Below are 55071 nucleotides of genomic sequence, written 5' to 3' on the forward strand. Positions count from 1 at the left end.
GCAGCCCGGTACGGCCGACCACGTAGCCGACGCCGGTGAGTGCCCAGATCGGCGCGAAGGCGGACAGCAGGGGGTGCAGGGCTGGCATGGTTCCTCGGATCGCTCGGACGGGTCTGCCGGGTGCGACGGGGGTCTCCCGTCGGGGGCGCGACTCCCGAGCGCGGTGACCCCCCGAAGCCCATGAACCCCCGGGGCAGTAAACCAGTGGCCGTCGGCGGGGTGGTCGACGGGCCCGGCCCGGGGCGGTCCGAGGAGGCCGGTCGTACGGGAGCCGGGCCGGTGGTACGGAGCCCGCCCTCCGGGTCGGGCCGACCGTCCGGGCCTACGATGAGCCGATGGAGGACCAGTACCTGAGCCTGTCCGAGGTGGAGTCGATCGCGCGCCGGGCCCACCAGGGGCAGGTGGACAAGAACGGCCACCCGTACGGCGAGCACATCGCGGCGGTCGCCCGCGGGACGGCGGCGCGCGGCGGCAGCGACGCGCAGATCGCGGCGGGCTGGCTGCACGACACCGTCGAGGACGACCGGCTGAGCCGGGAGTGGCTGGCCGGCGCCGCGCTGCCGCAGGAGACCAAGGCGATCGTGGACGCGCTCACCCGGCGCCCGGACGAACCGGTCGAGGAGTACACCGCGCGCATCCTGGACACGCCGGGCGCGCTGCTGGTCAAGCGCGCGGACCTGGCGCACAACTCCGATCCGGCCCGCCTCGCCACGCTGGACCCGGCGACCGCCGAGCGGCTGAGCGCCAAGTACGCGCGGATGCGCGAGCTGCTCGGGCTCACCGGCGAGCTGTAGTCCGCGGACGGACCTTCCGGGCCGCCCGCGGAGCCACACCGCCCTGCGGAGCCACGCCGCCCCTGGGGAGCCGCACCCAGGGGCCACCCGGGAAACCACAAGAGGGCCCGGACCACGCGGGTCGCGCGGGTCCGGGCCCTCTCGGGCACCCCGGTGGCCCCTGTCCGACCCCCGGGGTGTGGGGGGAGTGGTCAGGTCACGGGTGGAGTTCGGTGAGCCGGTGGGTCGGCTTAGTACCAGTGGTGGGACTGCCAGAAGTTCCAGGCGGCGTTCGGGCTGCCGTAGCGGGAGTTCATGTAGTCCAGCGCCCACTTGATCTGGGTGGTCGGGTTGGTCCGCCAGTCCGAGCCGTGCGTGGCCATCTTGGAGCCCGGCAGCGCCTGAGCCAGGCCGTACGCGCCCGAGCTCGGGTTGGTCGCGGTCACGTTCCAGCTCGACTCGTGGGCGATGATCTGGTTGAACGACGCCAGCTGGTTGGCCGGCACGATCTGGGCGGCGATCGCCTTCGGGGAGGCGGTGGCGGCGTTCGCGGTGGCGGGCATGACACCCGCGCCCAGGGCGGTCAGACCGGCGGCGCCGGCGAGAACCGCGGCGGAGGTGCGCTTACGGAGCTTGAAAGCGGGCATGAAGAACAGGACCTCAATCGGGTTGGGCCGGATCACTCCCCGCCCAGGACCACGGCCGGACAGGGGCCGGAAAGGTCACGGGGTGTGAATCGGCGGCAAGCCGTTCACCGGTGGGACAGGAGCCGGTGCGGCTGACGACGGAGCCATTGTTGGCAGACCGGGCGGGCCGTCGCCAAGACCCCCTCGGTACGACTCACGGTCGTACCGGAACGGCCGGCCATGGATTCGAATGCGCGCTCGCGCGGGGCCCGCCGATCGGCGCTGAGCTGCGCGAACGCGGGGGGTGTGGGGGCGGCGCGGGCGCCCCGGAGGCGTCTACTACCGCCCGTCGTGGTGGTTGATCACGTGTGAGCGCACTCACCGTGCGGGGCCCGGTGGGCGTCACGCCCCGGCCCGGGCGCGGCACGGTGGGTACAGACGATCAACCCGGCGCTGAGACCGGCGCCACACCGTCACCCTGAGGCCGGCGCCACACCGCGGTGGTCGGGACGCCCTCCTCAGCGCAGGTCGCCCAGCCGCCGGTGCCGGAGGGCGCGGGCGGCGAGCCGGTCCGCCTCGGTGGCCGCCGCCAGGGTGCCGAGCGCCGCACCGACCGCCTGCCCGAGCCTGGTGCAGAAGGCCTCCGGCTCCTCGGCGGCGTCCGGCAGCTCCGGGACCACCTCGTCGACCAGCCCGACCTCGGCCAGGTGGCGCGCCCCGATCCCCTGGGAGCGGGCCAGCTCGGCGGCGTGCGCGCCGTCCCGGTGGACGATCGCCGAGGCGCCCTCCGGCGGCAGCGGCGCCAGCCAGGCGTGCTCGGCGGCGATCACCCGGTCCGCCGGGAGCAGGGCGAGCGCCCCGCCGCCCGAGCCCTGGCCGAGCAGCACCGCCAGGACGGGCGTGCGCAGTGCGAGCAGGGTGGTCAGGCAGTGGGCGATCTCCACCGCGATGCCCTCCAGCTCGGCCTCGGCGGACAGCTCGGCGCCCGCCGTGTCCACCACGGTGACCAGCGGCAGCCCGAGCTGCTCGGCCAGGTGGGCGGTGCGCCGTACGGCCCGCAGGTCGGCGGCGGTGAAGGGGCGATCGTGGTCCGGGGTCTGCCGCTGCTGGCCGACGACCAGGACGGGCCGCCCGCCGAGCACGGCCAGCGCCCGGACCAGCGCGCCGTCACGGCCGCCGGGGGCGTCCAGCAGGACGAGTTCCTCGGTGGTGTGCCGCAGCAGCTCGCGGGTGCCCGGGCGGTCCGGGCGCCGGGTGCGGCGGACGGAGTCCCAGGCGTCGGGGTCTCCCGGCGTGCGTGCGGGGTCCGTGGCAGGGGACACCGCTGCCGTGGGAGACGGTGGCGCAGTAGGAGGGGAGGGCGGTGTGGCGGTGAGGACGGCGAGCGTACGGCGGAGCAGCTCGCGCAGCTCCTGCGGCGGTACGACGGCGTCCACCAGCCCCTGGCCGGCGAGCGTCTCGGCCCGCTGGACGTCCGGCGGCAGCTCCACGCCGCGCAGCTCCTCGTACACGCGCGGGCCGAGGAAGCCGAGCCGGGCGCCCGGCTCGGCGAGGACCAGTTGCCCGAGCGTGCCCCAGGAGGCGAAGACTCCGCCCATGGTGGGGTTGCGCAGGTAGGTGAGGTAGGGGAGGCCGGCGGCGCGGTGGGCCTGGACGGCGGCGGTGATCCGCAGCATGCAGAGGAAGGCCGCGGAGCCCTCCTGCATCCGCGTCCCGCCGGAGACCGGCAGGGCGAGCAGCGGCAGCCGCTCGGCGGTGGCGCGTTCGACGGCGCGGGTGATCCGCTCGGCGGTGGCGACGCCGATCGAGCCGCCGAGGAAGCCGAACTCGGAGGCGACCAGGGCGACCGGCCGGCCGTCGATCAGGCCGACGCCGGTGAGGACCGCCTCGTCCAGGCCGGTGCGCTCGCGGGCGCGGTCGAGCGAGGCCCGGTAGCCGGGGTCGGCCCGGTCGACGGCCGGCGGCTCGTCCCAGCCGCGGAAGCCGCCCGGGTCGACCAGCAGGCCGATCAACTGGTGGGCCGTCAGTGCCGTGCCCGAGCCCGTACCCATGTCCACCCCGTCAGAGATCGTCCGGCCCGCCGTGATCCGTCACTCTATGCGGTGGGGTCCGGGCGCGGCGAGGGCCCCGTCGGGCGCTCGGGGCGGCCTCGGCGTACGTTCGACGACGGTCGGCCCCTGCGCCTGGCGGGCGGTTCGTGGACGTTTCGCGGCCGGCCGGAGGGGTGGGCGCGGCAGTGCGCGTACGGCTCAAGTCCCCTTGGGTAAAGGGTAGTTACTCGCTGGTTAATAGTTTTCCTGAAGGCTTCCGGAGTTGACGCTGTCTCGCCACACTGGTGGACATGACTCGCACTCTACGCGCGTGGAAGTCCCGCGCCGCCGCCGTCACCGCCGTCGCCCTGATGACCCTCGCCCCGGTCGCCGTCGCCACCGACGCGCACGCCGACGTGAGCGGCTCGGTCTGCCTCTCCGCCCTCCCGCCGCAGGCCACCGACACCCTCGACCTGATCGCCTCCGACGGGCCGTTCCCCTACTCCCAGGACGGCGTCGTCTTCCAGAACCGGGAGGGCGTCCTGCCCGGTGAGTCCTACGGCTACTACCACGAGTACACCGTCGTCACCCCGGGCTCGCCGACCCGCGGCGCCCGCCGGATCGTGACCGGCCAGGCCTACCAGGAGGACTACTACACCGGCGACCACTACGCCACGTTCTCCCTGATCGACCAGACCTGCTGAGTTCCCGCCGCCCGGCCGTGACTGCCGCAGCAGCGCGGCAGCCGCGGCCGGGCGGCAGCCGCGGCCGGGTTCAGAGCTCGGACGGCCCCCAGGCCCCCACCGTCAGCTCGTCCCCGACCCGCAGCGTGCCGGGCCGCAGCACCGCGAACTTGCTGCCGAACGCCACCCCGCCGGCCGCCGCCCGGCGGTACCGGGCCAGCGTGCGCAGCGGCTCCGGGCCCGCCTTGGTGCCGTGGTCCTGGTCCACCAGCGTCACCGCGCAGCGGATCGCGAGCTTGGCGTAGCCCAGTTCGGCCCCGCCCACCTCGACCCGGCGGACCAGGTCCTCGGTGTGCGGCTCGCTCCAGCCGTCCACCACCACGTTCGGGCGGAACCGGTCCATCGGCATCGGCCGGGCACCGGAGAGCTCGTCGAAGCGCTCCAGCGAGGCGCGCGACAGCATGTGCACGGCGCAGCTGTCCGCGTAACCCGAGGTGCCCGGGACCAGCCCGTCGGTCACCCGGTCGTGCTCCGGCGGCACCCGGACCAGCCGGCAGCGCGCGCCCAGCACCTCGGAGAGCCAGTCGGCGGCCTCCTCGCCCTGGTCGATGCCGAGGAACGGCCGATCGAACATCCGCACCTCGCGGCGCGGGCCCTCGGTGTCCACCGCGACCGACACCGGCTCCACCCCCGTGGTGGCCAGCGTCAGCGTACGGCCGTCCTGCGCCACCGTCGGGCGGACGGTGGCCAGCGCCGGATCCACGCGCTGGGAGCGGAACACTCCCTCCTCGTCCACCACCATGAACGCCCGGTCGTGGGCCAGCCCCGCCGGGGTGAGCTCCGCCTGCGCGGCCGCCACTCCGGCGCACCCCTTCACCGGGTAGTACCGCAGCTCCGTCACCGTGGCCATCGTCCTGCCGCCCCCTTGGCGTCCGCGTTCCGTGGATCGTGCCGATCCCAGAGGGTAGTTGAGGGCCCCGGTCGGTGTGGCGGGCGGTACCCGCGAGCGTGGTGGGCGGCCCCGGCGGGATCCGTCCGGCCCTTGCTAGGGTCGGGGGCATGGCACCACCGAGCAGCGCGAACCCCCCGGGGCGGCTCCGGCGGGACGCGCAGCGCAACCGTGACCTGCTGCTCGCCGCCGCCCGCGACATGTACTCCCGACACGGCCTGGACGTGCCGTTGGACCAGATCGCCAAGGAGGCCGGGGTCGGCAACGCCACCCTCTACCGGCACTTCCCCACCCGCGAGGCGCTGATCGCCGAGGTGTTCGCGGACGCCGGGGGCGGACTGGCCGCCGCGGGCGAGGAGGCGCTCGCCGCCGAGGACGCCTGGAGCGGCCTCGAACGGTACTTCGGGCGGATCTTCGAACTGGTCGCCGCCGACCGGGGCATCAACGACCTGGTCACCCAGGCCATCCCGACCATCCCCGGAATGACCGAGATCAGCCACCGGCACGCCGCCACCGTCGGGGCCCTGATCGCCCGCGCCCAGGAGCAGGGCACCATGCGCCGCGACGTGGTCACCATGGACCTGCTCTTCCTCCTCGGCCCGCTCTGCCGCGCCCTGCCCGCCGCCACCGAGCTGCGCCCCGACCTCTGGCGCCGCTACCTCGCGCTCCTGCTCGACGGCTTCCGCGCCCGGGCCGGCCATCCGCTGCCGGTCCCGCCGATCGGTGAGGAGCACCTGGACCGAATGTTCGCGGACCTCTGGGAGGCGGAGCCGCCGCAGGCCTGAGCACGCGCGTCGCCCGCGCGGCACCGAGCGCGCACAGGCGTCAGGGACGCGTACGGAAGGCCGGCCGCCGCGTCAGAGCCGCGTCAACGGGCCGGAGCCGCAGGGGTGCGGGCCGCTTTGCTGGGGTGGAAGCGGCGCGGTCCGGTTCGGCGCGGTCCCGTGCACGGGCAGCCGGGCACCAGGACGCGCGGGCGGACGCAGAGGCGGGAGCGGGGCCATGAGGGACAGTGGTGCGGACGAGAGCCGGATCGTGGTCGGCGTCAGCGGCTCGCTCGGCAGCCTCGCCGCGCTGCACCACGCGGTGGCCGAGGCCCGCCGGACGGACGCCGAGGTGCTGGCGGTGCTCTGCTGGACCCCGCCCGGCGACGAGCTCGGCTACCGCCGCACCCCGTGCCCGCCGGTGGTCGACGCCGGCCGCGACGCCGCCGTGGCCCGGCTGCGGCAGGCCCTCGACGAGGCCTTCGCCGGCCGCCACGCGGGCGTCCGGCTGCGCTGCCAGGCCGTCCGCGGCGACACCGGCCACACCCTGGTGCGGTGCGCCGACCGGCCCGGGGACCTGCTCGTCCTCGGCGCCGGCCGGGAGCGCGGCCGTCTCGCCCGACTGGTGCACCCCTCGGTCGCCGCCTACTGCGTCCGGCACGCCACCTGCCCCGTCCTGGCCGTCCCGCAGCCGCCGTTGCAACGGGATCTGGAGGCCCTCCAACGAGCCCACGCGCTCCGGGAGTCGGCGGCGGGGAACCGCGGCCGGGGCGTCTCCGGCAGGCCCTAGGGTGTGTCTTCAAACTCCCGTCGTTCGCCCGGAGGGCGGGCGGGGCGGCGTTGGGGTGCGTGCATCGCAAGGCGGAGGAGGGAGCCACTGCGGAGCATTGGCGACCGACGACAACGCGGCGAGGTGCGTGCCCCGGCGGCGCCCCGCAGACGCGAGTTTGAAGACACACCCTAGGACAGCCCCGCCGCCTCGGCGAGGACGGCGGCGGTCCGCCGGCCGGCGGCCAAGGTGGCGGGGTCCGTGGCCGGGAGGCAGCGGCGGGCCTCGGGGGAGTAGGCGGTCATCACGACGCCGGCGTGGTCCGTGGGGAGTTCGAGGGTCCGTACCGCAGAGCTCTGCTTTGTAAGAGCAGCGTTCAACCGCCGGGTGTGCTCCACGTCCACGAGCTCGTCCGCCGTGCCGTGGACCAGCCGGAGCGGGACGGGGGAGCGGGCGGCCGACAGGTGGTCGAGCGGGGCGTCGCCGGTGGTGACGGCCGCGGCCGAGTAGTGCGAGGCGATGCCTACGGCGGCGCCGGGGCGCAGCTCGGCGGGGGTGTCGGGGTGGGTGGCCACGGCGATCGCCTCGCGGCCGCCCAGCGACCAGCCGGCCAGCACGAAGCGCGCCGGATCCCCGCCGTGCCCGGCGGCGGCCCGGCGGGCCCCGGCCAGGGAGGCGAGCAGTTCGGCACGGCCGCCGTCCGGCTGCCCGGCGTCCCAGTCGGGGACGAGCACCAGCAGGCCCAGCCCGGCGGCCTCCCGGGCCAACGGCCGCAGCACGTCACGCTCGTTCGGGCCGCTGCCGTGCCAGAGCAGCACCGAGGGGGCCGCCCCGGCGGTGCCGGCGGCCGGGACGTGGACGTCCATCAGCCGCCCGGCGGCGTACGGAACCACCTCGAGCCGAGTGCTCGTCATCCGGGTTTTCCCTCCGATTCGGTGAATGATCACGGGGCTGCTACTGTACTTCTCGTCGCGAGGGAGTGATTCCTCGTCAGGCGTCAGTGGTGCTACCAGAGCACGCCCTACTTTCAGTAGGGAGAGTCCGTGCGACCCGGGCCTGGCGCTCCAGAACGGACGGGGTCCGGTGCCGAGGAATCGGCGCCGGGCCCCGTCCGCGTTTCCGGGAGGGAACGGAATCAGGACGGCTGGCGGTCGGAGCCCAGCTCGCGGGAGATCCGCAGGCCGACCTGGGCGACGACCGGCCCGAGGGCGCGGACCCGGGCGGCGGTCATCCGTGAGGTGAGGCCGGAGACGGACAGGGCGGCGGTGACCTCGCCGGTGTGGTCGAAGATCGGGGCGGCGACGCAGCGGACCTCGGGCTCGTTCTCCCGGTCGTCGATCGAGTAGCCGCGGGCGCGGATCCGGGCCAGGTCGGCGCGCAGCCGCGGCTCGTCGGCGATGGTCCAGGCCGTCACCGGGCGCAGGCCGGCCGCGACCACCTCGGCGACGGCCTCCTCGGGCAGCCAGGCGAGGATCGCCTTCCCGGTGGCGGTGCAGTAGGCGGGGGCCCGGCTGCCGACCCGGGACGCCATCCGGACGTTGGTCTCGTCCTCGACCTTGTCCAGGTAGACGATGCCGGGGGCCTGCCAGACGGTCAGGTGGACGGTCTCGCCCGCCTCGCGCTGGAGCCGGCGCAGGTGCTCGGCGGCGACGCTGCGCAGGTCGAGGGTGGTCAGGTAGGCCTGACCGAGCCGCAGCGAGCCGTGGCCGAGCCGGAACCAGCCGGTCTCGCGGTCCCGGTCGAGGAGGTGCTCGTCCAGCAGGGGGCCCGCCAGCCGCAGCACGGTGCTCTTGTTGAGGCCGAGTCCGTCGGCGAGCTGGGCGAGCGGGACGCCGCGCCCGTCGCCGTGGTCGCGGACGTAGCCGAGGACGGCGAGCGCGCGGCGCAGCGAGGAGGACTGGTTGCGTTCGGTCGCGGATTTCTTGGGCGCCGTCTCCGTCATGGGTCCGTTCCCTGGTGTTGTTCCGGCGGTGTTCCCCCGCGGGTCGGCGGCGGTTGTCAGAACGTACCCGTTCACGGCCGGATCGCCGCATCCTCGACACAACGTTGTGCAGTGCAAAACTTTCGCCAACTCCCCCTTGTTGGCGCCGATCGCCCCCGCCTAACGTCCCTGCCATCGAGCAGGCGACGTCGCCCCACCCGAGCGCTGCGCCCTGCCGTACCCCCACCACTTCACCCACCATCGGCCCCGGTCAGGGCCTGCTTCGACGTGCCCGTCCCCGGCGGCGGACGTCTCGGCGGCAGCTGTCGGGAGGGGAGGTCTCCACCATGCGACTCATCGGACGGACCGCCGCGGCCGTCGTGCTCGCCGCCGGCTGCCTGGCCGCCACCGCCTGTGCCCCCGGCACCGCCTCGTCGGTGGGCGGCAAGGCCGCCGACGACCGGACCGGCACGCTGCAGGTCTGGCTGTACAGCGAGGCGGGCAACGCGGCCAAGGAGGCCGTGATCGCCAAGGCCGTGACCGAGTTCCAGGCCTCCCACCAGGGCGTCACCGTCAACGTCAGCTACATCGACACCGACGCCTCGGCCCGTGCGGCCAAGATGAAGGGCGCGTTCAACGACCCGAACAGCGCCCCCGACCTGGTCGAGTTCGGCAACACCGACCTGCCCGGCTACGTCGCCGCCGGCGGCCTCGCCGACATCTCCGCCGACCTGGACAGGTGGCAGGACAAGGGGGACCTCGACCCGGCGATCGCCAGGACCGCCGTCGTCGACGGAAAGACCTACGGCCTGCCCTGGTGGGTCGGCGTGCGCGCGCTGTACTACCGCACCGACCTGTTCACCGAGGCCGGCCTCACCCCGCCGACCTCGTACGCCGAACTGGTCGCCGCCAACCAGAAGGTCCACGCCGCGCACCCGGACACCTTCGGCATCGCCGTCGGCGGCAAGTACACCTTCGGCGCGCTGCCCTTCGTCTGGGACGCGGGCGGCGACATCGCCACCAAGGACGGCTCCACGTTCAAGGCGGCGATCGACTCGCCCGCCTCGCAGGCCGGGATCAAGCGCTACACCGACCTGTTCGGCCCGGACGGCTGCCCCGCCCAGCAGTGCGCGGACCTGACCGGCGGCAAGATCATCGACCTGTTCGCGGCCGGCAAGTCCGCGATGGCGCTGATGCCCAACTCCGCGCGCAGCAAGGTGGACGCCGGCGCGGTCAAGGGCAGGTACGGCGTGGTGCCGCTGCCCGGCGAGAAGCCCGGCTCGATCGCCCCGGCCTTCGCCGGCGGCAACAACCTGGGCGTGATGAAGGCGGCCAAGCACCGCACGCTGGCGGTCGAGTTCGCGCAGCTGCTGGCGAGCCCCGGGTACCAGGAGCAGATGTACGACGCGATGGGCAACCTGCCGACGCTCAAGTCCGTCAGCGGCAGGGTCGCGGCGAAGGACACGTTCCTGAAGCCCTTCACCGACACCATCGCGGCCGGCACGAAGTTCGTCCCGCTCGACCAGGCGTGGGCGCAGATCGACGCCCAGTCGGTGATCCCGACGATGCTCCAGCAGGTCGTCACCGGCAAGGCGGACGTGGCCAAGGCCTCGGCCGACGCCGCCGCGCAGATCTCCTCGGCCTTCGCCGCGCACTGACGGCCCCCTCCCGGTTCGCCTCAGAGAGCAGGTCCCGCACGTGTCCGTATCCACCCCGACCGCCCCGGCGCCGCCTTCCCCGCAGCGGCGCCGTGGGGGCAGGGCGCCGGCCGCACCCCCGGGCGGCCGGCGCCGGCGGCCCCCGCTGCTGCTGCTCCTGCCGGCCGCGGTCGTCCTGATCCCGCTGGTCGCCTACCCGATCTACCAGCTCGGCCTGCTGTCCGTCCTGGACTTCGGGCAGGCCCAGGCCTCCGGCGGCGCCCCGATCTCCTTCGTCGGCTTCGGCAACTACACGAGGATCCTGGAGGACGAGCAGTTCTGGACGGTGCTCGTCCAGACCATCGGCTTCGCCGCGTTCTGTGTGGTCGCCACCCTGGCCGTCGGCGCCACCCTCGCGGTGCTGCTCACCAGGGTCGGCCGGTGGCCGCGGCTGGTGCTGACCACCGCGGCGATGGCCGCCTGGGCGGCGCCGGCGATGACCGGTTCGACGGTGTGGAGCTTCCTGTTCGACACCAACCTCGGCCTGGTCAACCACACCCTGGAGGGGCTCGGGCTCTCCGGCTTCCACGAGTTCAACTGGTTCTACGACAAGTGGACGGCGTTCCTGATCGTCGGCGCCGTGGTGGTGTGGCACTCCTACCCGTTCGTGATGGTCACCCTGTACGCGGGCATCCGGGCCATCCCGGAGGAGATCCTGGAGGCGGCCGCCCTGGACGGCGCCGGCACCTGGACGACCTTCCGCCGGATCACCGCGCCGATGCTGCGGCCGATCCTGACGGTCGTGGTGATCCAGTCGGTGATCTGGGACTTCAAGGTCTTCACCCAGATCTACGTGATGACCGAGGGCGGCGGCATCGCCGGCCAGAACCTGGTGCTCAACGTGTACGCGTACCAGAAGGCGTTCGCCTCCTCGCAGTACGGGCTGGGCGCGGCGATCGGCGTGATCATGCTGCTGATCCTGGTGATCCCGACGGTCCTGTACATCCGCACGCTGCGACGGACGGGGAACGAACTGTGAGCCCGGCGAACTCCCTCCCCTCCGCTGCGTCGGCGTCGGCGTCGGCGTCGGCATCGGCATCGGCGGCGCCGGCTCCGGCATCGGCCAGGTCCGTCGGTGGCCGCCGGAACACCCGGGGCCGGTGGCGGCTGGCCGCCAACACCGGTGCGATCGTACTGGCCGTGGTCACCGCCTTCCCGATCTTCTGGATGGTGCTCTCGGCCTTCAAGCCGAAGGGCGAGATCCAGTCGCTCGACCCCAGGCCGTGGACCGCCCACCCCACGCTGGACAGCTTCCGGCAGGTGCTCAGCGTGGACGGCTTCGGCCGCTACTTCGCGAACAGCCTGGTGGTGGCGCTGTCGGTGGTGGTGCTGTCGGCGATCGTGGTCTTCCTGGCGGCGGTGGCCGTGACCAGGTTCCGGTTCAGGTTCCGCACCACCATCATGGTGATGTTCCTGATCGCCCAGATGATCCCGGTCGAGGCGCTGACCATCCCGCTGTTCTTCATGTTCCGCGACGCCGGCCGGTTCGCCCCGGGCGTCGGCCTGAACACCCTGGCCTCGCTGGTCCTGGTGCAGCTGGCGTTCTCGCTGCCGTTCGGGATCTGGATGATGCGCGGCTTCGTCGCGGCCGTCCCGGTCTCGATCGAGGAGGCGGCGCAGATCGACGGGGCCGGCCGGACCCGCATCCTGTGGCGGATCCTGCTGCCGCTGGTGGCGCCCGGCCTCGCCGCGACCAGCGTGTTCTCCTTCATCGCGGCGTGGAACGACTTCGTCTTCGCCAAGACCTTCATCATCAGCGCCACCCAGAACCAGACGCTGCCCTCGGCGCTGCTGGTCTTCTTCAAGCCGGACGAGAACGACTGGGGCGGCATCATGGCGGCGTCCACGCTGATGACCGTGCCGGTGCTGATCTTCTTCATCGCGGTGCAGCGCAGGCTGGTCTCCGGGCTGGCCGGCGCGGTGAAGGACTGACGTCGGCCGAGGGCCGCGCACCCGGGAGTCCCCGCCATCGGCCGGGACTCCCGCAGCCGTCAGAGGACCGCAGCCGTCCGGTTCCCGCGGCCGTCCGGTTCCCGCGGCGGTCCGGGGCCCACGCCGACGGCCGTGGCCGTTCGGGCTCAGGAGACGAAGCCGACGATCTGACCGTCCTTCCAGCGCTGCGCGAGCCGGAGCCAGCCGGCGACCTCCGCGACGGCCTCGGCCACCTCGCGTTCCGGCACGGGGGTGCGGCCTTCGCGCTCGGCCCGCTCGAACTGGTCCAGCGCCTTCCGGCACTCCTCGGCCGACCAGGTGCTGCAGGAGGGCACGTCGCAGTGGGGCAGTCCGTCGGGCAGGCCGCCGTAGCGGAACTCCTCGACCGAGACGGCGGTGATCCCGTACGCCTTCAGGCCCCCGTCCACGACCGCCAGCCAGTCGCCCCGGAACGGGCCGAAGGAGTCGACCTCCAGGGGCTGCCCGACCAGCCAGCACAGCCGCCGGTAGGCGTAGCCGTACTGGAAGGCGTGGTCCTCGTCCGCGGAGAAGGGCCCGCCGTGCACCACGGCGCGCAGTGCCTCCCGGGCGGTCGGAGCGCCCTGGGCGATCTCGTCGGCGAAGTACTCGTCGGACCTGTCCAGGGACGGGCCGAAGTACGCGAGGGCCTCGTCGACCGCCCCGTCGTTGCCGCTGCCGACACGGGCGCGGAGCTCCGCAGGGTCGACCAGGTATGCGCTCAGGAAGGAACTCATGCCAGCACGGTAGCGGTCGCAACGGACAGCGGGCCGGGCGGGGCCGACCGTCCTGGGCGCCGGTTGCCGCGCTGAACCTTCTTGCCACAGAGGCAAGTTGACTGCTCGGAAGGGATGGCGCCGGTTCCGTGGCGGTGGAGGCGCAGGCGTCGGCGGCCCGGGCTCAGGCCACCGCCGCGGAGCCGCGGGACGGGACGGCGACGAGCACGAACTCCGCGCCGGCGTCGTCCCGGACCAGCGCGGTGCGGCCGTACGGCGCCGGAGCCGGCCCGGAGAGGACCGTGCCGCCGAGGGCGCGCAGCCGGTCGGCGGCGCGGTCGGTGTCCTCGGTCGCGAAGTGGACCAGCCAGCGCGCGCCCGCGCCCCGGCCGGGGCGGGAGGGGCCGATGCTGCACGCGGGCAGGCCGTCCACCCGGGCGAGGGCGTGGCCCGCCCGCGGCCGGTCGTAGGTGTAGCCGAAGACCCGGCGGTAGAACGCCCGGGCGGCGTCGGGGGCGGGGGAGAGGTGCTCGTTCCAGGCGAGCGCGCCCGGCTCGTCGACCAGGCCCGCGCCGTCGATGGTGCCGGCCCGCCAGAGTCCGAAGCGGGCGCCGAGCGGGTCGACGGCGAGCGCGGCACGGCCCTGCTCGGGCACCTCGTACGGCTCGCGGGCGAGGCGCCCGCCGGCGGCCCGGACGGCGGTGGCGGTGCGCAGCGGGTCCGGGCAGGCGAGGAAGGTGGTCCAGGCGGGCGGTTCGGCCGGCAGGGCCCGTTCGACGGCCGCGACCTGGGCGCCGTACCGGGTGGCCACCGTCTCGGTGGGGGCGGTCGGGACGAACTCCCAGTCGAACAGGGCGCCGTAGAAGGCCTGCGCCCGGGCCGGGTCCGGCGTCGTGAGCACGACCCAGCACGGGACCCCGGCGTGGTAGCTGCCCGGCTTCGGCATGCGGCCCTCCTGGCGGGCCCGGCGTTTCGGTGCCCGGCGCGCCGAGCGCCACCGGCCCCACCCGCCAGCCTCCGCGCCCGGCGGGTGGGCGGCAAGCGGGGTGCCCGCAGGGCACGTCTCAGGACACCCCGTGCGGCCGGAACTGGACGCTGATCCGCGGGCCCACCGGGCGGGCCGTCTTGGGGATCGCGTGCTCCCAGGTGCGCTGGCAGGAGCCGCCCATCACCACCAGGTCCCCGTGGCCGAGCGGGTGGCGGACGACCGCCGGGCCGCCGGAGCGGGGCCGCAGCGCCAGGGTGCGCGGCTCGCCGACGGAGAGGATCGCCACCATGGTGTCCTCGCGGGCGCCGCGCCCGATCCGGTCGCCGTGCCAGGCCACGCTGTCCCGGCCGTCCCGGTAGTAGCAGAGCCCGAGGGTGCGGAAGGGCTCGCCCAGCTCCTGGGCGTAGTGCCGGCTCAGCTCCGCCCGGGCCAGGCCGAGCACCGGGTGGGGCGGTTCGGCGTGCGCAGGGTAGGAGGCCAGCAGGCGCGGGACGTCGACCGTCCGCTCGTACATCTCGCGGCGTTCGGCCCGCCAGGGCACGGTGGCGGCCAGCTGTTCGAACAGCTCGTCCGCCCCGTGCAGCCAGCCGGGGAGCAGGTCCAGCCAGGCGCCGTCGCCGAGCGGCTGCCGTCGCAGGCCGTCGAGCGGGCGGAGGCGGATGCCGCCGCGCTCCGTGTCGTCGAACAGCGAGGGCTGGAGGTGGACGGTGCCGTGCATGGGGCCAGCGTACGCCTTCGTTCGAACACATGCTCGAATATGCGGGTTCTAGGCTGCGGGTATGGCGATCAACGGCTTCGGGGTCACCGAGTTCCAGCTGGTACTGCTGCGCAGGATGGCCGACTTCCAGCCCGGGCTGGTCGAGGAGGCGGTGCGGCGGCTCGGCGCCACCCGGACGTCGGTGCGCGAGGCCAACAAGCGCTGGCAGGCGATGGTCCGCGCCCCGCGGTTCCCGCGCGGCGCCGCCCGCTACGCCGCCGTGCTCGGGTCGGCCGAGGCGAGCGCCCCGCGCCGGATCGGGGACCTCGCCTGCGTCGCCCGGCAGTGGACGCTGCCGCTCTGGCCCGAGCTGCGCTTCGAGATCCTGCTCGGCCCGGCGGAGATCGGCGGGCCGCTGCTCAACGAGTGGCTGGTGCGGGCGGCGGACGCGCCGGCCCCCGTGCTGCGCACCCTGGCCGACCTCGCGCCGTGGAGCTGCGTGGTGGGTGACGTCGGGGCCGCCTTCCCGCCGGCCGTGCCGCGCGAGGGGAGTGCGCCGACCAGGTTCCGGCTGGACTTCGCGGCACCGGACGCCGGCGGGCGGCCGCGTCCGTGCGAGGCCGACTTCACCTGGGGGCTGCTCCAGGAGGTCCGCCCGATGGACGGCCGGGGCCCGGGTGGGTCGGGGTGGGCCAGGTCAGGGCGGGTCGGGCCGGGGTGGGTCGGGTCAGGGTATGGATATGCCGGGTGATGCAAGGTGATATTCAGTGAATGCCTTCGATTTGCAGGTCAAATAAGGAATGTGGCAGCCTAATCGCAGACATTGAAGAGCTTTGACATCGGAAAGTGAAGGATCATGTCGGACGGCGCCCGCGTCATCGTCGGAGTCAGCGGTTCACTGCACAGCCTGACGGCCCTGCACCGGGCGGCCGAGGAGGCCCGGGCCCGGCAGGCCGTCCTGGTGCCGGTGCTCGCCTGGACGCCGGTCGGCGGCGAGCGCAGCTACCGTGCCCGGCCCTGCCCGCCGCTGCTGCGCGCCTGGCAGGAGCTCGCCGAGGCGCGGATGGCGGACGTGCTGGAGCAGGCCTTCGGCGGTCTGCCGATCGGCGTGCCGGTGCGGCCGCTGGTCGTGCGCGGCGAGGCCGCGACGGTGCTGACCGGGCTCGCCGACCGTCCGGGCGACCTGCTGGTGGTCAGCACCGGCGAACAGGGCGGCCTGCGGGTCGGGCTGCGCAGGCTGGCGCGCCGCTCGGTCACCCGGCGCTGCCTGAGCCGGGCTCGCTGTGGGGTGCTCACCGTCCCGCCGTCCACGCTGCACGAGGACCTGCGCGCGCTGCACCGCGGCATCGACCTGCGGGAGCTCGCGTCAGCCTGACGATCCGTCAACTCCGGTGAGTGGTCCGCCCGTCGACGATCGTCCGGGTGGGCCGCAGCTCGCGCAGCGCGTCCACCGGGCAGTCCAGCGGATCGACCGGCCACACCGTGAGGTCGGCGAACGCCCCCGGCCGCAGGCTGCCGCGCACCGCACTCTCGCCGGTCAGCCGGGCCGCGTTCACGGTGTGCAGCGCGACCGCCTCGGACCGGCCGATCGCGTGCTCCGGGCCGACCACCCCGGCCGTGGTGCCCCGGGTGGTCATGCCCCACACCGACACCATCGCGCCGTACGGGCCGACCGGGAAGTCCGAGCCGCCGGTGATCAGCGCGCCCTCGTCCAGCCACTCGCGCAGCGGGAAGACCGCGGCGGTGCGCTCCTCGCCCCAGGCCCGCTGCTGGGTGAGCGCGCCGTCGTGCAGCAGCGGGTGCTGGACCGTCACCGGGATGCCGAGGGCGATCGCCCGGGCCCGCAGCTCCGGCCGGGCCAGACCGCCGTGCTCGACCACCAGCGTGCCGGGCGGCAGGCCGGGGTGGCGGGCGACCACCTGCTCGAAGACGTCCAGCAGGACGCGCAGTCCGCGGTCACCCCAGGCGTGCACGCCGACCCGCCGGCCCCGCCCGACCACCCGTTCCACCGCCGCGAGCAGCTCGGCCGGCTCCCAGAGCAGCCGGCCGTGGTAGCACGGCTGCCCCCGGTACGGCTCCTCCACCGCGGCCGCCTCGAAACCGCCGTCGATGCCGAACTTGACGCCCCAGAGCCGCAGTCGGTCGTCGTCCCGGCCGGCGGCCCGCCAGTCGTCCATCCGGTCCAGCAGCGCGTCCACCTGCTCCGGCGTCCGGGCGGCGAAGCCGGAGACCAGCACCCGGACCCGGACGGCCAGCGCGCCCTCGGCCCGGGCGGCGTCCAGCACGTCGAGGTCCTCGGCCGGCACCAGGCAGTCGCGGACGGTGCCGATCCCGGTGGCGGCGAACTCGGCGGAGGCGGCGCGCAGGCCCTCGATCCGCTCCGCGAGGGAGGGGCGCGGCACCACCCGCTCGACCAGCTCGACCGCCCGGTTGATCAGCCGCCCGGTGAGCCGGCCCTGCTCGTCGCGCTCGATCACACCGCCCGGCGGCGCCTCGGTGGCCTCGGTGATCCCGGCCAGCCGCAGCGCCGCCGAGTTCAGCACCATGTTGTACGCGCCGCGGCGCACCAGCACCGGGTGGTCGGCGGTGGCCGAGTCCAACTCCCTGGTGGTGGGCATCCGTTGCTCGGCCAGCAGGATCTCCTGCCAGTTGACCGTGGTGTGGATCCACTCCCCGGCGGGGGTGCGGGCGGCGCGCTCGCGGATCAGGCCGAGGAACCCGGCGAGATCGCGGGCCCGGTGCACCGGCACGCCGTGGACGCTGTGCCCGGCCAGGATCAGATGGGTGTGGGTGTCGTCGAAGGCGGGCAGCACGGTCGAGCCCGGGGCGTCCACCACCTCGGTGCCCGGGCCGATCAGGGCGTCCAGCCCGTCGGGCGCGGGGGAGAGGGCGGTGATCCGCCCGCCGGTGACGGCGAGCGCCCGGCGGGGCGGCTCGCCGGGCACCAGGGTGTGCACCGCGGCGGCGCGGATCAACAGGTCGGCGGGGGCGGGGTCGGTCATCGCGGCTCCTGGGAACGGGACAGCCCGGTGACCTTCTCCACGTACCGAAGGCTGGGCTCGGCGAGCAGTCCGTGCAACTCGGTGAACACCGCGCGGGCCGGCACCGCGTTCCAGTCGGCGGGCAGCAGCTGCGCCGGCAGCCCGGGATCGAGGTACGGCAGCCGGCGCCACCGGGTGAGCATCGACACGTAGTCGCGGAACGCCTCGGCCGGATCGACCGAGGGCCGTCCGCGCAGCTCCTCGGCGGCCGGGCGCCAGGCGTCGGAGAAGGCCGCGTACTGCGCCTCGATCGCCGGGAGGTCCCACCAACCCGCCACCGCGGTACGGGGATCGGCGAAGCCGGCGTACTCGGCGGAGAGGAACAGGTGGACGTAGGCGCTCAGCCCGAGCCGGTCCAGCAGCCGACGGGCGTCCGGCAGCAGCCGGGCGGGCGCCAGCCAGACCCCGGGGGCGGCGTTGCCGAAGCCGAGCCAGCTCAGCCGCGAGCGCAGCTGGTGGCGGTGGGCGCGGGCGGACTCGGGCACGGAGAAGACCGCCACCACCCAGCCGTCGGCGAGCGCGGCGGGCTCCAGGCTGTGGAAGATCCGCCGGTCGCCCTCCTCGAAGACCGGCTCCATCGCCCCGGCGAGCCGGTACCCCGTCCCCGCGCGGCGCTCCTGGAGCAGGGTGCCGGCCTTCTTCAGCCGGGAGGTCGCCGAGCGGACGGCCGGGCCGTCGACGTCCAGTTCGGCCAGCAGGGCGATCAGGTCGGCGATGGATATCCAGCCGCCGAGGCGGCGGACGAACTCGCCGTAGACGGTGTGGATCAGGGAGCTCGGCCGGGGCGTGTGCTCGGACATGCGCGGGCCCTCCTCCCCAGCGACTGGTGGCGATCATAACGAGGGCGCGGGTCCTGGGCGGTGTCTTGCCGATCTTTGTCGTCTCCGCCGATCGGGCGGGAACGGCGGGGATCATCTGTTAAGGCGTGTCCGACGACCGGCGCCGCGCTCCCGGCGGGGGGGGGGGGGGGGGGGGGGGGGGGGGGGGGGGGGGGGGGGGGGGGGGGCGGGGGCGCCCGCCCCCCCCCCCCCCCCCCCGCTACGGGTAGGCGCCGGAGAGCAGGTGCCCGGCTCCGGGCGCGAAGGCGGGCAGGCCGAGGGCCCGCAGGAGCTGGTGGGCCGTGCAGACGGCGGCCGAGACCACCGGCTTGCCCAGCTGCTGCTCGGCCTCCTCGACGGCGGACAGGGACGGCATCTGCACGCAGGCCGAGAGCACCACGGCGTCCGCCTCGGTGTACGCGAGCGCGCGGGCGATCGCGGGGAGCCGGGCCGGGTCGTGGGCGGCCACGTCGAGGTTGTCGGCGATCTCCAGGGCGGCGTGGTCGAGCACCTCGATGCCCTCCGCGGCGAGGTACTCGACCACCGTGCGGGCCAGCGGGCGCAGGTACGGGGTGACCATCGCGACCTTCGCGGCCCCGAGTTCGTGCAGCCCGGCGACGAGCGCGCCGGCGCTGGTGACCACGGGCGCGGGGGCGCCGTTCTGGACGGTGCGCAGGTGCAGCCGCCGCTCGGCCTGGCGGTGGTAGCCGGGGCCGGTGGCCATCACGGCGACCAGGCAGGCGTAGCCGATCACGTCCACCCGGGCGTCCGACAGCTCGGCGGCGCAGCGGTCGGACTCGCCGTCCATGGCCCGCAGTTGCTCGGGGGTGACCCTGGTCATCCGCATCCGGCTGGAGTGGAAGGTGAACCGCTCGGGCGCGACCGCCTCGCGGGCCCGCAGCAGCGCGGGGACCTCGGTCTCCATGGTGACGTTGGAGCTCGGGACGATCTGGCCGATCCGGTAGGTGGTCATCGGGTGGGTGCTCCTTCCGGTCCGGGGCGGGTCAGCGGGCGTCGATCACCGGGTTGGCGAGCGTGCCGATCCGCTCGATGGTGGCCTCGACCAGGTCTCCGGGCTGGAGGAACTGCGGGGGCACCATCCCGGCGCCGACGCCCGAGGGGGAGCCGGTGGCGATCACGTCGCCCGGTTCCAGGGTGACGCCGGAGGAGATGTCGGCGATCAGCCGGGCGACGCCGAACAGCATGTGGCGGGTGTTGGAGTCCTGCCGCAGCTCGCCGTTGACCTTCAGCGAGAGGTCGAGCCGCTGCGGGTCGGGGATCTCGTCGGCGGTCACCACGACCGGGCCGAAGGGGGCGTAGCCGTCCTGGCCCTTGGAGAAGAACCACTGGCCGGAGCGGCGCTGGTCGCGGGCGCTGATGTCGTTGACGATGCTGTAGCCGAAGACGTGCCGCAGCGCGTCCTCCTCGGCGACCCGGAAGGCCGGTGCGCCGATCACCACGGCGAGTTCGCACTCCCAGTCGAGCTGCTTGGTGAGGGCGGCGTTGTGCGGGATGGGCCCGCCCGGGCCGGTGACGGCGGTCGAGGGCTTGCCGAACAGCACCGGGCGGTCGGGCAGTTCGCGGTCGGTGTCCAGGGTGCGGTGCGACTCCGCCACGTGCTCCACATAGTTGAGACCGACGCCGACGATCTTGCCGGGGCGCAGCGGCGCGCACAGCGAGACCTCGGCGAGCGGCCTGGTGGCGGGGGCCCCGGCGAGCAGCCGGCGGGCGGTGGCCAGGGCCGGCTCCCCGGCGCGGATCAACCCGAGGAGGTCGGGCGGAAGTTGGGCCCCGGCGGCGGTGGCGAGGGCGGTCAGGTCGGCGACCCGGTCGCCGTCGATCCGGGCGCCGAGACGGGGAGTGTCGTGGCCGCTGGTGCCGTCGGTGCCGTCGGTGTCGTCGGCGTCGTCGGTGCGGAAGGTCAGCAGGTGCATGGTGGCGGGGCTCCTGGTCAGGCGGTGGTGGTGGGCTGCTGCCCGTCCGGGTGGGCCTCCTCGCGGTGCAGGCCGAGCGAGTGCATCACCGGGAAGTCGTTGAAGGAGAACAGGCAGGCGTCCTCGCCCCGGTCGAGGTTCGCGTGTTCGTGCCAGGCCCAGGACGGGACGACGAAGACGTCCCCCTGCTGCCACTCGAAGCGCCGTCCGGCGATCACCGAGACGCCGCGCCCCTTGGCCGCGGTGTACACCACCGAGCCGGTGTGCCGGTGGGCGCGGGTGGCCTGGCCCGGGCGCAGCAGCTGCAGGTGGGCGGACATGGTCGGCATCACCGGCCCGCCGGTGACGGGGTTGGTGTACTCCATGATCACGCCGTCGTAGGGCGATCCCTCCGTGGCGCGGGCGAGCCGGCACAGCGCCTCGTAGCTGGGCTCCCAGGGCCAGCCGAGCAGCGGCGAGTAGGGCCGGGTCCACTTCTCGACGCCGTACGGCAGCAGGTTGCCGCCGTGGCTGAGCAGCGAGGAGTTGACGACCGGTCCGGGCCGCTGGTACAGCTCCGGGTGGACCTCGTAGAAGTTGGCGTCGAGGGTGTTGACCAGCGGGATGTCCAGGCCGTCCTGCCAGATCACCGGGGCGTCGTCGGCCTCGTTGCCGTGCTCGTGCCAGGTGTTGTTCGGGGTGATCGCGAAGTCGCGTGGGCCGACCTTGAGCTTCTGCCCGTCCACGACGGTCCAGGCGCCGGTGCCCTCGTGGACGAAGCGCAGGGCGGAGGCCTGGTGGCGGTGCGCGGTCATCGCCTCGCCGGGGCCCATGATCTGCAGTCCGGTGTACAACAGACCGACGGCGGCACTCAGTTCGCGGCGGCCGGGGTTCACCAGCATCACCACCCGGCGCCCGGCGTCGTCGGCCTTCACCAGCGGCAGCGCCTTGCGCACCAGCGGTCGGAGGTCGGCGTAGCGCCAGAGCACCGGGACGGACCGCGGCTGGGGGTACCAGGGCTCGATCTCGTTGGCGACCGTCCACAGGGCGCCGGCCTGGTGCTCGGCCAACTCCTCGTAGTAGGCCAGCAGTTCGGGACTGTCGGTGACCCTGGCCCGGCCGATCCGGTCGTCGTCGTGGATGTCGTCACGGTCGTCGTCACGGTCGTTGTCACGGTCGTCGTCACGGGCGGGGGCGCGTTCGACGAGGCGTTCGGGGGTGCTCGCGGTGACGGGTTCGGGGGTGCGTTCGGTGACGGGCTCGGGGGCGCGGTCCGTGCTGGTCATGCCTCCTCCTCGGGGAGCACCAGCGGCCGCAGCGGACGGTTGTCCACGTGCAGCCGGAAGACGTCGAAGCGGTTGTAGTGGCCGACGATGTCGTGCATCTGCTTGGGCTGGACGCAGCGGCCGAGGTCGATCTCGGCGTAGACGACGCCCTCCTCGTCCACCAGCGGCTCGGTGACCGGGCGGCCGTCCGGGCCGAAGATCCCGGACAGGGCGCTGTGCGGCCGGGCGAGCTGCTTGCGGACCTTCGGGTCGTCGCCGGCGATCAGGTCCACGATCTCGGGCGAGACGGTGGAGCAGGAGACCACGGAGAACACCTTGCCCTCGAAGCAGTGCGCGGCGGTGCGCAGCGCGATCGAGTCCGCCATGTCGTAGTCCTCGGGGCCCACCGGCAGCGCGATGTAGCAGGCGACGTGGACCAGTTCGCCCTGCGCCAGCAGGGCGAAGCGGGCCAGCGGGTTGGTGTTCTCGCCGCAGGCCAGCGCGCCGAGCGGGCCGACGGCGGTGGGGTGCACCGTGAGGGTGCTGCCGTCGCCCTGCCCCCAGGTCAGCTTCTCGGCCCAGGTCGGCACCAGTTTGCGGTGCACGCCGAGCAGTTCGCCGTCCGCGTCGATGGTCAGCAGGGTGTTGTACAGCAGTCCGAGGCCGGGCCCGCCGCGCTCGTTGACCCCGATCACCAGCACCACGCCGGCCTGCCGGGCGGCGGCCCGCAGGGTGTCGACGTAAGGGCCGGGGACGTCCACGGCGGCCCGGTACAGGCGCTCGAACCAGGGCGAGCCCTGCACCGGGTTCATCGTCCAGTTCCAGTACGGGTAGCCGGGCACGAACACCTCGGGGAAGACCACCAGTTCGGCGCCGTGCCCGGCCGCCTCCTGGATCAGCGCGACGGCCTTGTCGACGGTGGCGGCCGGGTCCAGGTAGACCGGGGCGGCCTGGACGGCGGCGGCGGTGAAGCGGGGCAGCTGCGGCATGGTTCCTCGTCACTCCTCGGGGGCGTCGTCGGGACGGGGCGGTGACCAGCGGCGGTGGACGGGCGGGGGCGGCTCGCGCAGCAGCCGCAGGTGCGGGGCGACCCGGTCGGCGTTCGGGCCCGGCGGTTTGCGGCTGCCCGCCCGCCAGGGCTCCGGCCAGCGGGCGCCCGGTCCGGTGTAGCCCTGCTCTGCGGCGGCGTGCAGCGTCCAGAGCGGGTCGTACAGCTGGGCGCGGCCGACCGCGACCAGGTCGGCCCGTCCGGCCAGCAGCACGGAGTCGGCGTCGTCGAAGCCGGAGATCGCGCCGACCGCGATGGTCGGCACTCCGGTGGCGGCGCGGATCAGCTCGGCGAAGGGCGTCTGGTAGCCGCGCCCGTACGGCGGCCGCTGGTGCGACACCACCTCGCCGGTGGAGACGTCCAGCGCGTCGGCCCCGGCCCCGGCGAGCGCGCGGCAGATCGCCACGGCCTCCTCCTCGGTCGTGCCGCCGGGCGCCCAGTCGCTCGCCGAGATCCGCACCAGCAGCGGCCGGCCGGCGGGCCAGACGGCGCGCACCGCCGTCAGCACCTCCAGCGGCAGCCGCAGCCGGTGGGTGAGCGGGCCGCCGTAGTGGTCGGTGCGGTGGTTGGTGAGCGGGGAGAGGAAGGAGGAGAGCAGGTGACCGTGGCCGAACTGGAGCTCCAGCACGTCGAAGCCGGCCCGCGCGGCCCGCTCGGCGGCGGCCGCGAAGTCCGCGGTGACGGCGGCCAGTTGGATGTCGTTGGCCTCGTGCGGCACCGGGCTGTCCGGGTCCCAGGGGAGGGCCGAGGGGGCGATCAGCGGCCAGCCGTCGGCGAGCGGGCGCCCGACGCCGTCCGGCCCGGGGGTGTCGGTCGCGCCCCGGCGCCCGGCGTGGGTCAGCTGGATGCCGAGCGGGGTGTCGCTCACCGCCCGTACCGCGTTCACGAGTTGACGCCAGGCGCCCTCCTGGCGGTCGGTCCACAGGCCCGGACTGCGGTCGGTGGCCCGGCCCTCGGGGCCGACCGCCGTCATTCCGGCGAGCACCAGCCCCGCGCCGCCGAGCGCGTGGCCGGTCAGCTGGGCGCGGTCGAAGTCGCTGGGCAGCGCGTCGGGGGAGGTGTAGGTGGCGAGCGGGGGCACCACGACGCGGTTGCGCAGCTCCAACGCTCCCAGTTTCAGCGGCCGGAACATCGGCGGCACCCCGGGCGAGCCGCCGAAGGCGGTGTCCACGGCGTCCACGAAGCCGGGGTCGCGGGCCCGCAGGTTGCCGTAGGTGACCCGCCGGCTGCGGGTGAGCAGGTTGAAGGCGAACTGGTCGGGGCCCTGGCCGATCCGCCGCCCGATGGTCTCGAACCACTCCAGACTGGCCTGCGCGGCACGCTGGGTGGACTCCACCACCGGGCGCCGCTCGGCCTCGTAGGCGGCCAGGGCCTCGTCCAGGGTGGGCTGTTCACCCAGCGCGGCGGCCAGGGCGAGGGCGTCCTCCAGGGCGAGCTTGGTGCCCGAGCCGATCGAGAAGTGCGCGGAGTGCGCGGCGTCGCCGAGCAGGACCACGTTGCGGTGGCGCCAACTCGCGTTCCGCACCGTGGTGAAGCGGATCCAGCGGGAGGCGTTGGGGATCAGCCGGTGGCCGTCCAGGTGCCCGGCGAACAGCTCCGCGCAGCGCCGCACGCTCGCCAGGTCGCTCTCGCCGCGCGCCGGCTCCCGCGCGGCGAGCGCCTCGAAGCCCGCACGGCGCCAGGAGTCCGCGGCCGCCTCGACGATGAAGGTCGAGCGGGTGGCGCTGTACGGGTAGGCGTGCACCTGGAGGACGCCGAAGTCGAACCGCTCGACGATGAAGGTGAAGGCCTCGAAGACCTTGTCGGTGGCGAGCCACATGTAGCGGCAGTGGCGCTCGTCCAGGTCGGGGCGGAAGCTCTCCGGATACGCGGCCCTGGTGCCGGAGCGGATGCCGTCGGCGGCCACCACCAGGTCGTACTCGGCGCAGAGCCGGTCCACCGGCGGGGCGGGGGTGCGGTAGCGCACGTCCACCGCCAGCTCGGCGCAGCGCTGTTGCAGGATGGCGCGCAGCCGGTTGCGGTCCAGGGCGGCGAAGCCGTGGCCGCCGCTGGTGCGGACCTCGCCCGCGTAGCGGATGTCGATGTCGCTCCAGCGGGCGAACTCGGCGCTGATCGCGGCGAAGACGCGCGGGTCGGCCCGGGCGATGCCGTCCAGGGTCTCGTCGGAGAAGACCACGCCGAAGCCGGACTCGTCGTCCCGGGCGTCCCGTTCGAAGACGGTGATCTCCCGGTCGGGCGCCGACTGCTTGGCCAGGGCGGCGAAGTAGAGCCCGCCGGGGCCGGCGCCGACCACCGTGATCCGGGCGCGGTCGCGTGCCGCGGTCATGTGTCCGCCTCGGGGCTGGTGACCGCGTCGGGGTTCGTGGCCGCCTCGGGGCTGGTGACAGCGTCGGGGTTCGTGCCCTTCTCGGGGCTGGTGGCCGGTTCCTGGCTCGTGGCTGCCCGGGGGCTCATGCGACCACCTCCGGCCGCTGCGGCCCGGCCTCCGCCAGCGTCCGGCGGACCTGCGCGGGCCACGGCTGGGCGCCCCCGTCGTGCGGCGCCGAGTGCACCACCGACATCCGCCCGCTCGCGGCCAGCCCGTGCGGACCGTGCACCTCGAAGGCGTAGTGCAGCGAGGATCCGCCGACCCGGTCCACCCGCAGCTCGGTGCGGACGAGGTCGCCGAACCAGAGCCGTTCGCGGTAGTCGGCCTCGAAGTGCACCCGGGGGATCCGCCCGAACAGGTCGGCCAGCCCCAGCCGGCGCAGCAGGGCCGCCTCCGCCGCCTCGGCCCAGCGCTGCACGGCGGAGAAGTGGTAGTGCCCGGCGGCGTCGGTGTCGAACCACTCCACCCGGCGCTCGACGCTGACACTGGCGGGAGTCCGCGCGGCCCGTCGGCGCAGCTCGGCGCGGTGCAGCTTGCCGGTCGCGGTGCGCGGCAGCTCGGGCACGAACTCGACCGCCCGCGGGTACTTGTACGGTGCGATGGCGCGTTTGACGTGCTCCTGGAGCCCGCGCGCCGTCTCGGGCCCGGCCGGCACGCCCGCACGCAGCACCACGTACGCCTTGACCACCGTGCCGCGCCGCTCGTCCGGCGCGCCGACCACCGCGCAGTCGGCCACGTCGGGGTGGGCGGCCAGCGCGTGCTCCACCTCGGGCCCGGCGATGTTGTAACCGGCCGAGACGATCATGTCGTCGTTGCGCGCCCGGAACCAGAAGTAGCCGTCGCGGTCCCGGACGTAGGTGTCGCCGGTGAGGTTCCAGCCGCCGCGGACGTAGTCCAGCTGGCGCTCGTCGTCCAGGTAGCGGCAGCCGGTCGGGCCCTTGACGGCGAGCAGCCCGGGCTCGCCGTCCGGCACCGGGCGGCCCTGCCCGTCCAGGACCGCGGCCCGGAACCCGGGGACGGGCCGGCCGGTGGAGCCGGGGCGGATGTCCTGGTCGGCGGCCGAGACGAACACGTGCAGCAGCTCGGTGGCGCCGATGCCGTCGATCAGTCGCTGCCCGGTGGCCGCGTGGAAGGCCTGCCAGACGGCGGCGGACAGCGGCTCGCCCGCCGAGACGCAGCGCCGCACCCCGGCCAGCCGGTCGGCCAGCCCGGCGGCGAGGATCGCCCGGTAGGCGGTCGGCGCGGTGAACAGCACACTCACCCCGTGGCGCCGGACCTGCTCGGCGAGCTGCTCGGGGGTGGTCTGCTCCAGCAGCAGACTGGCGGCCCCCGCCCGCAGGGGGAACACCAGCAGGCCGCCCAGGCCGAAGGTGAAGCCGAGCGGCGGGGTGCCGGTGAAGAGGTCCTCGGGGGTGGGGCGGAGCAGGTGGCGGGAGAAGGTGTCGGCGATGGCGAGCACGTCGCGGTGGAAGTGCAGGGTGGCCTTGGGGCGGCCGGTGGTGCCGGAGGTGAAGGCGATCAGCGCGACGTCGTCGGCGGCGGTGGGGGCGGCGGGGAATCCGGCGGGCTTGGCGGCGCAGCGGGCGGTGAGGTCCTCGGGGCCGGTGCCGCCGTAGCCGAGGACGCGCAGGCCGGGGGTCCGCGCCCGGTGCAGCTCGTCCAGGAAGCGGTGGTCGCACAGGGCGAGGACGGGCCCGGCGATGTCGTGCAGCTCGGTCAGCTCGGCGGCGCGCAGCAGCGGCACGGTGGTGACGGCCACTGCGCCGGCCTTCAGTACGCCGAGCCAACAGGCAGCCAGCCAAGGGGTGTTGGGTCCGCGCAGTAGAACGCGGTTGCCGGGGACGAGGCCGAGGTCCTCGGTCAGCAGGCGGGCGATCCGGTCGGCGTGGTCGCGCAGTTCGCCGTAGGTCCACCGCCCGGTGGGGGTGAGCAGGCAGGGGCGGTCAGGTCCGAGGCGTTCGATGGTGTCGTCGAGCAGGGCGGCGGCGCAGTTCAGACGGTCGGGATAGGCCAACTCCGGGAGTTCGAAGAGGAGTTCGGGCCACTGCTCGAAGGGTGGGAGGTGGTCTCGGCAGAACGTGTCCACGTGCGCCGAGGGTGAGAGCTCCATGGGCGGCACCTCGTTGTGCGAGCGGGGAGTGAGCCCAGTATCGCGCGTCGGTGACGCCAGTCAAGAGACCGATACATGCATTCGGGCGACGGCCCGCCGCCCCGGCGGGTTGGCGGGCCCGGGCCGGCCGCGGCTACGGTCAGTCCCGTCGGGTCGCCGTCGGCCAGGAGGAATCGGGCAGCTGCCCCTCCTGCACCTGCCGGGCGCGCTCGGCGGCCAGCCGGGCGAGTCCGAGGAACCCGGACGTGTCGAGGTCGGCGCCCGGAGCCTCGACGCGTACGAGCAGCAGCACGCTGCCCACCCGGATCACGGCCACCGCCGACCGGCCGTCCTGGACGCGGACGGCGCCCTGGTCGCCGATCAGGGGGACGGCCGTCGACGGTTTCGGGTCACCGGCCCGGTCGAGCGCGTTGCGGAAGGCGCGGGTGGCGGCCTCGGGGGAGGCGAAGGTGACCACGTCGAACTCCGCGGTCTGCGCCGCATCCGTACCGTACGTCACGACGCCGTAGGCGAGTTGCCGGTCGCAGGAGTCCGGCAGCAGGCACGGCAGCTCGCTGCCGCTGCCGATCCCCGCCGTCGGCCCCAGCCGCAGCCGCCAGCCGCCCGTCATCGTCCCCTCGTCGGGCAGCACCCTCGCCACCAGCCTCGGATCGTCCAGCGGCCGTGCGGCGTGCGCCAGATCGGGCCCGCCCGGCTTCAGCAGCGGGCGCGAGGCGAGGTGGACGCCGAGCGCGGCCAGCGCGGCGACCAGCACCAGGGCGAGCGCCACCACGATCCCGGTGCCGCTCCTGCGGGCGGCGAACGCCCGGGCGCGGGCGTCCGCGGGGCCGGTCCGCAGGTGGACGGTGGTCGGGCCCTTCGGGGGCGGCGCGGACGGCGGGCCGAGCCGCAGCTGCACGGTGCCGGGCTCGCCGCGCAGCTGGACGGTCGGCGGATCGCCGGGCTTCCCGAGCCCCGTCGTGGCCAGGTAGTGCGCGAACGCCGGGTCCGAGGCCAGCAGGTGCGCGACGGCGGCGGTCAGCAGCGCCCGCGCCTGCGCGTCCCCCGGGCTCGCCTCCGCCGCCGCGAGCGCCCGGGCCCCCTCCGGCACCATCCGCAACCGCGCCCGCAGGACGTCCGCGACCGCCTGATGCGGCCCGTCCCCGAGCAGCGCCGCCACCGCGTCCGATGCCGGACCCAGGCCGTCCCCCATGGCAACTCCCCTTGCCGCACGAGTGGTTGCCCTCACCATTCCGGACCGCGGCCCGGTTCGTACCCACGCCGAACGGAACGGAGACGCAACCGCAACGCCACCCGGACGCCACCGGTACAGGCGCGTCCCGCGGTCCCCCGTTGCGTCGGCGGCCCTCCCGGTGGGGGCGCTGCCTCCCGTCAGGCCGGGCCCGCCAGCGGTTTTCGCGGTGCGGCCCGGCCGGGTGGGATCGGTCAGCGCACCGGCATCGACATGTACACCGCGCGCCGCCCGTAGGACGCCGGGACCGCCACCTCCCGGTGCGCCCGGTAGCCGAGCAGCCGCAGCAGGATGTCGGCGCCGCGCACCGCGACCATCGAGATCCGCTCGAAGCCCAGCTCCTGCGCGTGCGACCGGAAGTGCCGGATGAACCCCAGCGCGACCTCCCGGCCGCGCAGCTCCTCGGCGATCACCAGGTCGTGCACGTGCAGGTTGCGCGACTCGTACGCCGCCGCCTCCGGCCGGTCGAGGTCCGGGCAGCGCAGCGGCGGGTACGGCAGGCTCAGCAGGTAGCCGCACACCGCGCCCCGCCGCTCCAGCACGAAGCAGGTGCCGGGCGAGCTGCGGGCGCGGGACTGCAGCGCCTCCCGGCCCTCCGACAGGCCGTCGGCCGCGTAGGCGTCGTGCTCCAGCGCGACCACGGCGTCCCAGTCGCCGTCGGCCAGGAGGCGGATCCGGAGGTCCTCGCTCACCGGGCCGGACCCTCCGAGGCGGCGCCGAGCCCCTCCGCGCGGGAGGCGGCCACCAGCGCCGCCCAGGCCTCCACCAGCACCGCCCAGCGCTCGGCGTCCGCCCGCGCCTCGTCCAGGAGCTGCCGGCGCCGCCCGGCCACCACGTCCGCGAGCTCGGCGTACTTGCCGCCCAGCTTGCGGTAGGAGCGGTCCAGGACGTCCAGGCAGTGCTCGTTCCCGGCCCGGTCCCAGTCGACGCTGCCCCGCACCAGGTCGAGGACCGGTTCGACCCTCAGCCCGTGCCGCTCGTCCAGCAGCCCGCGGCCGAGGTCGATCATCCCGCCGTAGACCGGGTACAGGTACAGCATCGAGAGCAGGAACTTGACGAACCGCAGCTGGTAGGAGACGAAGCCGGCGCCGGTGCGGCGCTCGGGCGTGTAGTAGTTGACGATGTGGCGGTTGTGGACGACGCCGGGCATCCCGGAGTGGACCATGGCGTGCAGGAGGGCGTAGTCGCTGCCGATGGTCTCGATCGAGGGCAGCAGCGGCAGCACCTCGTAGGCCCGGTGGTCCAGGGCGATGTTGCACATGTAGACGTCCCAGATGTCGGGCACGCCGAGGACGGACTCGTCGGTGCCGAACGGTTCGGAGCCGGCGCCCTTGAAGGAGACGTCCACCATCGCGTCCCGCTCCTCCTGCGACCACACCGGCGGGGTCCACAGGCGTACCACCTCGCGGTAGACGGCCGGGTCCAGCTCCAGGATCTCGCCGATGTCCACGTTGAGTTCGCCGATGAAGGAGCCGCTGACCAGCATCACCGGCTTGTCCGCGTCGGCCGGGTCCAGCTCGGAGCGGCTCACGCCGGCCACCGCCTCGCCGGCCGGCCGGCCGATCGAGAGCAGCTCGTGGTGGATCGGGAACATCTTCCGACCGTCGACGACCTGGTAGTCGAAGTCGTCGTTGCGCAGGTGCGCCGAGGTGCAGCCCAGGGCGGCCGCGCCCAGGAAGAGCCGGTTGACGCAGGAGCCGTACGCGACGGCCCGCGGGAGCATCAGGTCGAGCAGCAGCTCGGGGTCGGCGGCGCCGGAGCGCTCGGCCACCCGGCGCAGGAACTCCCGCTGCCGCGCCTCGCCCAGGTGGTGGACGACCACGCCGGGGGTGGGGGCCAGCGCGGCCACGGCGCCCGCGTTCCGCGCGAAGTCGGCGGCGTCGGTGGTGTCGAGGACGAGGAGGTGCACCTCGACCCCGAAGGTCGCGACGGCGTAGGCCGCCTCCTCGGCGAGGTCCGTGATGGTCTCGGGGCAGGGGCGCATGGTGGGCAGGGCGAGGCAGATTCTCTGCATGGTGCGGGCATCTCCGTCGGTTCGTCAGATTCCTTGCGGCAAAGGCCGGTTGGGCGTACACGAGGGCCCCGTGCGCAAGCTCGGGCCGGTCCGCCGGACAACCGTGGACTAGACCACTTTTGATGTCAACGATTGACAGCGAGGCCCCGCCGGGGGTGGAATGCGCCCCCTTCCGGGCGATCGGGTGCCCCCGCACGGGCGCTCGAATCGCACGCGGGGGCGAATGCCCCCTGTCGAGTCGAACGGCCGCACGGGCGCGGGTGGTTCACCGCCGGGCATCACGCCGTCGGGGTCAATCCGCGAGCCCCACCTGCCGATACCCGAGGTGATGCCCTTACGCCGTTCGGAGGAGCCCGTCATGCCCGACCTGTGGCTGCCCGGAGCCGAGATCCACGACCTCGGCGACCACGCGCCGACCGATCAGCAGTACCCGCCGAAGGCCATCGCCCACATCACCTGGGACCGCAACGCGACCGCCGCGGCGCCGCAGGACTGGTGCTCCTACGAGGACCTGGTCGGCTACTTCACCGGCAGCGGCGCCGGTGACGCGCCGCACCTGGTCTGGGACCCGTTCAGCGGCCGCACGGCGCAGCTGTTCCCGGCCGACTCCCGCTCGAAGAGCCTGCTCAGCCCCGCCCAGAGCCCCACCCGCACCAACCGGGCCGGGCGGGTGGTGATCCAGATCGAGGCGGTGTTCTTCCCCTACTGCCGCTACCAGGGCCGCGTCTACCCGCGGCTGGTCGACACCCCCTGCGCGGGCTGGAACCGGATCCACGCCTGGATCTCCTCCTGGGGCGTGCCCGACATCTGGCCGATGGGCCGGCCGACCGACTTCTCCGGCCACCGCGACGAGCGGGCCTGGGAGGCCTTCGGCGGCTGGTACGCACACGCCCACGTGCCCTACAACGACCACACCGACCCCGGCTCCTGGCCCGACTTCACCGCCGGGCCCGGCTTCCCGGACGACCCGCCCTCGCAGCAGCACCCGGTGCCCCCGGCCACGCCCGCCCGCTACCAGGTCAGCATCAACGGCCTGCCGTACGGCTACGGCGCCCGGGGCTACCAGGTGACGGCGGTCGGGCGGGCGCTGGTCTCGCACGGCTTCGGCGACCACTACCGCTCCGGCCCCGGCCCGGACTGGACGGACGCGGACACCGACAACTACGCGGACTACCAGGGGAGTCTGGGCTACTCCGGGCAGGCGGCGGACGGCGTCCCGGGCGAGGGCTCGCTGCGCCGGCTGCTCGGCTACCTGCCCGGCCCGCGGACGGTCTCGGTGTCCCACGTGATCGCGGCCGCCCGCACCGACCCGGGAGCCGAGCAGGGGCACCTGACGTACGGGTCCGAGGCGGCGATAGTGGAGCAGGCGCTCGTCGACGAGGGGCTGCTCGACCAGCGGTGGGTGGACGGCTCTTTCGGCAGCCGGACGGTCTCCGCGTACGCGGCCTGGCAGCGGCGGTGCGGGTACGAGGCGGGCGCGGCGGACGGGATTCCCGGGCAGGCTTCGCTGAACCGGCTCGGCGCGGCACAGGGGTTCGCGGTGGTCGACTGAGAGCGGTGCTGCTCCCCGGGGGAGGTGCGGTGCTGCTCCCGGGGGAGGCGCGGCGCTGCTGTCGTCGGGGGCGCGTACTCGCCAGGGAGTAGGCGAGGTTACTTCCACCGTCAGATGCCGGATGAGGCGCGGACGGGAGAGCCTGGGGCCGTCCTCGTGACCCCGACTCGAAGGAGGTACCCGTGCGCTCGCCCACCGGCGCCGTCCCGGCGTCCGAGCCGATGCCACAGGCCGGGGCGGCATCCGTGCCCGCGTCCGCGGGCCGCCGCCTGCCGCCGGCGGTGCGCAAACCACTGGTCGTTCTGCACGTCGTCGCCTCGGTGAGCTGGCTGGCGCTGATGCTCTGCCTGCTCACCCTGGCGGTGACGGCGCTGACGGCCGGGGACGCCGAGCGGCTGCGCACCGCCTACCGGGCGATGGGCCTGCTCGGCGACGCGCTGATCCTGCCGCTGAGCCTGCTCACCTTCCTGAGCGGGGTGGTGCTCGGGCTCGGCACGCCTTGGGGGCTGTTCCGGTACCACTGGGTGAGCGCCAAGTTCTGGCTGACGCTCGGGGCGATGACGGCCTCCGTCCTCGCCCTCCCCGACCGGCTGCACGACGCGGTGCGGGTGGCGGACGCGCATCCGACCGGCCCGATCACGGTGGCGGACCTCGGCTTCGTCCGCTACAACACGGTGATCGTTCCGGCGGTGGCGCTGACGCTCTACCTGGTCAACGTGGTCCTCTCGGTGTACAAGCCCTGGGGCCGCCGCAAGGTCACGGCCAGGGGCGGAGCCGGGGCCGGTACCGGGGCCGAGCCCGCGCACCCCCGCCCGGGCCGAATACCCGGGGCGGGCGCCTGACCGGCCGGCCTTCGTTCTTCGCCCCGGCTCCGGCCGTCGGTCTCGGCCCCGGCTCGGCTGTTCGGGAATGCCCTTGCGGCGGGCGGGCGTTGTCCGTCGAGTGACCAGTGCCGCGCCCACGATCAGGCTCTCCGTGCTCGACCGCTCCCGGACCAGACAGGGCCAGGAGCCGGCCCAGGCACTGCGGGACACGGTGGCCTTCGCCCGGGAGGCGGAGCAGCTCGGCTACCACCGGTTCTGGGTGTCCGAGCACCACGGCGTGCCGGGGGCGGCCGGATCGGCGCCCACCGTGCTCGCCGCGGCGGTGGCGGCGGCCACCACACGGATCAGGGTCGGCACCGGCGGGGTGATGCTGCCCAACCATCAGCCGCTGGTGGTGGCCGAGCAGTTCGGGGTGCTGGCCGCGCTGTTCCCGGGGCGGATCGACATGGGGCTCGGGCGCTCGGTGGGCTTCACCGACGGTGTCCGGCGGGCGCTGGGGCGGGAGAAGGACGCCGCGGACGGCTTCGGTGCCCAGCTGGCCGAGCTGCTCGGCTACTTCGACGGCTCGCAGCAGGCACACCGCGGAGTCCACGCCCGGCCCGCCGAGGGCCTGCACGTCCCGGCCTTCGTCCTGGCCACCGGCGAGGGCGCCGACCTGGCCGCCGAGGCCGGGCTGCCACTGGTGGTCGCCGCCCCGCGCGGGAAGGAGCGGATGCTCGCGGCGATCGACCGCTACCGCAGCCGGTTCCGCCCCTCCGCGCAGGCCGCCGAGCCGTACGTGGTGGTCTCGGGCACGGTGGCCGTCGCCGAGACGGCCGAGCGGGCGCGTGAGCTGCTCGTCCCGGAGGCCTGGTCCGGGGCGTACTCCCGCACCCACGGGGAGTTCCCGCCACTGGCCCCCGCCGCCGAGATCCTGGCCCGGGAGATGACCGCCCGGGAACGGGCCGCGTTCGAGCAGTCGTCCAAGGGCCACATCGCGGGCACCCCGGAGCAGGCCGCCGCCGAGCTGGCGGCGCTGGTCGAACGCAGCGGGGCGGACGAGTTCCTGGTCACCACCAGCACCTACGACCGCACCGCGCTGCTCGACTCCTACCGGCTCCTCGCCGAAGCCGTCGGCCAGGCCTGAGCGGGGCCCGGGGCCCGGGGCGAACCGGGGCCTCACCGGGCCCCGGACCCCCGGACCCCCGGACCCCCGGACCCCCGGACCCCCGGACTCCCGGACTCCCGGACTCCCGGACTCCCGGACTCCCGGACTCCCGGCCCCCGCTCACCCGCCACCCGCCCGCCGCTCAGTCCGCGTCGACCTCGCTCGTGCCGAGCCGCGCGTACACCTCAGGCCGGCGGGCCCGCAGCCGCAACGCGATTCCGACGCCGGTCAGGAACACCACCGGCACGATCGCGACCAGCGGCCAGTTGACCTCCGGTCCGGCGCCGGTGAACAGGTCGAGCCGCCACACCACCAGCCCCGTGGCCCCGCACAGCAGTACCGTGGCGGCCAGCGGCGCCACGACGGTACGGAACGCCCCGGTGCTCGCGGCGGCCGCCCGCTCGCGGCGGAAGAAGGCGAACACCGCGAGGCCGGCCAGCGCCTGGAGCACCAGGATGCCGACCACCCCGGGGGAGTTCACCCAGAGGAAGAACTGGTTGTACGGGTCCGCGCCGACCAGCGCCGCCACCCCGACGGCCACCGCCGCCAGCACCGACTGCGCGATGCCGCCGATCCACGGCGAACCGTGGCGCGGGTGGATCCGGCCGAGCGCGGCCGGGGCGGCCCCCTCGGCGGCCAGCGCGTAGCCGTACCGGGTGATGGTGTTGTGGAAGGCGAGCAGCGCCGCGAGCAGGCTGGTGACGATCAGCACCCGCTGCACGTCCGTCGCCCAACCGCCGACGTAGTCGGTCATCGCGGTGAAGAACATCCCGGCCGGGTCGGCGGTGGCGGTCGTGACGGCCTCGGCGTCGCCGAAGGCCTGCACGATCATCCAGGTGACGAAGGTGTAGAAGAGGCCGAGGAAGGCGATCGCGGCGTAGGTCGCGCGCGGCACGGTCCGGTGCGGCTGCCGGGCCTCCTCGCGGTAGATCGCGGTGGCCTCGAAGCCGATGAAGGCGGCGAAGGAGAGCCCGAGCACCCCGCCCATCCCGCCGGAGAACACGTGCTCCGGGGCGAACGAGGACAGGCTCAGCCCGTGCGCCCCGCCCTTGACCAGCACCGCCACCGCGAGCACCAGCAGGATGCCGGTCTCGGCGATCAGCAGCGCCCCGAGCACCTTGGCCCCGAGGTCTATCGAGCGGAAGCCGAGGAACCAGACCACCGCGACCCCGAGCAGCGCCCAGACCGGCCAGGGCAGGTCCAGCCCGAGCAGGTCGGCGGCCGTGGTGTGGGCGAAGAACCCGAAGGCGCCGAACATGCCGATCTGGATCGCGTTGTACGAGAGCACCGCGAGCAGTGCCGCGCCCAGCCCGGCCGCCCGGCCGAGGCCGCGGGTGACGTAGGCGTAGAAGGCGCCCGCGTTGCGGATGTGCGCGGTCATGGCGGTGAACCCGACCGCGAAGAGCGCCAGCACCACCCCGGTGGCCAGGTAGGCGACCGGCGCGCCGATGCCGCCGAAGGAGATCGCGAACGGCGCCACGCCGGCCATCACGGTCAGCGGCGCGGCGGCGGCCACGACGAAGAAGACGATGTCGCCGGTGCCGAGCACCCCGCGCCCCAGCCCGCCGGGCGAGCCGGCCGAACCGGCCGGGTCCGGAGCGGCGGGGGATGAGGCGTTGGGAGCAGCGGAGCCGGGCGGACGGAGTGCGGAGGAGGAGGCCGCGTCGGAGGGCGGGGTCATGGGGGAGCTCTCCTGGGGTCGTACGGACGGGGGTGGGGCGGTCGGCGGCGGACGGGGCGTCGGCCGCGGACCGGGGAACGAGTCACGGCCACCGTGGGGGACGGCCGGAACCAGCCGGAACCGGTCGCGAGCCCGTCGGAGCGGGCACGCGGCCGGACGGCCGGGCGAACGGGACGCCTCAGCGGCTCTTGTGCGTGGAGCGTGTGGAGCCCGCCGAGCCCGCCGAGCGGTCGCGGTCGCCACCGGGCGGCCCACCGTGGGTGCGCCGCCCGCTGAGCCAGGTGCCGGCCACCTCGATCGAGGCCAGCTCGCCGGCCGGCACCGCGTACGGGTCGGTGGCCAGGTGTACCAGGTCGGCCCGCATGCCCGGCCGCAGCACACCCCACTCGGTCTCCTCGAAGGCCTGGTGCGCCACGCCCACCGAGTACGCCGCCAGCGCCTCGGGGAGCCCGATCCGCTCCTCGGGCAGCCAGCCGCCGTCGGGCAGGCCGTCCGGGGTCTGCCGGGTGACGGCGGTGGCCAGCCCGGCCAGTGGTTCGTAGCGGGTGACCGGCCAGTCGCTGCCGAAGGAGACCCGGGCGCCGTCGCGCAGCAGGGCGGCGATCCGGTACTGCCGGGAGCCGCGCTCCTGGCCGATCCGGGGCAGGGTCAGCTCGGTCATCAGCGGGTCGGTCTGTGCCCACAGCGGCTCGAAGTTGGCGATCACGCCGAGTTCGGCGAAGCGCGGCAGGTCGTCCGGGTGGACCAGCTGGACGTGGGCGATCACCGGCCGGCGGGCGCGCGTTCCGTTGCGCCGGACGGCGGCCTCGACGGCGTCCAGTGCGATCCGCACACCGCGGTCGCCGATCGCGTGGATGTGCGGCTGGAAGCCCAGCGCGTCCACGGCGGTGACGGCGTCCGCCAGCTCGGCGCCGGTCCAGTTGGCGACGCCGTGGGAGTGCGGGCAGTCGCTGTACGGCTCCAGCAGCGCGGCCGTCCCGGACTCGATGACGCCGTCGGCGAAGAACTTGACCGCCCGCGCGGTGAGTTGCCCGCGTCCGGCGGCCTCGACCCGGTCGCGGTCGGCGGCCAGGCGGGGGAGCCGCTCGCGCCAGCCGTCCGGTTCGAGCAGCAGGGCGAGCCCGGCCCGGACCGGCAGGTCCTCCCCGGCGACGGCCGCCAGCCAGGTGTCCACCTGCGCGGGCTCGACCCAGGCGTCCTGGAGCCAGGTGAGTCCGGCGGCGGCGAGCGCGGCGGTGGTCTCCCGCAGCGCGGTGACCTGTTCGGCCAACGGCGGTGGCGGGACGAGCGCGAGGACGGGGTTGAGCGCGCCGAACTCGCGCAGGGTGCCGAGCGGGCTGCCGTCCGGCCGGCGGACGATCTCGCCGCCCACCGGCTCTGGCGTGTCCGGCCCGTATCCGGCCCGGCGCAGCGCCTCGCTGTTGGCCCAGCCGGTGTGGTGGTCCATGGTGCGCAGCAGCACCGGCCGGTCCGGGACGGCGGCGTCGAGCAGCCGGGCGTCGAACAGTCCGCCCTCGGCCAGCCACGGGTCCACGGCGTCGCCGGTGATCCACTCGGCCTCGGGATGGTGCTGCGCCCAGTCGCGGACGGCCGCCACGACCTGCTCCAGGCTGGTGCAGCCGCGGACCGGCACGCCGCGCAGGCCGATGCCGCCGAGCAGCGGGTGGACGTGGCCGTCGCCGAAGGAGGGCAGCAGGGCGCCGCCGCCGAGGTCGACGGTCTCGGTGCCTTCGTCGCGCAGGGCGAGGGCGGCGTCGCCGAGGGCGGCGATCCGCCCCGCGCTGACGGCGAGGGCGTGGGTGCGGGGGAGGGCGGGGTCTCCGGTGTGGATCCGGCCGCCGGTGAAGATCGTTTCGGCACGCATACGGGGGTGTGCGTCCTCTCCGGGGCAGGGCGGGCCGACGGGTGCGCGGCCTGCCTAACCGAATGGGGTTCGGTTACCGTAGGCGCGGCACCGGCGGGTGCGGAAGGGTTTTACTGAAAGCCGTTCAGTAACGCTTGGATAACGACGATCTTGGCCTGCCGGGGCCGACGGGCGGCTCGGCGGCCCCGAAGGTGAGGAACCGGGCATGCCCAGGCCGCGCACACCCCTGCTGGACCGGCAGCGCATCGTGGACACCGCGCTCCGGCTGGTCGACGAGGCGGGGGACCTCACCATCCCCGCGCTGGCCGGTGCGCTCAAGGTAAGCCCGTCCGCGCTCTACCACCACGTGGCCGGTCGGGCCGAGATCGTCGCCCTGATGCGCGCCGAGCTGGTGCGCACGATCGGCGAGCAGTCGATGTGGGACCAGCCCTGGGACGCCGCGCTGCGCACCTGGGCGCACGCCTACCGGGACGCCTTCGCCGAGCATCCCGGAATCGTCCGGCTGCTGGCCACCGCGCCACTTGCCGAACCGTTCATGCACGAGCTGTACGAGCGGGCCGTCGCCACCCTGGAGGACGCGGGCTTCGCCGCCCAGGACGTGATGGGCCTGATCACCGCCCTGGAGAGCTTCGTCCTGGGCTCGGCGCTGGACCTCGTCGCCCCGGACGTCATGGTCGACGCCGTCGACCGCGTCGCCACCCCGCGGCTGGCCGGGGCCCTGGACGCCGTCCCCGCCGGGCGCGAGCGCGCCGACCGGGCCTTCGAGCTCGGACTCACCGCGCTGGTCGGGGGCTACCGGGCGCTGCTGGGCCGACCGCTTCCGGTCGGTCCGGGCGCCCCGGCCGGGATTTCTGACCAGGCGTGATGACCTGCTAGTGTTCTTCCCGTCGAGAGGAAGTGACCTCCAGGGAAACGAATCTCGAACAGGCGTCAGTGGTGCTACCAGAGCACACCCTACTTTCAGTAGGGAGAGTCCGTGCGACCCGGGCCTGGCGCTCCCATCGAAGGGGCTCGTTCCGTCCAGCGGAACGGGCCCCTTCGTCGTGTTCGCGCTCCAGGGCCATGTCCTCTTATCGCACTTTCGGCCTCGAAACCCTCCCTCGGGGCTCGATGTCGGCCAAGGTGCCGTACCAGGTGGCCGATGAACGGTGCCCCAACTGTCCCGGTCCACCAGTGGTGCGGCCATCCGGCCCGCTCTGATGTCACGTCAGTTCTTGGCTGGAACTGGTCTCTACTGATGTGAATATGCCATTGGAATGTTCGTCGTATGGAATCCGGCAGTAGCCTTCCGTGTCGAACTAGCCACTGCTGGTGGTGAATCGGTCGGCGCCGCGCCCGGCCGCCCAGACCCCGCGAAGGAGCCGGTGTGCCCGGTATCGACGAATGCCTCTCCGGAGCGATGGCGATCCCCGGGGCCCGCGCCGCGAGCCTGGTCGACTGGAGCAGCGGGCTCGCCCTCGGCAGCCTCGGCGACAGCCCGACCGGAGAGCACGAGACCTCCGCCGCCGAGGCAACCGACCTGGTACGGGCGGCCGTTGAGAGTCAGACCTTCACCGCCACGGAGGACCGTCGGGCCCCGCTGGAGGACATCATCGTCACCGCCGGCCGCAGTTACCACCTGATCCGCTTCATCGACACCGTCTTCGACAGCAGGCTCGTCCTGCACCTCTGGCTGGACCGGGCGGAGGGCAACCTCGCCGTCGCCCGCTTCCGCCTCCAGGCACTCACCGAGGAACTGGTGCTGGGGTGAGCGCCGCGTGACCGCCGCAACCGGCACCGTGCCGCCGCCCCCGCTGGAAGCCGCCACCCCGAGGACCCCGGGCGAGGCACTCACCCTGCTCGCCGACCGCCGCGCCACCGGTGCCCTCCACGGGCCGCTCGGCAGCCTCCACCTGGTCGACGGCCAGGTGACCGCCGCCGAATCCTCCCGGGCGCCCGGCCTGGCCGACCTGCTCACCGGCTGCGGCCGGATCACGCCCGAGGACTGGGCGGAGCTGCTCCGGGTCCACGGCCCGCGCGCCACGGTCGGCGACGCGCTCGTCGAACGGCGGCTGCTCACCCGGGGAGAGCTCGAACTCGGCCACCTGGGAACGCTGTTCGACGCCGCCTTCTTCGTCCTCGCCGACCCGGGCGGCGGCGTCTGGCGGTTCGAGGCCGACGTCAGGCACTGGCTCGGACCGGTCGCCCAGGTCGCCCCGGGCCGGATCCGCCGCGAGGTCGAGCGCCGACGCCGGCTCCTCGACGGGATCTGGCCCGGGGGGCAGCTCGACACCGCGCCCGTCCGGCCGGCCGGGCACGGCCGTCGGCCGTCCCACCGCCCCTCCGGCCGCCGGCGCCGCGAACTGCTGGACCACGCCGACGGTCGCAGGACCCCGGCGGACCTGGCCCGGCTGCTCGGCCGCTCCGGCTTCGGCGTGACGGCCGACGTCCGCCGACTGGCCGCCGCCGGACTGCTGGACGCGCCCCGGCAGCCCGACGTCCAGCGTCCGCCGGGCGCCTCGTGCCCAGCGGGCGCCGCACGCCAGGCCGACGCGCCGAAGGCGGCCCCGGTGCCCGACGATCCGTCAACAGCCGTACCTGCGGCCGAAGTCGGACCGCCGGTCGCGAGCAGACCGGCCGGAGGGCTGCACCGAAGGGTCCCCGGCGCCAGCCTGCGGGGTGCCGGACTCCCCGGCGCCCCGGTCACGGCCGCACCCGTGTTCGCGCCCGCACCCGCCGCACCCCACACCGGGACCCACCCCGGGAGCCCGGCCGGGCCCGACGCCGGGAGCCACGCCGCCCCCGACGCCCCCACACGCTCCGAACACCCGCCCACCGCGGCAGCGGCCCACCCGCTGGCCGTCTCCGACCCGGACATCGCGCTGCTGACCCGGGTCCGAAACCTTCTGGAGGCCCGACTTTGACCCACTCCCCGCCCGCGACCCCGTCGTCCCGGCCATGAGGCGGGCGCTCAAACAGCGTGTCGGAAGGAGACAACTGATCGCCTTGGAGACCGAGTTGCTCGCCGAACTGCGCGCCGTCAAACACCGCGTCCCGCACCTCGCGGGCGGGCTGGTCGCCAGCGTGGACGGCCTGTTGATCGCGCACGACACCCACGGCGCCGAACCCTCCGGACTGGCCGCGATGACGGCGGCCTCGCTCTCGCTGGCCCAGCGGCTCGCCGACACCACCGGCCAGGGCGAGTTCCGCGAGTCGCTGGTGCGCGGTGAGAACGGCTACGTCGCCACCTACGCGGCCGGCGGCAGCTGCGTGCTGACCCTGCTGGCGCACCCCGACGTCAACGTCGGCCGGCTGCACCTGGAGGCCCGCCGCAGCGCGCAGCGCATCGCGGGGCTGCTCAACGACGCCCTCGTGCCCAAGGACCCGCGCGAAGCGGGCTGACCGGGGCCGACCACCGCGCCATCACCCACCCGAACCACCCACCACCGAACGGGAGTTACCCAGATGACCGACGCAGCCGGCGCACTCAAGCAGGCCATGACCAGCATCGAGGGCGCCATCGGCGCAGCCCTGGTGGACTACAACAGCGGCATGGCGCTGGCCACCCTCGACGGCCCCGGCGGCCTGGACCTCAACGTCGCCGCCGCCGGGAACACCGACGTGGTCCGCGCCAAGATGCGCACCATGGACATGCTCGGCCTCCAGGACGGGATCGAGGACATCCTGATCACCCTCACCAGCCAGTACCACCTGATCCGCCCGCTCGCCGGCCGCACCGGCAAGGGCCTGTTCCTCTACCTCGCCCTGGACAAGGCGCGCGCCAACCTCGCGATGGCCCGCCACCAGCTGAGCCGGATCGAGACCGACCTGGAGGTCTGACGCACCGCTCCCGGCGGGACGGACCGCCAGGCCGGACGAGGCCCCGGCGGCGGCTCAGGCCCGCCGCCGGGGTCCCTTCCGCCAGTCCTCACTCCCGGGGCGAGTCCGGCTCCACGGCCCGTCCGCGCACCAGCTCCACCGGCCCGCCCGGCCGCTCCCGGGCGGCCAGCGCGGCGGCCGTACGGTCCCAGGAGGGGCCGGTCAGCAGGGCCCGCGCCTCGGCCGGATCGCAGAGCCGCCACTCCACCAGCTCGGCCTCCGGCAGCACGATCGAACCGAGCATCCGCTCCGTCACCGTGCCCCCGTCGAACACGTACACCAGGACGGCGGTGTCCCGGCCGGCCGCCGGGTCCGCCTCCGGGTCGGCCGCCGCACCCGGCTGCCAGTCCAGTGCCAGCAGCGGCCCCGGCTCGGCCTCCCAGCCGAGCTCCTCGCGGATCTCCCGCCGGGCCGCCGCCCTGGGCATCTCCCGGTCCGCCTCGACCCCACCGCCCGGCAGCGTCCAGTACGGGACCCGCCCGCGCGGCCCGTCCCACGGCCGCAGCCGCACCAGCAGCACCCGGCCGGCGTCGTCGGTGAACAGCGCCCGCGCCTTCGCCCGGATGCGCGGCCGGGTGGCGTAGTAGGTGTCCCGGTCCATCGGCGGCTCCGGCCGCTCCTCGGTCGACGGCGTCAGCCCGGGTGCGGCGGCCAGCCCGGCGTACGCGGGCACCGGCCCGTCGGCGGGCAGCCAGCCGAGCGTGTGCCCGACCGGCCGGCTGTCCTCCAGCTCCAACGGCCCGGCCTCGCGCGGCGCCCGCAGACAGGCCGTCATCCGGCGCGACAGCCGCGGCGGCAGCGCGTGCCCGGCCTGCTCCGTCGTCAGCCAGGTCCAGCCTCCGACCTCCGCCGCGTCCGGCCGGAACGCCGCGACCTGTTCGGACGTCAGCGGCTCGGCCCAGTACAGGTACACCACGATCGGTCGGTCGCCGTCCCGCAGCAGCGCCCAGTCCACGCCGGCCAGCGGCCCCAGCCGGGGCGTGAAGCCCAACTCCTCGCGGATCTCCCGCAGCGCGGTCTCCCGGGGCGACCGGTCGGCCGGCTCCCAGCCGCCGCCCGGGATCGCCACCGGATGCTTCCGGTCGTACGGCAGCCGCACCACCAGTACCCGCCCCGCCCCGTCCGGGAACAGCACCCCCGCCGCCGCCATGACCTCCCGGCCGCCCGCACCCGCGCTCTCCACCCTGACTCCCTCCGCCGCACCCTCCGCCGCACCCTCCCCGGACAAGACAACCCGGGCCACCCCGATGGTTCCCATCCGACGGCACCCCCGACCACCACGATCGGGCGACCCGGGGTTCACAGCCGAGACACGCCCGGCGCCTCGGCGGAAGCGGGCCCCTCGACGAGCAGATGGCCCGGGCAGCAGCGCAGTCGCCGGCCTCCCCGGGGTGAGCGCCCCGCGCCGGAGCCCCGGCGTGACCGCCCCTGCGCCGCCCCGGCGGCCCTGGGGGCCCTGGTGGCCTGTCGCCTTCGCGACTCACGCTGTCCCGGCGGAATCGTCGGCTCAACGCCCGGCAGCTCCGGCCGACTTGCCGGTCCGCCCCTGCGCCGCCCCGGCGGGCCGGCCACCCGCATCGGCCGTGAGGGCCCCGGCGGCGCGAATACCCGAGCAGCGGGCTGCCGCGATGAGGCATCATGCCGGCATGGGCGATCAGGCTTTCGAATGGGTGACCCTTTTCTGCTACCAGAACGTCGCCGGCTCCCCGCGGCCCGGCCGACTGACGGCGGTTTGACTGCGGGACCGGGGGATCGACTGGTACCCGTTCGCCGGCGAGGAGGTCAGGTGCGACCTGATGTGCGGCGTGGGCCCGGACGGGCACTGGCACGGCACGGTCGCGGTTCGCTTCCGCGCCGATGCTCTTCGGCGGCTCGGGCTGCACCCCGACCAGCCGACGTCGGCGCCGGCGGATCCGCTGCCGCCGAAGTGGTGGGGGCCGTGGGGCCGGTGAGTTTCTGCCCCTGCCGCGCCCCTCACCCCAGGGAGGCGAGCGCCTGTGCCGCCGCCCGGGCCATCTGCTCGTCGTGTCGCCCGCTTCCGCCGCGCAGGCGGGCGGCGCCTTCGGTGGCCGCGAGGGCGAGGAGGCCCGGCAGGAGGTCGGTGCTGCGGGCGGCGAGCCAGCGGGTGCCCCGGGTGGCCATCCACCAGAGGTCGGCGGCCAGGGTCGGTGGGGGTTCGGCGGGTGCGGCGGCCGGGGGTGGGCCGAGGGGGTGGCCGGTCTCGGTGAGCAGGTCGTGGAACCGTCGGGCGATCAGGTGGTGGCCCTCGGCGCTGGGGTGCAGGCGGTCCACGCTCAGCAGCCGTCGTTCCGCCAGCCAGGGCAGTTCGGCGATGTGCAGGTGCACCGCCCGATGGCGTTCGGTGAGGGCGTGCACCACGGTGTTGACCGCCCGCATCCGGCGTGCCAGCGGGCGGGCGAGCGGCGCGGGGAGCCGGAGCAGGCTGCCCGGGTCGGGGAGGCAGGCGGTCAGCAACCTGGCGCCGTGGCCGGAGAGTTCACCCATCGTGGCGTCCAGTTCCAGGGTGGCGCGCCGGATGTCGAAGCCGGTGCGCAGGGTGTCGTTGCCGCCGACCACCACCGCCGCGAGCTGGGGCCGCTGCGCGATCGCCTCCGGTAGTTGACGTGTCGTCAGTTCAGTGGTGAGCGCCCCGCTGTACGCCAGGTTGGTGAACTCGACGCTCCGCCCCTCGGGTGCCAGCGAGTCGGCCAGGACGGCGGCCCAGCCGCGCCAGCCCTCGCCGACCTGGTCGCCGACCCCCTCCGTGAGCGAGTCCCCGAGTGCGACGAAGCGCAACAGCTCGCCCGCCGCGGGGCGCTCCCGCGCCGTCCGGTCACGCCCGGCTTCCAGCATGCTCATCCCGACCCCCGTCCACCGCTTCGTCGTCGCGTACGCCGTGCGCCGCCAGGAACGCCGCCACCGCCGCCGGCCAGCCGTACCGCTCGGCCTGCGCCCGGGCGGCGGACCGCCGCAGTTCCTCCGGCCGGTCCAGCAACTGCCGTACCGCGGAGGCGAATCCACTGCCGGTGTCGACGGCCGCCACCCCGGCGAGCCCGACCAGGCCGGGCAGCGCGGAGGAGCGGCTGACCGCCACCGGGGTCCCGCAGGCCAGCGCTTCCATCGCGGCCAGCCCGAAGGTCTCCACCGGCCCGGGGGCGAGCACCACATCCGCGCAGCCCAGCAGCCGGGCCAGCTCCGCGCGTCCGCCGAGGTGTCCGAGGAAGCGCACCGGCAGCCGTAGCCGGGCGGCCCGGTCCGCCAGGCGCTCCCGCAGCGGGCCGGTGCCGGCCACCACCAGGACGGCGGGCCGCCGTCCGGCCCGCAGGGCGGCCAGGGCGTCGATCGCCCGTTCGGGCCGCTTCTCCGCCGAGAGTCGCGAGCAGAGCACCAGCAGGGTCTCGTCCGGCGCGGCGTACCGTGCCCGCTCGGCCGCCCGTGCGGCCGGCGTCGGTGGTCGCAGCGCGTCCAGGTCCACTCCCAGCGGGGCCCGGACCAGGTTCGGGGTGCCCAGTCGCCGGAACTCCGCCGCCGCCCAGTCGGTGGTGCAGAGCACCGAGTCGTAGGCGCGGGCGGTGGCCGCGTTGAGCCGGTCGGCCGCGGCGTCCGCCAGCGGGCCGGGCAGGCCCCAGGTGCGCAGCACCCCGGCGGCGCTCTCGTGCGAGACCATCACCGAGCGCACCCCGTGCCGCCGCGCCCAGGCGCCGGTCCAGCGCAGCGTGGTGCGGTCCGACACCTCCAGCCGGTCGGGGGAGAACCTGGTCAGCTCGGCGGCCACCGCCCGCCGGTCGGTGAGCAGCCGGTAGCCGCCGCTGGCCGGCAGCACCGGGCCGGGCAGGGTGACCACCACGCCCTGCTCGGTCTCCTCCTCGGAGCGCCGCTCCCCGGGGACGATCAGTACGGGGCGGTGCCCGGCTGCCCGGTACCCGGCACCCAGGTGGCGCAGCGCGGTGCGCAGGCCACCGGAGACCGGGGTGACGAAGTTGGCGAGCCGGACGATCGTCAGGGCCTCGCCCGCGCTCGGCGCCGCGCCGACCTCCGACGCCCGGCCGACCGCCGGCGTCGCACCGTCGGGAGCGGTCGGCGTCTCGCCGTCGGATCCGGAGGTCATGCCGGCAGCTCCTCCGGCAGGACGGGCGCCACCGGCTCAGCCGGCGCGGCGGCGGCCGCCGGCAGTGGCAGCCCGCGGTGCTCCGCCAGCACCTCGGCGTAGTGCCGCAGCAGCAGGTCTCCGACCGCCTCCCAGGTGCGGGCGGTCACCTCGGCCCGCCCGGCCTGCCCGTACGCGGCCCGCCGCGCCGGGTCGGCGGCCAGCTCGGCGACCGCCCGGGCCACCGCCGTGCCGTCCCGGGGCGGCACCAGCAGGCCGGTGCGGTGGTGGGCGACGAGGTCCAGCGGGCCGCCCGCCGCGGGGCCGATCACCGGCACGCCGCTGGCCATCGCCTCCTGGATGGTCTGGCAGAAGGTCTCCAGCGGGCCGGTGTGCACGAAGACGTCGAGGGTCGCGAAGCAGCGCGCCAGCTCGTCACCGGTCCGGCGGCCGAGGAACACGGCGCCCGGCATCGAGGCCTTCAGGCCGGGCGCGGAGGGGCCGTCCCCGACGACCACGACCCGGACGCCGGGCAGCGCCGAGGCGGCGGCCAGCAGGTCGACCCGCTTCTCCCGCGCCAGCCGTCCGACGTACCCGACGAGCACCTCCCCGCCCGGTGCCAGCGCCCGGTGCAGCGCCTCGTCCCGGTGCCGGGGGTGGAACCGCGCCGAGTCCACTCCGCGCGGCCACAGCTGCACCCGCGGCACGCCGTGCGCGGTGAGGTCCTGGGCGGCGGGGGTGGAGGGTGCCAGGGTGCGGGCCGCGGCGCGGTGCACGGCCCGGATCCGCCGCCAGGCGGCGGCCTCGCCGAGGCCCCGCCCGGCCCGGTAGGCGTGGGCGTACCCGGCCAGGTCGGTCTGGTAGACGGCCACGGCGGGCACCCCGAGCCGTGCCGCGACCTGCATCCCGCGCGCGCCGAGCACGAAGGGGCTGGCCAGGTGGACGATGTCGGGCCGGTGCCCGGCGACGGCGGCCGCCAGCTGCCGGCTGGGCAGCGCGATCCGCACCTGCGGGTACCCCGGCAGCGGCACCGACGGGATGCGCACCACGGGAATCTCCCCGGCCGAGTGCCCGCCGAAGGTCTCCGGCGGGCATTCGGCGCCCCGTGCCGGGGCGGGGGTGACGACGAGGGGCTGGTGGCCCCGGCGGACCAGGTGCTCGGCCGTCCGCAGCACGCTGTGGGCGACTCCGTTGACCTCGGGCGGGAAGGATTCGGTGACGATGACGACGCGCATGCCGATGTTCTGTCCGGGTCCGGCGTGCACCCGGCCAAAGGGATCTGTCGTGGAGGCGAACGCGGGTCGGCGATTTGCACCACGGACCCGCGTCCTCGGAAGCCCGGCCCGTCACACCGATCCGGCGGTCTCCTTGAGTTCCGCGTACGGCGCGAGCTTGCGGATCGACTCGATGCTCCTGAGGCAGTCGTCCTTGCTCTCCTGCGGGTCGCCGGTCACCACGATCGCCCCGTTGCTCGCCTTGAGCCGGAACCGGTGCATGCCGCCCTCGTCCACGAACAGTTCGAATTTGCCAGCCATGTTCAGAATCAGCCTTCCGCTCGGATAACCCCCTGGCACCGCACCGTAGGGTCAAATCCCTTGCGCGGCACGTCAGATGATCCATCCGAGTGCACGCGGTGGCGGCCCGGAACGGGTGCCGGCCCGGGCGGACGGAGCGGTCGGACGGGGCGGGCCGCGCTCAAGTCCGTCCGGTGGCCAGCCCGGTGACGGTGGCGGTCAGGATGCGGGTGAGCCGGGGTTCGACCTCGATGACGGCGTGGGCCAGTCGGGGGTCGGAGCGGTAGAGGGCGGCGACCTCGCCGCCCGGGTTCGCGATCTGCCACATGGCCCCGGCCAGCGAGACGGCGGTGGCGACCAGGTCGACGACGTCCTGCTCGTCCAGGGCGGGCAGCTGGGCTCGGACGGCCGCGCTGATCGGCACGCGGGCGGCGAGCGTGGCGAGCTTGAAGTCGCGTACGGCGTCGAGCGAGACGTTGCGTTCGAGGTTGAGCGGTGCGTGGGCGAGCAGGTCGCAGAACATCCCGCGGGCTGCGAGGGTGGAGGCGAACGCCCCGGCCACGGCGGCCGGGCCGGGTTCCGTGGTCTCCCGCAGCCGTGCGGTGAGGGCGTCCGACCACTCGGCCCAGCCTTCGGCGGTCAGCCGCAGGAAGATCTCCTCGCGGGTCTCGAAGTACCGCAGCAGCGCCGACTTGTGCATCCCGACGGCCGCGGCGATGTCGGTCAGGGTGATGTCCCTGATGCCCTGCTCGCGGCCGAGCGACCGCGCCGCCGCCAGGATCGCGGCCTCGCGCCGGCGCTTGGCCTCGGGCGAGCGCGCCCGCTGGAACTCCGATGCGTCATCCACTCGCCCATGGTAGGGCAACGCCGTTGCCGTAATACCGCAACGCCGTTGCACTAATAACGCAACGGTGTTTTACTAGCGGCATGGAGCAGAACACCGAGCAGGGCACGGAACAGATGTGGTTCATCACCGGCAGCTCGCGCGGCTTCGGCCGCGCCCTCGTCCGCGCCGCGCTGGAAGCCGGCGACCGGGTGGCGGCGACCGCCCGCAAGCCCGAGCAACTCGCCGACCTCGTCGAGGAGTTCGGCGACCGAATCCACCCGATCGCGCTGGACGTCACCGACCCGGCGGCGGCCCGCGCGGCCATCGCCGAGGCGCGGGCCGCCTTCGGCCGGATCGACGTGCTGGTGAACAACGCCGGCTACGCCAACGTCTCGCCGATCGAGACCACCGAGGACGCGGACTTCCGCGCCCAGTTCGAGACCAACTTCTGGGGCGTCTACCACGTCACCAAGGCCGCGCTCCCGCTGCTGCGCGAGCAGAAGGGCGGGCTGGTCGTGCAGTTCTCCTCGATGGGCGGGCGGGTCGGCGGCTCGCCGGGCATCGCCTCGTACCAGGCCGCGAAGTTCGCCATCGACGGGTTCAGCCGGGTGCTGCGCACCGAGACCGCGCCGTTCGGCGTGCGGGTGCTGGTGGTCGAACCCAGCGGCTTCCGTACCGACTGGGCCGGCTCCTCGATGGTCGTCCACGACGTCCCGGAGGCCTACGAGGAGACGGTCGGCGCCATGAACCGGCGGATGCGGCAGGGCGGCGCCGGCGCCGCGGGTGACCCGGTGCGCGCCGCCGAGATCCTGGTGCGGGTGGCCAAGCGCCGCGACGTCCCGCACCACCTGCCGCTCGGGGTCAACGCGGCCGAGGGCTCGATCGCCATGGACCGGCAGCTCCTGGCGGAGGACACCAGGTGGCGCGAGGTGGCCCGCTCGGCCGACTTCGCCGAGGCCTACCCGGTCGCCTTCCCGCCGGACTCGACCGACTGACCGGCCCGACGGTCGACCGGCCCGATGGTCGACCGGCCCGAGGCCGGCTGCCCCGCGAACCGGTCGACCGGCCCGGCGCGCACGGCACCGCGGCCCGGCGCGGGGTGAGCGCCGGGCCGCGGTGGTTGCCGGGTTCAGCAGTTGTTGAGGATGCCGGTGAGCGCGGTCTTCTCGGCGCTGTCCACGCTGAGGCCGTAGTACTGCTTCACCTGCACCCAGGCGCGGGCGTAGGTGCAGCGGTAGGAGGCCTGGGGGAGCCACTCGGCCGGGTCGCGGTCGCCCTTGGAGCGGTTGCTGCTGGCGGAGACCAGCAGCAGCTGGGGGCGGGTGACGTCGTTGGCGAAGGCCTGGCGCTGCGCGGTGGTCCAGGACCAGGCGCCGGAGGCCCAGGCCTCGGAGAGCGGCACCAGGTGGTCGACGTCGAAGGAGGAGGCGTTGGTGGTGGTCGCGCCGTCGTACGGCGAGGACCAGTTGCCGCTGGTGGACTTGCAGGAGGTGTCGGTGGCGACGTTGCTGCCGTCCCGCTTGACGACCCACTCGCGGGTGTCGCAGGTGCCGCTGATGGTGATCCAGGTCGGGAACAGCGTGCGGTCGTAGGTGTTCCCGTGGGTTTCCGCGGTGGCGGGCATCGCGGCGAGGTAGCTGCGGGCGGTGGCGGCGGAGATCGGGGTCGGCAGGGCGGCCTGGGCGGGGGTGCCGGCCGTGACCACGGTCACGGCGGCGAGGGCGGCGGCAGCCGATATGGCGGACAGGAACCGGCGCGCGGGTGCGGTGGGGGCCATGGCGGACGCTCCATCATCAGATCGGATGAACTGCTGAATTGCGTGCGCCAGTGTGGCGATCCCGTCACCTACGCGGGTAGATCGGGGAAGTGAAATCCTCGTGGATATTGGACGCGCACCGGACAAGTCCGGTGCGCGTCACGGTGGTTCATGTTGATGTGTCCGGTTTTCCGGCCGCTGCCAAGGTGCGGCCGGGCGTTCAGTCGCGGCGGCGGGCCGCCATCCAGACGTAGACCAGGACGCCCGCGAAGAGGAACAGGACACCCTGGTAGACGGCGGCGTAGCCGGCTCCGGCGACGAGCCAGAGCGAGAAGCCGAAGGCGCCCAGGCCGAGGACGGCGTCCCGCGCCAGCCGTCCGCGGTCGACCCGCTCGCCGGCCCCGCGCACCAGCCAGTACAGCTGGGCGGCGGTGGAGAGCAGGTACGGCACGGTGGCGGTGAAGGTGGTGACCAGCACCAGGATCTCGAAGGCGCCCTTCGCGCCGCTGGCGAAGTTGATCACGGTCAGCGCCGAGGCCAGGGAGACGCCGACCACCACACCGAAGGTCGGCACCCCGCGCCGCTCCTTGCCGAAGGCGGCGGGGAACAGGCCGTCCTTGGCGGCCGCGTACGGGGCCTGGGCGGAGAGCAGGGTCCAGCCGTTCAGGGCCCCGGCCATCGACACCAGCGCGGCGATCGCGATCACCGTGCCGCCCCAGGTGCCGCCGAACATGGCGTCCACGGCGTCCGAGAACGGCGCGCTGGAGTGGACGAGTTGCTCGTGCGCGACGGTGCCGAACACCGCAACCGTGCCGAGCAGGTACACCACCGCCGCACCGGTGGTGCCGAGCACGCTGGCCCGGCCGACGTTGCGCTCCGGGTCACGGACCTGGCCGGCGCTCATCGCGGCCGACTCCACGCCCAGGTAGCTGAAGAGCAGGATCGCCGCGGCGGCGGACATGCCGCCCGCCCAGCCGTGGCCGGTGGCGTCGAAGGGGCCGAGGTTCTTCGGGTCGAAGAAGAACAGGCCGCCGATCGAGACCAGCACCAGCGGGATGAACTTCAGCACGGTGGAGACGAGTTGGACCGCCCCGACGTAACGGGTGCCGGCCAGGTTGGCCAGCGCCGGCAGCCACTGGAAGGCCAGCGCGGCGGTGATCTCCAGCGGGATGGAGTGGTGGAGCGGCAGCAGCACGTCCAGGTACCCGACGGCGGCCACGGCCAGCGCGGCGTTGCTGACCCAGGTGGTGATCCAGTACGACCAGGCGGACAGGAAGCCGGCGAAGTCCCCGAAGGCCTCGCGGGCGTAGACGTACGGTCCGCCGGTGCGCGGACTGCGGCGGGCCAGCTGCCCGAAGACCAGCGCCAGTGCGATCGCGCCGACGGTGAGCACCGCGAAGGCGAGCAGGCTGACCGTCCCGAACGGGGCCACGGCGGCCGGGATCATGAAGATGCCGCCGCCGATGATGTTGCCCATCACCAGGGCGGTGGCGGTCGTCAGCCCGAAGCGGCGGCTGTTCTTCTCGGGCGTCGGGCCCGGGGGCGCGGAGCCGACCGGCCCCGGGGTCTCCGGAACGCTCGGTCGAGCCGCCTGCGGGGGTGCGGCGGGACTGGTCTGCATGAGGGTGGTGCGCCTTTCGTGGTCCTGCTCGCTCCCGGTGGAGCGCCATGGAGCGACTTTTCATGCTCGGATGAGGCTGGACCGTGCGCCAAATCGCCGGGATTTGTTCAGTTCGCCCGGTCCGTCACCGCAAGACTTGCGGTCACGGGGCGCCCGGACGGGCACTCGTCCGGCGCCCTCCGGCAGGCTGTTCGACCGGATTCACGGATGTACGCCCGGATTCGTCCGGTGTGCGCCCGGATTCGCCCGGCCGGGGGAGTTGCCTCACCCGAATGCCTCAGCCCGGTTGCGGCGCGTGCCCGGAGGTGCGGGTTCGTGTGCAAACGTGGGCCCGGCGCCTCCCCGGTGGGGCGTCGCCCGGCCCGTCGGGCGGCCGGTCCGGCCGGTCGGGGGCACGGGTCCGAGGACCAGAGACGAACCAAAAGGACATCAGATGTCGCTTCGTGGGAAGATCCGCAAGCTCGCCGTGATCGTCGCCGTGGCCGGTGCCGTGGTGGCGGTCCCGACCTCGGCCATGGCGGGGGGCTTCGCTCCGACGCAGTCGGAGGGACAGAGCCTGGAGTCCGGCACCGCGGGCGTCGGCCTGTTCGGTCCGCACGCCACCTGGTTCAACTTCGCCGAGCACGGCGAGAGCGACTGCGGCTGCTGATCTCCTCGGCTCCCCGAGCCCGGAGGCCGTCCGTCGGCCTCCGGGCTCACGGCTGTCCGGCCGCGGCCCTGCGGCCGGGCGGTGGCTGTCCGGCCACGCGGTCTCAGACGCGGACCGCCGCCCGGTCCCGCAGCTCCTTCAGCACCGCGATGTCCATCGCGTGCCCGGTGCCGTCCCCGCCGTGCTTGCGGTCCGGGGTCTCCACCACCAGCGGCACCCCGGCCGTCTCCGGGTGCTCGAACAGCTCGCGGAACGGCTCGGCGCCGATCATCCCGGCCCCGATGTTGGCGTGCCGGTCCTTGCGGGCGCCGACGACGTCCTCGGAGTCGTTGGCGTGGATCAGCCGCAGCCGGCCGGGCCCGGCCGCGGCGGCCAGGGCGTCCAGCGCGGCCGTCACCCCGCCCGGCTTCGCCAGGTCGTGCCCGGCGGCGAAGGCGTGGCAGGTGTCCAGGCAAACTCCCACCTTCGGGTGGTGGTCCAGCGCCTCCACGTACTCGGCCAGCTCCTCCAGCCGCGAGCAGAGCGAGCTGCCCTGGCCCGCCGTCGGCTCCAGCAGCAGCCAGGGCGCGTCCTCGCCGAGCTTGTCCAGCTCCTCCAGCAGCGGCCGGACGTCCGCCCGGACCTGCGCCATCGCCTCGGCCCGGCGCGAGCCGCCGCCGGGCGCGGTGCCGACCGCCGAGCCGGTGTGCAGGACGACGCCGAGCGCGCCGATGGCGTGGCCGCGGCGCAGCGAGTGCCACAGGGAGTCGGCCGAGCGCTCCCGGGTGGCCGGGTTGTCCGAGCCGAAGTTGATCAGGTACGGGGCGTGCACCCAGGCCGGGACGCCCTGTTCGGCGCAGGCGGTGCGGAACTCCTCGTCCTGGGCCGGGTTGCCCGGGGGAGTGGCCCAGCCGCGCGGGTTGGCCACGAACACCTGCACCGTCTCCGCGCCGACCCGGTCCGCGTACGCCAGGCCGGTGCCCGCCAGCCCGCGACCGGCCACCGGGACGTGGGCGCCGATCGGGTTGCGGAGGGCGGCGACGGAGGGTACGGGCGGCACGGGCACGGTGGTCATGGCCCCGAGCATGTCACGCGCCCGGACGCGGTCGTCGGGCGGGCCAGGTCAGGGGCCCGGAGGCCGGGCTCCCGGCGACCGGAGAAACGATCCGCTTTCCCCGATCGAGTGAATTCGGCCCGGAAACCGGAAACCGTGTTCCCTGGCTCCGTCACGATCCGTGACCAGAAGGACCTCACGACTCCTGAGGAGGCAGCCGTGACCACCGCCGAGCCGGCCGAGACCGTCGACCTGCGCGCCGACCACCTGATCCGCGACCCCTTCGCCGCCTTCGCCGACCTGCGCGAGCGCGCCCCGCTCGCCCGCGCCACCATCCCCGGCGTGGAACCGTTCTGGATCGCCGTCCGCTACCAGGACGTCCGCACCGTGCTGTCCGACCCGCGCTTCGTCAACGACGTGAACGCCGTCGACGGCGCCGCCCCCGACGACCTGCTGCCCGACGGCCCCGCCCCCGACGGCCCGGCGCCCGACGGCCCGGCGCCCGACGACGTCGCCGCACCCGTCCCCGCGCACCTCACCGAGCAGGTCTGGCGCGCCCGCGGCATGCCGCCCGAGTGCGCGAAGTACCTGCGCGCCGGGGTCTTCGGTGCCGACGGCGCCCGGCACCGCCGGATGCGCGGCCTGGTGCACCCCGCCTTCACGGCCGGCGCCGTGGAGCGGCTGCGGCCCAGGATCGAACGGCTCGCCGAGGAGTACGCCCGGGCGCTGCCCGAACACGCCGGCCCGGACGGCGTGGTCGACCTGGTCGCGCACTTCGCCTACCCGCTGCCCGTCGCGGTGATCTGCGAGCTGCTCGGCATCCCCGAGGCGGACCGCCCGCAGTGGCGCCGCTGGAGCTCCTACCTCGGCCGGGGCGCCGGGCCCGGCCTGGACGAGGCGCTGCGCGCCATGGTGGCCGCCGCCCGGGAGCTGGTCGAGCGCCGCCGGGCCGAGCCGGCCGACGGCCTGGTCTCCCGGCTGGCCGCCGCCGAGGGCGACACCCTCGCCCCGGTGGAGACCGTCTCGCTGATCCTCAACCTGATCGTGGCCGGCCACGAGACCACCGCCACCCTGATCGGCAACGGCACGGCCGCGCTGCTCGCCCACCCGGAACAGCTGGAGCTGGTCCGGGCCGACCCGGGCCTGCTGCCCGCCGCCGTCGACGAGCTGATGCGCTGGTGCGGCCCGACGATCGGCGGGGTGCCGCGCTACGCGACGCAGGACCTCACCCTGGCGGGCACCCCGGTCCGCAAGGGCGAGGCGGTGATGCCGATCCTGGCGGGGGCCAACCACGACCCGCGGGCCTACGCCGAGCCGGAGCGCCTGGACGTCTGCCGGGCGGGCGGGCCGGACCGCGCCGGGCACCACGAGGCACACCTGGGCTTCGGCCACGGCACCCACCGCTGCCTGGGCGCGGTGCTGGCGCACCAGGAGGCGGTCGTCGCCTTCGGCACGCTGCTGCAAACGTACCCGGAGCTGGCGCTCGCCGTCGGGCCGGATGCCGTCGAGCGCGGACCGAACCCGGCTGCCTGGCACCTCGCCGCGCTGCCCGTCCGCCTCGGGCCGCAGGCCGCGACCTGACACACGCGACATACCCGACGCACCCGACGCACCCGACGCGCCCCACCGCCGCCCGCGGTCGGGCGCGTCGCCACATCCGCCCCCACCCAAGGCCCACCCCAAGGCCCGCCGCAAGGCACCTCCCGCCGCCCACCCCCGTCGCACGCCACGCCCGGCGCGCCCGCCCCCGCGCCACGCCGGGCCGTCCCACCTCCGGTCGACGCCCGGTCAGCCCCGCAGCCCAGCCCTGGTGGCGGGCCCACCCGGCCGCCCATACCGTCGACACCGGCTGCACCCACCGGCCGTCCCCGCCCGCGCACAGCGCGTCAGCCCACACCGCCGGACCGTGCGGGAGACCGCGACACACCCGCACGAACACCGCGCGCGCCGCAAGAAACGCGCCGAAAGAAACCAGGTCACCACTCATGCCCACGCGACGGGTCCACCACCTCGCCGCGGCCACCGCCGCCGCCACCGCCCTGACCACCGTCCTCACCACGCTGGCCGCCGCCCCCGCGGCCCACGCCGACAGCGGCCTCCCGATGCGCTTCGTCCACCCCGGAGAATCGATTCAGCAGGCCGTCGACGCCGCCCGCCCCGGCGACACCGTCAAGGTGCTCCCCGGCACCTTCCACGGCAGCGTCCGCATCACCACCCCCGGCCTCACCCTGCTCGGCTCCGGCGCCGACACCGTGATCACCCCCGGGGACGGCACCGAGAACGCCTGC

General features: G+C 74.7%; 53 protein-coding genes and 1 pseudogene (2 of these 54 only partly in view). 21 read left to right on the forward strand and 33 right to left on the reverse strand.

Annotated elements, in window-relative coordinates; translation table 11 throughout:
- On the reverse strand, positions 1-88 hold the start of the coding sequence (locus ACGF0D_RS12730) for an AEC family transporter (protein ID WP_392915387.1). 839 nt of this gene lie to the left of the window's left edge; the window shows 88 of its 927 coding nt (coding positions 1-88); it begins with the start codon at positions 86-88; its stop codon lies off the left edge, out of view.
- A 247-nt stretch (positions 89-335) separates the two neighbouring features.
- Here ACGF0D_RS12730 and ACGF0D_RS12735 point away from each other — a divergent pair, with 247 nt between their 5' ends.
- Positions 336-794: an HD domain-containing protein gene (locus tag ACGF0D_RS12735; RefSeq protein ID WP_392876368.1), complete on the forward strand. Its 459-nt coding sequence runs from the start codon at positions 336-338 to the stop codon at positions 792-794.
- 230 nt (positions 795-1024) lie between these two features.
- Here ACGF0D_RS12735 and ACGF0D_RS12740 read toward each other — a convergent pair whose 3' ends face one another.
- Both ACGF0D_RS12740 and ACGF0D_RS12745 read right to left on the reverse strand, forming a co-directional pair.
- Positions 1025-1420 (reverse strand): transglycosylase SLT domain-containing protein, encoded by a 396-nt coding sequence (locus ACGF0D_RS12740; protein WP_392876365.1) that lies wholly within the window; start codon positions 1418-1420, stop codon positions 1025-1027.
- A gap of 497 nt (positions 1421-1917) precedes the next feature.
- Positions 1918-3450 carry a carboxyl transferase domain-containing protein gene (locus ACGF0D_RS12745; protein ID WP_392876363.1) on the reverse strand — a complete coding sequence of 511 codons (1533 nt, stop codon included), beginning with the start codon at positions 3448-3450 and terminating at the stop codon, positions 1918-1920.
- Positions 3451-3740: 290 nt separating this feature from the next.
- On the opposite strand from ACGF0D_RS12745, the gene ACGF0D_RS12750 reads away from it, so the two are divergent.
- Entirely contained in the window at positions 3741-4133 is a 393-nt protein-coding gene (locus ACGF0D_RS12750) for a ribonuclease (protein WP_392876360.1), read from the forward strand.
- A gap of 70 nt (positions 4134-4203) precedes the next feature.
- Here ACGF0D_RS12750 and ACGF0D_RS12755 read toward each other — a convergent pair whose 3' ends face one another.
- Positions 4204-5022: an MOSC domain-containing protein gene (locus ACGF0D_RS12755; protein WP_392915390.1), complete on the reverse strand. Its 819-nt coding sequence runs from the start codon at positions 5020-5022 to the stop codon at positions 4204-4206.
- Between the two features lie 149 nt (positions 5023-5171).
- Between ACGF0D_RS12755 and ACGF0D_RS12760 the strand changes: the two genes are divergently transcribed.
- Both ACGF0D_RS12760 and ACGF0D_RS12765 read left to right on the forward strand, forming a co-directional pair.
- Positions 5172-5846: a TetR/AcrR family transcriptional regulator gene (locus tag ACGF0D_RS12760; RefSeq protein ID WP_392876354.1), complete on the forward strand. Its 675-nt coding sequence runs from the start codon at positions 5172-5174 to the stop codon at positions 5844-5846.
- Between the two features lie 217 nt (positions 5847-6063).
- Positions 6064-6615, forward strand: coding sequence for a universal stress protein (locus ACGF0D_RS12765; protein WP_392915393.1), 552 nt, complete (start codon positions 6064-6066; stop codon positions 6613-6615).
- A 170-nt stretch (positions 6616-6785) separates the two neighbouring features.
- Here the strand turns inward: ACGF0D_RS12765 and ACGF0D_RS12770 are convergent, their stop codons facing one another.
- Together ACGF0D_RS12770 and ACGF0D_RS12775 are read right to left on the reverse strand one after the other, a co-directional pair.
- Positions 6786-7508: an alpha/beta hydrolase family protein gene (locus tag ACGF0D_RS12770; RefSeq protein ID WP_392876348.1), complete on the reverse strand. Its 723-nt coding sequence runs from the start codon at positions 7506-7508 to the stop codon at positions 6786-6788.
- A gap of 221 nt (positions 7509-7729) precedes the next feature.
- Positions 7730-8536, reverse strand: coding sequence for an IclR family transcriptional regulator (locus ACGF0D_RS12775; protein ID WP_392876345.1), 807 nt, complete (start codon positions 8534-8536; stop codon positions 7730-7732).
- Between the two features lie 326 nt (positions 8537-8862).
- On the opposite strand from ACGF0D_RS12775, the gene ACGF0D_RS12780 reads away from it, so the two are divergent.
- The 3 genes from ACGF0D_RS12780 (at position 8863) to ACGF0D_RS12790 (ending at position 12144) form a co-directional block, all read left to right on the forward strand.
- Entirely contained in the window at positions 8863-10173 is a 1311-nt protein-coding gene (locus ACGF0D_RS12780) for an extracellular solute-binding protein (RefSeq protein ID WP_392915395.1), read from the forward strand.
- A gap of 40 nt (positions 10174-10213) precedes the next feature.
- Positions 10214-11191, forward strand: a complete 978-nt coding sequence (locus ACGF0D_RS12785) for a carbohydrate ABC transporter permease (RefSeq protein WP_392915398.1) — start codon at positions 10214-10216, stop codon at positions 11189-11191.
- 128 nt (positions 11192-11319) lie between these two features.
- Complete coding sequence (locus ACGF0D_RS12790; RefSeq protein WP_392876835.1) at positions 11320-12144, forward strand: carbohydrate ABC transporter permease; 825 nt, start codon at positions 11320-11322, stop codon at positions 12142-12144.
- Positions 12145-12290: 146 nt separating this feature from the next.
- Here ACGF0D_RS12790 and ACGF0D_RS12795 read toward each other — a convergent pair whose 3' ends face one another.
- From ACGF0D_RS12795 to ACGF0D_RS12805, 3 genes are all read right to left on the reverse strand, one after another.
- The gene (locus ACGF0D_RS12795) at positions 12291-12899 is read right to left on the reverse strand and encodes a hypothetical protein (protein WP_392915401.1); all 609 of its coding nucleotides are present in this window, start codon (positions 12897-12899) and stop codon (positions 12291-12293) included.
- 163 nt (positions 12900-13062) lie between these two features.
- Positions 13063-13824, reverse strand: a complete 762-nt coding sequence (locus tag ACGF0D_RS12800) for a VOC family protein (RefSeq protein ID WP_392915404.1) — start codon at positions 13822-13824, stop codon at positions 13063-13065.
- Positions 13825-13942: 118 nt separating this feature from the next.
- On the reverse strand, positions 13943-14584 hold the full coding sequence (locus ACGF0D_RS12805) for an alpha-ketoglutarate-dependent dioxygenase AlkB (RefSeq protein ID WP_392915406.1): 642 nt from the start codon (positions 14582-14584) through the stop codon (positions 13943-13945).
- 61 nt (positions 14585-14645) lie between these two features.
- On the opposite strand from ACGF0D_RS12805, the gene ACGF0D_RS12810 reads away from it, so the two are divergent.
- Both ACGF0D_RS12810 and ACGF0D_RS12815 read left to right on the forward strand, forming a co-directional pair.
- Positions 14646-15314, forward strand: coding sequence for a hypothetical protein (locus ACGF0D_RS12810; RefSeq protein ID WP_392915409.1), 669 nt, complete (start codon positions 14646-14648; stop codon positions 15312-15314).
- A 105-nt stretch (positions 15315-15419) separates the two neighbouring features.
- Entirely contained in the window at positions 15420-15938 is a 519-nt protein-coding gene (locus tag ACGF0D_RS12815) for a universal stress protein (RefSeq protein ID WP_392915411.1), read from the forward strand.
- A 7-nt stretch (positions 15939-15945) separates the two neighbouring features.
- On the opposite strand, the gene ACGF0D_RS12820 is transcribed toward ACGF0D_RS12815, so the two are convergent.
- From ACGF0D_RS12820 to ACGF0D_RS12880, 13 genes and pseudogenes are all read right to left on the reverse strand, one after another.
- Positions 15946-17565, reverse strand: coding sequence for an amidohydrolase (locus ACGF0D_RS12820; protein WP_392915414.1), 1620 nt, complete (start codon positions 17563-17565; stop codon positions 15946-15948).
- The gene (locus ACGF0D_RS12825; protein ID WP_392876323.1) at positions 17562-18404 is read right to left on the reverse strand and encodes a PaaX family transcriptional regulator C-terminal domain-containing protein; all 843 of its coding nucleotides are present in this window, start codon (positions 18402-18404) and stop codon (positions 17562-17564) included. Before ACGF0D_RS12825 ends, ACGF0D_RS12820 begins: the two co-directional genes overlap by 4 nt.
- 238 nt (positions 18405-18642) lie before the next feature.
- Positions 18643-19395, reverse strand: a complete 753-nt coding sequence (locus ACGF0D_RS12830) for an Asp/Glu racemase (RefSeq protein WP_392876320.1) — start codon at positions 19393-19395, stop codon at positions 18643-18645.
- A 31-nt stretch (positions 19396-19426) separates the two neighbouring features.
- Positions 19427-20356: a fumarylacetoacetate hydrolase family protein gene (locus ACGF0D_RS12835; protein WP_392915417.1), complete on the reverse strand. Its 930-nt coding sequence runs from the start codon at positions 20354-20356 to the stop codon at positions 19427-19429.
- Positions 20357-20373: 17 nt separating this feature from the next.
- A complete protein-coding gene (locus tag ACGF0D_RS12840) occupies positions 20374-21621 on the reverse strand; it encodes a cupin domain-containing protein (protein ID WP_392915420.1) in 1248 nt (415 codons plus the stop codon).
- The gene (locus ACGF0D_RS12845) at positions 21618-22589 is read right to left on the reverse strand and encodes a carbon-nitrogen hydrolase family protein (RefSeq protein WP_392876311.1); all 972 of its coding nucleotides are present in this window, start codon (positions 22587-22589) and stop codon (positions 21618-21620) included. Before ACGF0D_RS12845 ends, ACGF0D_RS12840 begins: the two co-directional genes overlap by 4 nt.
- 9 nt (positions 22590-22598) lie before the next feature.
- Positions 22599-24974, reverse strand: coding sequence for an FAD-dependent monooxygenase (locus ACGF0D_RS12850; RefSeq protein WP_392915423.1), 2376 nt, complete (start codon positions 24972-24974; stop codon positions 22599-22601).
- Entirely contained in the window at positions 24971-25102 is a 132-nt protein-coding gene (locus ACGF0D_RS12855; protein WP_392915426.1) for a hypothetical protein, read from the reverse strand. The genes ACGF0D_RS12850 and ACGF0D_RS12855 overlap by 4 nt, the downstream gene beginning before the upstream one ends.
- The gene (locus ACGF0D_RS12860) at positions 25099-25482 is read right to left on the reverse strand and encodes an acyl-CoA thioesterase (protein ID WP_392915487.1); all 384 of its coding nucleotides are present in this window, start codon (positions 25480-25482) and stop codon (positions 25099-25101) included. Before ACGF0D_RS12860 ends, ACGF0D_RS12855 begins: the two co-directional genes overlap by 4 nt.
- A 33-nt stretch (positions 25483-25515) precedes the next feature.
- Positions 25516-27126: pseudogene (locus ACGF0D_RS12865) on the reverse strand (AMP-binding protein); the annotation flags it as partial.
- A 139-nt stretch (positions 27127-27265) separates the two neighbouring features.
- Positions 27266-28318, reverse strand: coding sequence for a hypothetical protein (locus ACGF0D_RS12870; RefSeq protein WP_392915428.1), 1053 nt, complete (start codon positions 28316-28318; stop codon positions 27266-27268).
- 233 nt (positions 28319-28551) lie between these two features.
- Complete coding sequence (locus ACGF0D_RS12875; RefSeq protein WP_392915431.1) at positions 28552-29049, reverse strand: GNAT family N-acetyltransferase; 498 nt, start codon at positions 29047-29049, stop codon at positions 28552-28554.
- Positions 29046-30371 carry a DUF6271 family protein gene (locus tag ACGF0D_RS12880; RefSeq protein WP_392915434.1) on the reverse strand — a complete coding sequence of 442 codons (1326 nt, stop codon included), beginning with the start codon at positions 30369-30371 and terminating at the stop codon, positions 29046-29048. The genes ACGF0D_RS12875 and ACGF0D_RS12880 overlap by 4 nt, the downstream gene beginning before the upstream one ends.
- A gap of 358 nt (positions 30372-30729) precedes the next feature.
- Here ACGF0D_RS12880 and ACGF0D_RS12885 point away from each other — a divergent pair, with 358 nt between their 5' ends.
- From ACGF0D_RS12885 to ACGF0D_RS12895, 3 genes are all read left to right on the forward strand, one after another.
- Positions 30730-31923: a peptidoglycan-binding protein gene (locus tag ACGF0D_RS12885; protein WP_392915437.1), complete on the forward strand. Its 1194-nt coding sequence runs from the start codon at positions 30730-30732 to the stop codon at positions 31921-31923.
- Between the two features lie 182 nt (positions 31924-32105).
- The gene (locus ACGF0D_RS12890) at positions 32106-32765 is read left to right on the forward strand and encodes a DUF2269 domain-containing protein (RefSeq protein WP_392915440.1); all 660 of its coding nucleotides are present in this window, start codon (positions 32106-32108) and stop codon (positions 32763-32765) included.
- 100 nt (positions 32766-32865) lie between these two features.
- Positions 32866-33873: an LLM class flavin-dependent oxidoreductase gene (locus ACGF0D_RS12895; protein ID WP_392915443.1), complete on the forward strand. Its 1008-nt coding sequence runs from the start codon at positions 32866-32868 to the stop codon at positions 33871-33873.
- A gap of 163 nt (positions 33874-34036) precedes the next feature.
- Here ACGF0D_RS12895 and ACGF0D_RS12900 read toward each other — a convergent pair whose 3' ends face one another.
- Together ACGF0D_RS12900 and ACGF0D_RS12905 are read right to left on the reverse strand one after the other, a co-directional pair.
- Positions 34037-35575, reverse strand: a complete 1539-nt coding sequence (locus tag ACGF0D_RS12900) for an APC family permease (protein ID WP_392915446.1) — start codon at positions 35573-35575, stop codon at positions 34037-34039.
- Between the two features lie 178 nt (positions 35576-35753).
- A complete protein-coding gene (locus tag ACGF0D_RS12905) occupies positions 35754-37439 on the reverse strand; it encodes an amidohydrolase (RefSeq protein WP_392915449.1) in 1686 nt (561 codons plus the stop codon).
- A 205-nt stretch (positions 37440-37644) separates the two neighbouring features.
- Here ACGF0D_RS12905 and ACGF0D_RS12910 point away from each other — a divergent pair, with 205 nt between their 5' ends.
- From ACGF0D_RS12910 to ACGF0D_RS12930, 5 genes are all read left to right on the forward strand, one after another.
- Positions 37645-38304, forward strand: coding sequence for a TetR/AcrR family transcriptional regulator (locus ACGF0D_RS12910; RefSeq protein ID WP_392876282.1), 660 nt, complete (start codon positions 37645-37647; stop codon positions 38302-38304).
- Positions 38305-38805: 501 nt separating this feature from the next.
- On the forward strand, positions 38806-39189 hold the full coding sequence (locus ACGF0D_RS12915) for a hypothetical protein (RefSeq protein WP_392915451.1): 384 nt from the start codon (positions 38806-38808) through the stop codon (positions 39187-39189).
- Between the two features lie 7 nt (positions 39190-39196).
- Positions 39197-40342, forward strand: a complete 1146-nt coding sequence (locus tag ACGF0D_RS12920; RefSeq protein ID WP_392915454.1) for a hypothetical protein — start codon at positions 39197-39199, stop codon at positions 40340-40342.
- 82 nt (positions 40343-40424) lie between these two features.
- Complete coding sequence (locus ACGF0D_RS12925; RefSeq protein ID WP_392876273.1) at positions 40425-40820, forward strand: roadblock/LC7 domain-containing protein; 396 nt, start codon at positions 40425-40427, stop codon at positions 40818-40820.
- 63 nt (positions 40821-40883) lie between these two features.
- On the forward strand, positions 40884-41258 hold the full coding sequence (locus ACGF0D_RS12930; RefSeq protein WP_392876270.1) for a hypothetical protein: 375 nt from the start codon (positions 40884-40886) through the stop codon (positions 41256-41258).
- An 88-nt stretch (positions 41259-41346) separates the two neighbouring features.
- Here the strand turns inward: ACGF0D_RS12930 and ACGF0D_RS12935 are convergent, their stop codons facing one another.
- From ACGF0D_RS12935 to ACGF0D_RS12960, 6 genes are all read right to left on the reverse strand, one after another.
- On the reverse strand, positions 41347-42480 hold the full coding sequence (locus ACGF0D_RS12935; protein WP_392915457.1) for an NUDIX domain-containing protein: 1134 nt from the start codon (positions 42478-42480) through the stop codon (positions 41347-41349).
- Positions 42481-43271: 791 nt separating this feature from the next.
- A complete protein-coding gene (locus ACGF0D_RS12940) occupies positions 43272-44156 on the reverse strand; it encodes an SGNH/GDSL hydrolase family protein (RefSeq protein ID WP_392915460.1) in 885 nt (294 codons plus the stop codon).
- A complete protein-coding gene (locus tag ACGF0D_RS12945) occupies positions 44131-45405 on the reverse strand; it encodes a glycosyltransferase (protein WP_392876261.1) in 1275 nt (424 codons plus the stop codon). The genes ACGF0D_RS12940 and ACGF0D_RS12945 overlap by 26 nt, the downstream gene beginning before the upstream one ends.
- The gene (locus ACGF0D_RS12950) at positions 45402-46619 is read right to left on the reverse strand and encodes a glycosyltransferase family 4 protein (protein WP_392915463.1); all 1218 of its coding nucleotides are present in this window, start codon (positions 46617-46619) and stop codon (positions 45402-45404) included. The genes ACGF0D_RS12945 and ACGF0D_RS12950 overlap by 4 nt, the downstream gene beginning before the upstream one ends.
- Before the next feature lie 111 nt (positions 46620-46730).
- Entirely contained in the window at positions 46731-46919 is a 189-nt protein-coding gene (locus ACGF0D_RS12955) for a YegP family protein (RefSeq protein WP_392915465.1), read from the reverse strand.
- Between the two features lie 160 nt (positions 46920-47079).
- On the reverse strand, positions 47080-47745 hold the full coding sequence (locus ACGF0D_RS12960; protein WP_392915467.1) for a TetR family transcriptional regulator: 666 nt from the start codon (positions 47743-47745) through the stop codon (positions 47080-47082).
- 80 nt (positions 47746-47825) lie between these two features.
- On the opposite strand from ACGF0D_RS12960, the gene ACGF0D_RS12965 reads away from it, so the two are divergent.
- Positions 47826-48719 carry an SDR family NAD(P)-dependent oxidoreductase gene (locus ACGF0D_RS12965; protein ID WP_392915469.1) on the forward strand — a complete coding sequence of 298 codons (894 nt, stop codon included), beginning with the start codon at positions 47826-47828 and terminating at the stop codon, positions 48717-48719.
- Positions 48720-48853: 134 nt separating this feature from the next.
- On the opposite strand, the gene ACGF0D_RS12970 is transcribed toward ACGF0D_RS12965, so the two are convergent.
- Together ACGF0D_RS12970 and ACGF0D_RS12975 are read right to left on the reverse strand one after the other, a co-directional pair.
- Positions 48854-49501, reverse strand: coding sequence for an HNH endonuclease family protein (locus ACGF0D_RS12970; protein WP_392915471.1), 648 nt, complete (start codon positions 49499-49501; stop codon positions 48854-48856).
- A 199-nt stretch (positions 49502-49700) separates the two neighbouring features.
- Entirely contained in the window at positions 49701-51101 is a 1401-nt protein-coding gene (locus ACGF0D_RS12975) for an amino acid permease (RefSeq protein ID WP_392915473.1), read from the reverse strand.
- 433 nt (positions 51102-51534) lie between these two features.
- Between ACGF0D_RS12975 and ACGF0D_RS12980 the strand changes: the two genes are divergently transcribed.
- Positions 51535-51750, forward strand: a complete 216-nt coding sequence (locus tag ACGF0D_RS12980) for a hypothetical protein (protein WP_392876242.1) — start codon at positions 51535-51537, stop codon at positions 51748-51750.
- 103 nt (positions 51751-51853) lie between these two features.
- On the opposite strand, the gene ACGF0D_RS12985 is transcribed toward ACGF0D_RS12980, so the two are convergent.
- Positions 51854-52804: a deoxyribonuclease IV gene (locus tag ACGF0D_RS12985; protein WP_392915475.1), complete on the reverse strand. Its 951-nt coding sequence runs from the start codon at positions 52802-52804 to the stop codon at positions 51854-51856.
- A 198-nt stretch (positions 52805-53002) separates the two neighbouring features.
- On the opposite strand from ACGF0D_RS12985, the gene ACGF0D_RS12990 reads away from it, so the two are divergent.
- Both ACGF0D_RS12990 and ACGF0D_RS12995 read left to right on the forward strand, forming a co-directional pair.
- Positions 53003-54364 (forward strand): cytochrome P450, encoded by a 1362-nt coding sequence (locus ACGF0D_RS12990; protein ID WP_392915478.1) that lies wholly within the window; start codon positions 53003-53005, stop codon positions 54362-54364.
- 404 nt (positions 54365-54768) lie between these two features.
- Positions 54769-55071, forward strand: the start of a protein-coding gene (locus ACGF0D_RS12995; RefSeq protein WP_392915481.1) for a nitrous oxide reductase family maturation protein NosD. Its footprint extends 780 nt past the window's final position; the window shows 303 of its 1083 coding nt (coding positions 1-303); the start codon lies at positions 54769-54771; its stop codon lies beyond the right edge, outside the window.

It is taken from the genome of Kitasatospora sp. NPDC048298 (genome assembly GCF_043201465.1).
Classification (GTDB): domain Bacteria; phylum Actinomycetota; class Actinomycetes; order Streptomycetales; family Streptomycetaceae; genus Kitasatospora.

Coding starts and splice junctions, on each gene's coding strand:
- ACGF0D_RS12735 (WP_392876368.1), top strand. CDS start 336: ATGGAGGACCAGTACCTGAGCCTGTCCGAGGTGGAGTCGATCGCGCGC.
- ACGF0D_RS12740 (WP_392876365.1), bottom strand. CDS start 1,420: ATGCCCGCTTTCAAGCTCCGTAAGCGCACCTCCGCCGCGGTTCTCGCC.
- ACGF0D_RS12745 (WP_392876363.1), bottom strand. CDS start 3,450: ATGGGTACGGGCTCGGGCACGGCACTGACGGCCCACCAGTTGATCGGC.
- ACGF0D_RS12750 (WP_392876360.1), top strand. CDS start 3,741: ATGACTCGCACTCTACGCGCGTGGAAGTCCCGCGCCGCCGCCGTCACC.
- ACGF0D_RS12755 (WP_392915390.1), bottom strand. CDS start 5,022: ATGGCCACGGTGACGGAGCTGCGGTACTACCCGGTGAAGGGGTGCGCC.
- ACGF0D_RS12760 (WP_392876354.1), top strand. CDS start 5,172: ATGGCACCACCGAGCAGCGCGAACCCCCCGGGGCGGCTCCGGCGGGAC.
- ACGF0D_RS12765 (WP_392915393.1), top strand. CDS start 6,064: ATGAGGGACAGTGGTGCGGACGAGAGCCGGATCGTGGTCGGCGTCAGC.
- ACGF0D_RS12770 (WP_392876348.1), bottom strand. CDS start 7,508: ATGACGAGCACTCGGCTCGAGGTGGTTCCGTACGCCGCCGGGCGGCTG.
- ACGF0D_RS12775 (WP_392876345.1), bottom strand. CDS start 8,536: ATGACGGAGACGGCGCCCAAGAAATCCGCGACCGAACGCAACCAGTCC.
- ACGF0D_RS12780 (WP_392915395.1), top strand. CDS start 8,863: ATGCGACTCATCGGACGGACCGCCGCGGCCGTCGTGCTCGCCGCCGGC.
- ACGF0D_RS12795 (WP_392915401.1), bottom strand. CDS start 12,899: ATGAGTTCCTTCCTGAGCGCATACCTGGTCGACCCTGCGGAGCTCCGC.
- ACGF0D_RS12800 (WP_392915404.1), bottom strand. CDS start 13,824: ATGCCGAAGCCGGGCAGCTACCACGCCGGGGTCCCGTGCTGGGTCGTG.
- ACGF0D_RS12805 (WP_392915406.1), bottom strand. CDS start 14,584: ATGCACGGCACCGTCCACCTCCAGCCCTCGCTGTTCGACGACACGGAG.
- ACGF0D_RS12810 (WP_392915409.1), top strand. CDS start 14,646: ATGGCGATCAACGGCTTCGGGGTCACCGAGTTCCAGCTGGTACTGCTG.
- ACGF0D_RS12815 (WP_392915411.1), top strand. CDS start 15,420: ATGTCGGACGGCGCCCGCGTCATCGTCGGAGTCAGCGGTTCACTGCAC.
- ACGF0D_RS12820 (WP_392915414.1), bottom strand. CDS start 17,565: ATGACCGACCCCGCCCCCGCCGACCTGTTGATCCGCGCCGCCGCGGTG.
- ACGF0D_RS12825 (WP_392876323.1), bottom strand. CDS start 18,404: ATGTCCGAGCACACGCCCCGGCCGAGCTCCCTGATCCACACCGTCTAC.
- ACGF0D_RS12830 (WP_392876320.1), bottom strand. CDS start 19,395: ATGACCACCTACCGGATCGGCCAGATCGTCCCGAGCTCCAACGTCACC.
- ACGF0D_RS12835 (WP_392915417.1), bottom strand. CDS start 20,356: ATGCACCTGCTGACCTTCCGCACCGACGACGCCGACGACACCGACGGC.
- ACGF0D_RS12840 (WP_392915420.1), bottom strand. CDS start 21,621: ATGACCAGCACGGACCGCGCCCCCGAGCCCGTCACCGAACGCACCCCC.
- ACGF0D_RS12845 (WP_392876311.1), bottom strand. CDS start 22,589: ATGCCGCAGCTGCCCCGCTTCACCGCCGCCGCCGTCCAGGCCGCCCCG.
- ACGF0D_RS12850 (WP_392915423.1), bottom strand. CDS start 24,974: ATGACCGCGGCACGCGACCGCGCCCGGATCACGGTGGTCGGCGCCGGC.
- ACGF0D_RS12855 (WP_392915426.1), bottom strand. CDS start 25,102: ATGAGCCCCCGGGCAGCCACGAGCCAGGAACCGGCCACCAGCCCCGAG.
- ACGF0D_RS12870 (WP_392915428.1), bottom strand. CDS start 28,318: ATGGGGGACGGCCTGGGTCCGGCATCGGACGCGGTGGCGGCGCTGCTC.
- ACGF0D_RS12880 (WP_392915434.1), bottom strand. CDS start 30,371: ATGCAGAGAATCTGCCTCGCCCTGCCCACCATGCGCCCCTGCCCCGAG.
- ACGF0D_RS12885 (WP_392915437.1), top strand. CDS start 30,730: ATGCCCGACCTGTGGCTGCCCGGAGCCGAGATCCACGACCTCGGCGAC.
- ACGF0D_RS12900 (WP_392915446.1), bottom strand. CDS start 35,575: ATGACCCCGCCCTCCGACGCGGCCTCCTCCTCCGCACTCCGTCCGCCC.
- ACGF0D_RS12905 (WP_392915449.1), bottom strand. CDS start 37,439: ATGCGTGCCGAAACGATCTTCACCGGCGGCCGGATCCACACCGGAGAC.
- ACGF0D_RS12910 (WP_392876282.1), top strand. CDS start 37,645: ATGCCCAGGCCGCGCACACCCCTGCTGGACCGGCAGCGCATCGTGGAC.
- ACGF0D_RS12930 (WP_392876270.1), top strand. CDS start 40,884: ATGACCGACGCAGCCGGCGCACTCAAGCAGGCCATGACCAGCATCGAG.
- ACGF0D_RS12940 (WP_392915460.1), bottom strand. CDS start 44,156: ATGAGCATGCTGGAAGCCGGGCGTGACCGGACGGCGCGGGAGCGCCCC.
- ACGF0D_RS12945 (WP_392876261.1), bottom strand. CDS start 45,405: ATGACCTCCGGATCCGACGGCGAGACGCCGACCGCTCCCGACGGTGCG.
- ACGF0D_RS12950 (WP_392915463.1), bottom strand. CDS start 46,619: ATGCGCGTCGTCATCGTCACCGAATCCTTCCCGCCCGAGGTCAACGGA.
- ACGF0D_RS12955 (WP_392915465.1), bottom strand. CDS start 46,919: ATGGCTGGCAAATTCGAACTGTTCGTGGACGAGGGCGGCATGCACCGG.
- ACGF0D_RS12965 (WP_392915469.1), top strand. CDS start 47,826: ATGGAGCAGAACACCGAGCAGGGCACGGAACAGATGTGGTTCATCACC.
- ACGF0D_RS12970 (WP_392915471.1), bottom strand. CDS start 49,501: ATGGCCCCCACCGCACCCGCGCGCCGGTTCCTGTCCGCCATATCGGCT.
- ACGF0D_RS12975 (WP_392915473.1), bottom strand. CDS start 51,101: ATGCAGACCAGTCCCGCCGCACCCCCGCAGGCGGCTCGACCGAGCGTT.
- ACGF0D_RS12980 (WP_392876242.1), top strand. CDS start 51,535: ATGTCGCTTCGTGGGAAGATCCGCAAGCTCGCCGTGATCGTCGCCGTG.
- ACGF0D_RS12985 (WP_392915475.1), bottom strand. CDS start 52,804: ATGACCACCGTGCCCGTGCCGCCCGTACCCTCCGTCGCCGCCCTCCGC.